Genomic DNA, 57,039 nt, shown 5'->3' on the forward strand with positions numbered 1-57,039 from the left:
ACCTCTGGTGTCGCTCCGGCTCCGTCGTTCGACGACGGGTTGAACGTCCAGCGCGTGCTGGCCGCGGTCGAACGCAGCGCCGACGACCAGAGCCGCCTTACATCTGTGGAGGGAATATGAGCAGGCCCATCACATTGTTCACCGGCCAGTGGGCCGACCTGCCGTTCGAGGAGGTCTGTCGTCTCGCCTCGGGCTGGGGATACGACGGCTTGGAGATCGCCTGCTGGGGCGACCACTTCGAGGTCGACAAAGCCCTCAGCGACGACGACTACATCCCCCGTAAGCAGGAGATGCTCGCCAAGCACAACCTGAGCGTCTACACCATCTCCAACCATCTCGTCGGTCAGGCCGTCTGCGACAGCCCCATCGACGCTCGCCACCAGGGCATCCTGCCCGCCCGCATCTGGGGCAACGGCGATCCCGAGCAGGTCCGCCGCAACGCGGCCGAGGAGATCAAGAACACCGCCCGCGCCGCCGCCAAGCTCGGCGTCGACACCGTGGTCGGCTTCACCGGCTCCTCCATCTGGCACACCGTGGCCATGTTCCCCCCGGTCCCGCCCCAGATGATCGAAGACGGCTACGCCGACTTCGCCGACCGCTGGAACCCCATCCTCGACGTCTTCGACGAGGTCGGCGTCCGCTTCGCCCACGAGGTCCACCCCAGCGAGATCGCCTACGACTACCACACCACCGTGCGCACCCTGGAGGCCATCGGCCACCGCCCCGCGTTCGGCCTCAACTGGGACCCCTCCCACATGGTCTGGCAGGAGATCGACCCGGTCGCCTTCATCCTGGACTTCGCCGACCGCATCTACCACGTCGACTGCAAGGACGCCAAGGTCCGTACCGGCGACGGCCGCCGCGGCCGGCTCGCCTCCCACCTGCCCTGGGCGGACCTGCGTCGCGGCTGGGACTTCGTCTCCACCGGACGCGGCGACGTGCCCTGGGAGGACTGCTTCCGAGCCCTCAACGCGATCGGCTACAACGGGCCGATCTCCATCGAGTGGGAGGACGCGGGGATGGACCGTCTGGACGGCGCCCCCGACGCCCTGGAGATCATCCGCAAGCTGAACTCCATCACCCCGCCCTCCACCGCCTTCGACGCTGCTTTCTCCTCCGACTGAGTCGGCCGGCCCCAGGTCTCGGGACCGAGAGCCTGGGGCCTTCCGACCGGGAGGATCCTCCGGCCGAGGACTTGGCAACGGGAAGCTCCGGCCGGAACTCTGAGGAACAGGAATCGGACAGGAGCTCGGGCCGTAATTCTCGGCCCGGGTCCTCGGCCGATGTCTCTGACAGGAATCCCTGACTTAATTTCATGAGTTGTTTTCATGAGTTGAGCTGGTCTGGCGGAAACACATGGCCCTGAGGCATATATCCGTAATATCCGCATAACGTACGATTCCTTGCACAAGCGGGTCGGACCGTCAGGTTCGGCCCGTCGCGGGGTCGTCTCCTTCGTTCTAACGACCACGTAGTACCCGCCGATGACATCCCCTCCGACCGGACGGCCGCGACGGATGCCACCGGCGCCGCCCGGCCCCGGCCGGGCGGATGAAAACCGTCATCCCCCAGGAGTCGACTCACCACAGGAGGCCAGATGCGTACGGGAGTGTGGCTGGTAGGAGCACGAGGCTCCGTCGCCGTCACGAGCGTCATCGGAGCGCTGGCGGTACGCGCCGGTCTCGCCCAGCCGACGGGCTGCGTCACGGAGCTCCCCCAGTTCCGAGGCGCAGGACTGCCAGGGCTGGGAGACCTGGTGTTCGGCGGGCACGACATCGTGCCGACCCCGCTGGAGAAGAAGGCGGCCGCGCTGGCCGGAGCCGGGATCGTACCGGCCAGGCTGCTCGAACCCCTGCGCGACGAGCTCGCCAGGGTCGAGGAGAACCTGAGGCAGGTGCCGGCCGCCGAGAACCAGGCCGCGACCGCGGAGCTGATCGGCGCCGACATCACCGAGTTCCGGCTGCGGCACGGTCTGGAACGGGTCGTCGTCATCAACGTCTCGACCACCGAGCCCGCCCCCGAGCCGCGTCCGGCCCACGCCGACCTGGAGCTGCTGGAGTCCGAGCTGGCGGCCTCCAGGAACCTGCTGCCGCCCAGCGCCCTGATGGCGTACGCCGCCTTCCGCGCGGGCTGCCCCTACCTGGACTTCACCCCCTCGACGGGCGCAAGGCTGCCCGCCCTGGACCGGCTCGCCGACCTGATGGGGCTGCCGTACGGGGGTCACGACGGCAAGACCGGCGAGACACTCGTCAAGTCGGTGCTCGCCCCGATGTTCGCCCAGCGCAATCTCCGGGTTCGCACCTGGTCGGGGATGAACCTCCTCGGCGGGGGAGACGGCGCCAACCTCGCCGACCCCGCGGCCAACGCCGCCAAGGCCGCCAGCAAGCAGCGGGTGCTGGGCGAGACGCTCGGCTACACCCCGCAGGGCGAGACCCGCATCGAGTACGTGGAGGACATCGGCGACTTCAAGACCGCCTGGGACCTGGTCACCTTCGAGGGGTTCCTGGGGACGTCCATGCGCATGGAGTTCAGCTGGCACGGCTGCGACTCCGCCCTCGCCGCGCCGCTGATTCTGGACCTGGCGAGGCTCACGGCGGCGGCACACCGTCTTGGCCGCACCGGGCCGCTGGGCGAGCTGGCCTTCTTCTTCAAGGACCCGCTCGGCGAGGCGCCGCACGCGCTGGCCGACCAGTGGCGGGTGCTGCTCGCGTTCGCCGACACCCTCGGCGAAGGGGAGCGGGTCTGATGCCGTCGCCGCGCGACCTCGCGGAGCTCGTGCGCGCCCCCGCCGCCCTCTCCGTCCCCGGTGACGTCGTCGCGGGAGCCGCCGCCGGCCAGGTGCTGGGCGGTAGGACCCTCGGGCTGGCGTGCTCCTCGGTCTGCCTGTACTGGGCGGGAATGGCCGCCAACGACTGGGCCGACCGTCACCTGGACGCGGAGGAACGCCCGGAGCGGCCGATCCCCTCGGGCCGCGTGTCGCCGGGCGCCGCGCTCGGCGTGGCCGCGGGGCTCACCGCCGCGGGCCTGGCGGCGGCCGGGCTCTCCGGCGGTCGCCGAGCCCTGGCGGTCGCCGTCCCGCTCGCCGCCGCCGTGTGGTCGTACGACCTGGTGGCCAAGAACACGGCGGCGGGACCGCTGGTGATGGCGCTCTGCCGAGGCCTCGACGTGCTGCTGGGTGCGACCCCGGGACGGAGCGTCGCCGACGCGCTGCCCTCGGCGCTCACCGTCGCCGCCCACACCTACCTGCTCACCGCGCTGTCGCGCGCCGAGGTGTCCGGCTCGGACCGGAGCCTGCCCGCGGCGACCCTGGCCGGCACCGTCGCGCTCGCCGTGGCCACCGCCCTGGGACGCGGCGACGCCTCGCCCACTCCGCAGAGCGCGCGTGCGGCGCGGGTGGTGCGGGCCGTGCAGGCGGGACTGACCGGCTGGTACGCCGCCAGGTTCGGCATGTCCCAGGCTCAGGCGGTCGCCGAGCCCTCGGCCACCCGGTTGCGGGCCGCCGTCGGCACCGGCATCGTCGCGCTGCCCGCCCTGCAGGGCGCGCTCGTCGCCCGCAGCGGCGCCACCCGTGAGGGGATCGCGGTCGCGGCGGCCGTCCCGCTCGGCCGGGCCCTCGCCAGGAAGGTCTCTCCCACATGAGCCCCGATGGCACCGAGACGAGCGCTGAGACAGGCACCGAGACGAGCACCGAGACGAGCGCCGGGCTGAGGTTCGGCTACGGCACCAACGGGTTCGCCAACCACCGGCTGGACGACGCGCTGCGGGTCATCGCGGACCTCGGCTACCAGGGGGTCGCCCTCACGCTCGACCACGACCACCTGGACCCCTACGAGGAAGGGCTGGCCCGCAGGGTCGCGGCCGCGGCCGACCTGCTGCGCGATCTCGGCCTCGGCGTGGTCGTCGAGACCGGCGCCCGCTACCTGCTGGACCCCTGGCACAAGCACGCCCCCACGCTGCTGCATGACGAGCGCGAGAAGCGCCTGGACTTCCTGAACCGGGCGGTCGCGATAGGTGCCGACCTGGGAGCCGAGGCAGTGTCGTTCTGGGCGGGTGTGCGCCCGGAGACGGTCGACGAGGCCACGGCCTGGGCCAGGCTCGTCGACGGCTGCGCCCGGCTCGCCGAGACGGCCTCCGCCGCCGGTGTGCCGCTGGGCTTCGAGCCCGAGCCCGGCATGCTCGTCGAGACGATCGCCGGATGGCGCAAGCTGCACGCCGAACTCGGCGAACCGCCGGGGTTCGGCATCACGCTGGACATCGGCCACTGCCGCTGCCTCGAACCGGATCCGGTCCCCGACTGTGTCACGGCCGTCGCCGCGCACCTGGTCAACGTGCAGATCGACGACATGCGCCGAGGGGTGCACGAGCACCTGGAGTTCGGCGAGGGGGAGATCGACTTCCCGCCCGTGCTGCGTGCCCTCGCCGGCTGCGGCTACCGGGGCCTGGTCGCGGTCGAGCTGCCCCGCCACTCGCACGCCGCCCCCCAGGTGGCCGCCCGATCCCTGAGCTTCCTGCGCACCGCCGCCGAAGGGACGAACGCATGACCTCCGAACCCAGTAACCAGACGGACAGCCTGCTGGCGGCGCTCGGCCAGGAGTGGCTCGCCGACGCGCGCGCGAGCGTCGCCGCCAAACCGGGGAGTGTCACCCGGCACTTCGCCGCCGCGGGCCGTCGCGCCGGACGGGCGCCGTTGCCGGACGCGCCCGGCTGGAGTGCCGACGAGGCGGCGAGGGCCGTCCTGCTCGCCGCGCTCCCGCCGGAGGAGGTGGCCGGGCAGGCCGCCGACCTCTACCGGTACGGCGACGCCGACGAGAAGCGCGCCGTCCTCAAGGCCCTGCCGATGCTGCCCGTCGGTGCGGAGGCGGTACCACTGCTGCTCGACGCGATCCGCACCAACGACACCCGCCTCGTGGCCGCCGCACTCGGCCCGTACGCCCGCCACCTCGACCAGACCATGTGGCGGCAGGCGGTACTCAAGTGCGTGTTCATGGGTGTGCCGCTCGCCGCCGTGGACCGGCTGGAGGAGCGGGCCGACGCCGAGCTGGCCGGGATGCTGGCCGCGTTCGCCGAGGAACGCACCGCCGCCGGACGCGACGTCCCCGCGGACGCGACCGCACTGCTCGACCGTCTGACCAGCGAGAAGGAGGCATGATGCGGATCTTCGACCCGCACATCCACATGACGTCACGCACCACCGACGACTACGCCAGAATGGCCGCCGCCGGGGTGCTCGCCATCGTGGAGCCCGCCTTCTGGCTGGGCCAGCCCCGTACCAACCCCGGCTCGTTCACCGACTACTTCGACTCGCTGATCGGCTGGGAGCCGTACCGCGCGGGGCAGTTCGGCATCGCGCACCACGCCACCATCGCGCTGAACCCCAAGGAGGCGGGGGACCCGCGCTGCCGGCCCGTGCTCGACCTGCTCCCGCGCTACCTGGAGAAGGACCGGGTCGTCGCGGTCGGCGAGATCGGCTACGACTCGATGACCCCCGAGGAGGACGACGCCTTCGAACGGCAGCTCGCGATGGCCGTCGACCACGAGCTGCCCGCGCTCGTGCACACCCCGCACCGCGACAAGGCCGCCGGCACCCGGCGCACCCTCGACGTCGTCGCCGCCTCGGGCATCGAGCCCGGACGGGTCGCCGTCGACCACCTCAACGAGGTCACCGCGGGAATCGTGCACGACTCGGGCTGCTGGATGGGCTTCTCCATCTACCCCGAGACCAAGATGTCGCCGCCCCGCATGGTGGAGATCCTGCGCGAGCACGGCCTGGAGCGGGTGCTGGTCAACTCCGCCGCCGACTGGGGCGTGTCCGACCCGCTGCTCACCCTGGAGACCGGAAAGGCGATGCTGGCGGCCGGGTTCAGCGAGGACGACGTCGACCGGGTGCTCTGGCGCAACCCCGTGGAGTTCTACGGCCAGTCGGGACGCCTGGACCTTTCCGAGGTCGCCGGGGCGCGGGAGGCGACCTTCGAGGGCAGCTCCATCAAGCGCGGAGGGTCTTGATGCGGCTGCTTCACCCCGGTGGGCGGGCGTTGCACCTGAGCTACTGCACCAACGTGCACCCGGCGGAGGACCTCGGGGGCATCGTCGGGCAGCTCGACACCTACGCGGTGCCGATCCGTGCCCGCCTCGGCGCCGACGTGCTCGGGCTCGGGCTCTGGCTGGCCGCGCCCGTCGCCGCCGCGCTCGCCGCCGACCCCGGGCTGCTGGCCGGGTTCCGCCGTGAGCTGGACGCGCGGGGACTGGAGGTCGTGACGCTCAACGGCTTCCCCTACCGCTCGTTCCAGGACCCGGTGGTCAAGCAGGCGGTCTACCACCCCGACTGGACCACTCCGGAACGGCTCACCTACACCCTCGACCTGGCACGCGTCCTGGCCGCCCTCCTGCCGGACGACGCCGCGAGGGGGTCGATCTCCACGCTCCCGCTCGCCTGGCGCGACCCGTGGGACGAGGACATGTCCCGCCTCGCCACGCGCAGGCTCGACGAGCTCGCCACCGGGCTCGCCGCCGTCGAGTCCGCCACCGGCCGTGTCATCCGGGTGGCGTTCGAACCCGAGCCCGGCTGCGTGGTGGAGACCACCGACCAGGCCGTACGCGCGCTGTCCGGTGTCGACACCGACCGGCTCGGCATCTGCCTGGACCTCGCCCACCTGGCGTGCGCCTGGGAGCGGCCCGCCGACGCGCTGCGCCGGTACGCCGAGGCCGGACTGCCCGTCGTCAAGGTCCAGGTCTCCGCGGCACTGGAGAGCGACGACCCGGAGACCCTGCGCGAGTACGTCGAGCCGCGCTTCCTGCACCAGACCCGCAACGCGGCCGGCGACGAGGCCGACGACCTCGACGAGGCGTTCGAGCGGAAGCTGCCAGGACCGTGGCGGGTCCACTACCACGTGCCCCTGCACGTCGCGCCGCAGGCACCGCTCGGCACCACCGTGCCGGTGCTCCGCGAGGCCCTCGCGGAGCTGGTCGGCGGTCCCGAGCCGCTCTGCGACCACTTCGACGTGGAAACCTACACCTGGGGGGTACTGCCGCCCGCGCTGCGCCCGCAGACCCCCGACCGGCTCGCCGCGGGCATCGCCGACGAGCTTGACTTCGCCCGCGCCGCGATGCGCGATCTGGGAGTGAAAGCATGACATCGTTGCTCGTCCTCGACGTGGTGGGACTGACCCCGAGGCTGCTGGCGCACATGCCGAGGCTGCGCGCCGTCGCCGACGGCGGCTTCCAGGCCGAACTCGGCACCGTACTTCCCGCCGTCACCTGCTCGGCCCAGTCGACCTTCCTCACCGGCGTCGCGCCCACCGAGCACGGCGTCGTCGGCAACGGCTGGTACTTCCGCGAACTCGGCGAGGTGTTCCTGTGGCGCCAGCACAACGCGCTGGTCGGCGGGGACAAGCTGTGGCACGCCGCCCGCCGCGAGCGGCCGGGCTTCACCGTGGCCAACGTGTGCTGGTGGTACGCGATGGGTGCCGACGTCGACTGGACGGTCACCCCCCGGCCCATCTACCGTGCCGACGGGCGCAAGGACCCCGACTGCTACACCTACCCGCCGGGCCTGCACGAGGAGCTCACCGGCAAGCTGGGCACCTTCCCGCTGTTCACCTACTGGGGGCCGGGCGCGGGGATCGCCTCCTCCACCTGGATCTGCCGCGCCACCGAGCAGATCATGAAGGACCACAACCCCGACCTGACCCTGGCGTACGTGCCGCACCTGGACTACGACCTGCAGAGGTTCGGCCCGTCCGACCCGCGCTCGGCCGCGGCCGCCTCCGAGCTCGACACCGTGCTCGCCCCTCTGCTGGACGCCGCCGCCGCGCGCGGGACCACCGTGGTGGCACTGTCGGAGTACGGCATCACCGACGTCTCCCGCCCGGTCGACATCAACCGGATGCTGCGGACCGAGGGCCTGCTCGAGGTCTACACCCAGGACGGCATGGAGTATCTCGACCCCTGGACCTCCCGGGCGTTCGCCGTCGCCGACCACCAGGTGGCCCACGTCTACGTGGCCGACCCCGCCGACATCCCGGCCGTGGCCAAGCTCTGCGCGGGCCTGCCCGGAGTCGCCGAGGTGCTCGACGAGGAGGGCAAGGCGAGGAACGGGCTGGCGCACCCCCGGGCGGGGGAACTCGTCCTCGTCTCCGAGCCCGACGCGTGGTTCACCTACTACTACTGGCTCGACGACACCCGCGCCCCCGACTTCGCCAACCTGGTCGAGATCCACCGCAAGCCCGGCTACGACCCGGCGGAGCTGTTCTTCGACCCCGCGGATCCCGGAGCCGCCAAGCGCCGCGCCGCCATGGCGCTGCTGCGCAAGAAGACCGGCATGCGCTACACGATGAACGTCGTCGGCCTCGACGCGGGCGCCCGTGCCATCCGAGGCTCGCACGGTCGTCTGCCCGACAACCCCCTCGACGGCCCGGTGCTGCTCTGCTCGGATCCGTCCGTGGCCAGCGACCGGATCGCCGCCACCGAGGTCAAGGACCTGCTGCTCCAGCTCTCCCTGCGCTGAGCGGCACCTAGACGGCGCCGCCCGCCTGTGCCTTACACCCCCCGGGCGGGCGGCGCTTTCCACCTTCCCGCCTTTCCCGTCAGCTCGCGGGACGGCGGTCACGGCGGGTGCGGAGCTTGTGGCGGTTGCCGCAGCGGTCCATCGAGCACCAGCGTCGCGCCCCCGGACGGGAGGTGTCGAGAAAGAGCAGCGGGCAGCGCTCGCCGTCGCACACCCTGATCCGGTCGAGGGCCGGCCCGCCGAACACCTCGACGGCGTCGCGGGCCGCGGCGGAGAGGAACTGCGTCCCGGTGACGGGCAGGGCCCAGGAACGCTTCAGGCCGGGGCCGATGACCGGGATGGGCGGCGGCGCCGCGGCGGCCTCGTTCAGCGTGGCGAGGTCGGCCTCCGCGAAGGCGCGCGAACCCGAGGCGGCGGTCGCGGCGAGTCGCTGGAGGGCGGCGCGCAGGCGGAGGACCGCGGCGAGGTCGTCGGCGGAGACCTGGACGAGGTCGCCGAGGCCCGCCCTGGAGAGCGGTATCCAGGCGGCGAGGTCGTCGGGTGTGTGCAGCCGCTCCCACTTCGCGAGCCCGCCCTCGCCTCCGGTGACGAGAAGCTCCAGGCACAGCGTGCCGGCGTCGAACCTGAAGCGCTGCCCGCCGAGGGAGCCGAGCTCCATCACGTTTGCCAGGTTCATGGGTCGAGTGTAACACTGACACCGGTTAAACAGGTGTCAGTGGGAGGGAGTGCGGCGATGAGCCCCGAGCGTGAGCAGGCCGAACGTGGGTCGATCGAGCGTGAGCTGATCGAACTGTCCGAGCGGGCCTGGGAGGCGAACAGGAACGGCGACGCGGAGTTCTACGACCGCCTCCTCACCGAGGCACCGCTGAGCGTGTCGCAGTGGGGGATCGTCGACGACCGGGAGGCGATCCTGAAGGGGTTCGCCGAGAACCGCAACCCGTACACGCGTACGGATCTGAGCGACCACCGGGTGATCGTCCTGGGTGACGGCAGCGCGACGCACACCGTCACCGTGGAGATCGACGTGCTCGTCGGCGGCACGGAAAAGCAGACCATGAGGGTCTTCGCCACCACCGCGCTGACCCGCCGCGACGGCGAGTGGCGGGCCGCCCTGTTCCAGATCAGCCCGGCCCCCACCGGCTGAGACACGTTCCTGTCCGGAGATGCCGACGAGCGGCGTCTTCGCGTGGGGCGCGGTCCACGCGAAGACGCCGCTCGGAGGCGGTCAGCCGACGCCGCAGTCCCTTCCGTCGAGGCTGAAGCGCACGGGGGTGGGCGCGGGACCGCTGTGGGAGGCGACGAGTCCGACCTGTGCCGTCGAGCCCGCGGGGATGACCCTGTTCCAGTTCTCGCTCGTGGCGGTGAGCCGTGAGCCGGTCTGGGTCCAGCCCGCGGACCAGCCGGAGACGAGGCGTACGGCCGATGTCGGGTAGTCGATCGTCAGCCTCCAGCCGTCGAAGGCGGTCGTGCCGACGTTGCGCACGGTGATCTGCGCGCTCAGCCCGGAACCCCACGTCGTCGCGTGGTACGACACCGTGCACGACGGAGGCAACGGGCTGGGGGTGGGGGAGGGGAGACCGCCCCTGGCGAGGGCCGACAGCGGATCCGACGGAACGCTGAGGTTGCCGGCCGCGTCCCTGGCGACCACGACGTAGGTGTAGCGCTCCCCGATGACCAGGCCGGATTCGCCGGAACTCTGGTACGAGGGATGGGTGGTCGTGCCGACCTTGACATATCCCGTCGCGGTCTCGCGGTAGACGTCGTACGCTGTCACCGCCACGTTGTCGCTCGACGGCTGCCAGCAGAACGCGACGCCCCGGTAGTCCCACGGACAGGGTTCGTTCAGGCCGGTCGGCTTGGACGGGGGCACGCGGTCGCCCGGCGGAGGGCTCGGCGAGGCGCTCGGCGTCATGCCGACCGTCGCGGACACCGTGATCAGAGCGGAGGGCGGGCTGATGTTTCCCGCCGAGTCCCTGGCCACGACGTACATCGTGTACAAGCGGTTCAGTTCGCCCGAGAAGCCGCCGACCGTGCCGGTCGTGGTGGCGACGAGGACGAAGCCGTCGACCCCCAGGCGGTACAGGTCGTAGCCGGCGACCCCCGTGTCGTCCGTCGAGGGATTCCAGCAGATGGAGGCGTAACCGGTCGAGGTGGGGATGCCCGGAACCGGGCAGGGCCGCGTTCCGGTGGGACGTGTCGGTGGCGTGGTGTCGTCGGCCGCCCCTGCCGGAACGGCGGAATTCGGGGCGTTTCTCGCCGGGGCGGCGGCCAGGGCCGTCTCTCCGGCCGGGCCGATCGTCGGTGCCGCGATGAGTAAGGCCAGGGTGAGAAGTCCGAGGGTGAGGAGGACCGCCCCCAGGGATCGCCTGCCGGATTGCATGATGCCCCTATCGGATCGCGTCGGCGTGTGACCCCCCCGCAGGGATTGTGAACCACTTCCGGCATCCCGTAAAGCGGTCCGGTCCGGTGCGCCTCGGTCTTCGGCCCGGTCTGTCGGACGAACCGAGGTGAGGGTGTGGGCGAGGGCGGCCAGTGGGCCGTCACACGACCTTGCTGGGGAAACCAGACCTGAAGAGAAGCGGTCACCCGGCTGCGATACCCGGTCAACGTTCGGAGACAGGCCACCAGCGGCGGTTATTCGTCGTTCGTGGCCCCTGCCTGCCGTTCCGGCGAGTGTCGGCGGCGGTTTTGTCGGTGGGCTGTCGTAGCGTCGGTGCCCACGACCGTGGCGGGTGTGTCGCGAGCGGAGTCGACTCCGAGCCCGGCCGGACGATCGGGAGTGTGGCGCGGTGCCGGCACGGGTCGGCGCCGGGATCGGAAAGGAGCCCCGGTGAGTGGTGTACGAGTGCTGGTCGGCACGCGCAAGGGCGCGTTCATCCTGACGTCGGACGGCAGACGCGAACGGTGGGACATCAGCGGCCCCCACTTCGGGGGCTGGGAAATCTACCACCTCACGGGATCCCCCGCAGACCCCTCCCGCCTCTACATGTCGCAGTCCGGCGGCTGGTTCGGGCAGCTGATCCAGCGGTCCGACGACGGCGGCGCGACCTGGGAGCCGGTCGGCAACCAATTCCAGTACGACGGCGTCCCCGGCACCCACCAGTGGTACGACGGCACGCCGCACCCGTGGGAGTTCACCCGGGTCTGGCACCTGGAGCCGTCGCTCACCGACCCGGACACGGTGTACGCGGGTGTCGAGGACGCCGCCCTGTTCCGTTCGGCCGACGGCGGGCAGAGCTGGCAGGAGCTGCCCGGGTTGCGCGAGCATCGCTCGGGGCCCTCCTGGCAGCCGGGTGCCGGTGGGATGTGCCTGCACACGGTCGTCGCGGACCCGCGCGATCCCGGGCGTATCACCGTGGCGATCTCGGCCGCGGGCGTGTTCAGGACCGACGACGCCGGCAAGAGCTGGCAGCCGAAGAACCGGGGGCTGAGCTCGGAGGGCATTCCCGACCAGGACGCCGAGGTCGGCCACTGCGTCCACCACATCGCGATGCACCCTTCGCGTCCTGACGTGCTCTTCATGCAAAAACACTGGGACGTGATGCGCAGCGACGACGCCGGTGAGTCGTGGCATGAGATCAGCGGCGACCTGCCCAGCGACTTCGGGTTCCCGATCGCCGTCCACGCGCACGAGCCGGACACCGTCTACGTCGTCCCGATCAAGAGCGACTCGGAGCACTACCCGCCGGAGGGAAGGCTGCGCGTCTACCGCAGCCGGACGGGCGGAAACGAGTGGGAGCCGCTCACCAGGGGTCTGCCGCAGAGCCACTGCTACGTCAACGTGCTGCGGGACGCGATGGCCGTCGACTCGCTGGACTCGTGCGGCGTCTACTTCGGCACCACCGGCGGGCAGGTGTACGCCTCGGCCGACTCCGGCGACAACTGGACGCCCATCGCCAGGGACCTGCCGGCCGTGCTGTCCGTCGAAGTCCAGACGCTGCCATGATCCGCGTCGTGCTCCCGGCGCATCTGCGCAACCTCGCGAGCACGGAAGGCGAGGTGGAGCTCCATGTTCAGGGGCAGGTGACGCAGCGTTCGGTCCTCGACGCGCTTGAGGCCCGCTACCCGATGTTGCGCGGGACGATCCGCGACCACGTCACGCAGCGGCGCCGCCCCTTCGTACGGTTCTTCGCCTGCGAGCTGGACCTGTCCCATGAGCCGCCGGACACCCCGCTGCCCGAGCCGGTCGCGACGGGCGCCGAGCCGTTCATGGTCGTGGGGGCGATGGCGGGCGGGTAGGCGCGGGGGAGGAGGGTGGTCCGCCTCCCCTGTGGTCGCGGTATCGAGGGTGACTGCACGGAGCGGACGCTCGGCTCCACGTGCCGGGGGCCGGCGGGCCGCACGCGAGACAGGGGACGCGTTCGTCCGGGAGGTGGCCCGGGGCTCGCGTAGGGAAGGCGTCAAGTCTTGGCACCGGGGCGTATGGAACCCGTCAAGACGCGCGGGAAGCGCGGAAAACGGCGGTTTCCTTGCGTATGCCTCACCCGTCGGGTGATGGCGGACAAACCCCGGATGCGAGGAGTGGGGATGGCTGACGTCATCTTCGTCGCCCTGACGATCGCGGTCTTCGCGATCCTCGGGCTGGCCGTCAGAGCGGTGGAACGGTTGTGAGCGCCGTCAACGCCGTGGGTCTGGTCGTGGTCGCCGCCCTGGTGGTCTTCATGGTCGCGGCCCTGCTCTTCCCGGAGCGCTTCTGATGAGGGAGCGCTCCTGATGTCCTCGACCACGGCGGGGATCTGGTTCATCGGATCCCTCGTCGCCGCCCTCGCGCTGGTCCACCGGCCGCTGGGCGACCACATGTACCGCGTCTACACCGGTACGAGACATCTCGCCGCCGAACGCGTGATCTACCGGCTCGTGGGTGTCCGGCCGGACGTCGAGCAGAGGTGGGGCGTCTACGCCCGAGCCCTGCTGGCGTTCTCGGTGACATCCGTCCTGTTCCTCTACGGTCTGCAGCGGCTGCAGGACAGGTTGTTCCTGTCGCTGGGGCTCGCTCCGGTGCCCGACCACGTCGCCTGGAACACCGCCGTCAGCTTCGTCACCAACACCAACTGGCAGGCCTACCCGGGTGAGTCGACGATGGGCTACCTGGTGCAGATGTCCGGTCTGGCGGTGCAGAACTTCGTGTCCGCCTCGGTGGGCATGGCGGTGGCGATCGCGCTGGTTCGCGGCTTCGCCCGCAGGAGGACCGAGGAGATCGGCAACTTCTGGGTGGACCTGGTCCGCGGCGTCGTCCGCGTCCTGCTGCCGCTCGCCCTCGTCGGCGCGGTCGTGCTGCTGGCGGGTGGCCTGATCCAGAACTTCACCTCCCCACATGAGGTGACCACCCTGACCGGCGGCACCCAGACGATCACCGGTGGTCCGGTGGCCGGTCAGGAGATCATCAAGGAGCTGGGCAACAACGGCGGCGGGTTCTACAACACGAACTCGGCCCACCCGTTCGAGAACGCCACCGCCTGGACCAACTGGTTCGAGATCTTCGTGATCCTGCTGATCCCGTTCGCGCTGCCCCGCACGTTCGGCCGCATGGTCGGCGACCTCCGGCAGGGCCACGCGATCGTCGCGATCATGGGGACGCTCGCGCTGGCGAGCGTCGCGCTGCTGACCGCGCTGGAGACCGCCCACGGCGGCACGGTCCCGCAGGCGGTGGGCGCGGCGATGGAGGGCAAGGAGGTGCGCTTCGGCGTGCCCGACTCCGCCACCTTCGCCGCGGCCACCACGCTCACCTCCACCGGAGCGGTCAACTCCTCCCACGACTCGTTCACCGCGCTCGGCGGCATGCTCACGATGTTCAACATGATGCTCGGCGAGGTCGCCCCCGGCGGCGCGGGCGCGGGCCTGTACGGCATGCTCGTCCTCGCGGTGATCACGGTTTTCGTGGCCGGCCTCATGGTCGGCCGCACCCCCGAATACCTGGGCAAGAGGATCGGCTCCCGCGAGATCAAGTTCGCCGCGATGTACTTCCTGGTCACGCCGCTGCTCGTGCTGACCGGCACGGCGCTGGCGATGGGCTCGGCCGAGCGGCGGGCGAGCATGCTCAACGGCGGCCCGCACGGTTTCTCCGAGGTGCTGTACGCCTTCACCAGCGCTTCCAACAACAACGGCTCCGCCTTCGGCGGCCTCAGCGCCAACACGCCGTGGTACGACGTCGCCCTCGGCCTGTGCATGGCCTTCGGCCGCTTCCTGCCGATCGTCTTCGTTCTCGCCCTGGCCGGATCCCTGGCGGGGCAGGCACCGGTGCCCGTCTCCGCGGGCACGCTGCCCACGCACCGCCCGCAGTTCGTCGGCATGGCCGTCGGCGTGACGGTGATCCTTGTCGCGCTGACCTTCCTGCCGGCCCTGGCGCTCGGCCCGCTCGCGGAGGGAATCCAGTGACGCCCCGGACGCTCGAAGTGCGGGGCCCCGCCCCCGCACCAGGGGAGGGAAAGGTGGGCGGCGGCCTCCTCGATCCCCGGCAACTGCTCACCTCGCTTCCGGAGGCGGTCAGGAAGCTCAACCCGGCCACGCTCTGGCGCAACCCGGTGATGCTTATCGTCGAGGCCGGCGCGGCCTTCACCACGGTGCTCGCCGTGCTCACCCCGTCGTTCTTCGCCTGGGCCACCGTGGTCTGGCTCTGGCTCACGGTGATCTTCGCCAACCTGGCCGAGGCGGTCGCCGAGGGGCGCGGCAAGGCCCAGGCGGCCACGCTGCGCGCCGCCAAGCGCGACACCACGGCGCGGCGGCTGCGCGGACGCGACTCCACCGGCTGGGACGTCGTCGGAGCCTCCGAACTGCTGCGGGGTGATTTCGTCGTCGTGGAGGCGGGGGAGATCATCCCCGGTGACGGCGACGTGGTCGACGGCATCGCCTCGGTGGACGAGTCGGCCATCACCGGTGAGTCCGCCCCGGTCATCCGCGAGTCCGGCGGCGACAGGTCGGCGGTGACCGGCGGCACGAAGGTGCTGAGCGACCGGATCGTCGTCCAGATCACCCAGCGGCCCGGCGAGAGCTTCATCGACCGGATGATCGCCCTGGTCGAGGGCGCCGACAGGCAGAAGACGCCCAACGAGATCGCCCTCAACATCCTGCTCGCGGCCCTGACGATCATCTTCCTGGTCGCGACCGCGACCATGCAGCCGCTGGCGATCTACGCCAAGGCCCAGAATCCCGGCGTACCTGACTCACTCGCCCTCACCGGGGACGGTGTCACCGGTGTCGTGCTGGTCGCGCTGCTGGTGTGCCTCATTCCGACCACCATCGGGGCGCTGCTCTCGGCGATCGGCATCGCCGGCATGGACCGGCTCGTGCAGCGCAACGTTCTCGCGATGAGCGGCCGCGCGGTCGAGGCCGCGGGAGACGTCAACACCCTGCTGCTGGACAAGACCGGCACCATCACGCTGGGCAACCGGCAGGCGTCGGAGTTCCTCACCGCCCCCGGGGTCTCCGCCGACGAGCTGGCCGCGGCCGCGCAGCTGGCCAGTCTCGCCGACGAGACCCCAGAGGGCCGTTCCATCGTGGTCTACGCCAAGCAGGCGTACGGCCTGAGGGAGCGCGGGCCGGGAGAGCTGGCGGGTGCGGAGTGGATCGGGTTCACCGCGCAGACCCGGATGAGCGGGGTCGACCTCGACCGTCGCCGGATCCGCAAAGGTTCCGCCACCGCCGTCATGAAATGGGTACGCGAGCACGGCGGTCACCCCACCGACGAGGTCGGCGGCATCGTCGACGCGGTCTCCGGCTCCGGCGGCACCCCGCTGGTCGTCGGGGAGGTCACGGGGGAGGCCGGGAACGCCGGGGGCACTGGGGACGCAGTGGGCAGGGCGCGGGTCCTGGGGGTCGTCCATCTCAAGGACGTCGTCAAGCAGGGCATGCGCGAACGCTTCGACGAGATGCGCAGGATGGGCATCCGCACCGTCATGATCACGGGCGACAACCCGTTGACGGCGAGGGCGATCGCCGGCGAGGCGGGCGTGGACGACTTCCTCGCCGAGGCCACGCCCGAGGACAAGCTCGCCCTGATCAGATCGGAGCAGGAGGGCGGCAGGCTGGTCGCGATGACCGGAGACGGCACCAACGACGCGCCCGCGCTCGCTCAGGCCGACGTCGGGGTGGCGATGAACACCGGCACCTCGGCCGCGAAGGAGGCCGGCAACATGGTCGATCTCGACTCCAACCCGACCAAGCTCATCGAGATCGTCGAGATCGGCAAGCAACTGCTCATCACCCGCGGCGCGCTGACGACCTTCTCGATCGCGAACGACGTCGCCAAGTACTTCGCGATCATTCCCGCGATGTTCGCGGCGGTCTACCCGGGCCTGGACGCGCTGAACGTCATGCGCCTGTCCAGTCCGCAGTCGGCGATCCTGTCCGCGGTCGTCTTCAACGCGGTCGTCATCGTGGCGCTGATACCGCTCGCCCTGCGGGGCGTGCGCTACCGTCCCTCCAGCGCGTCGAGGCTGCTCAGCCGCAACCTCTACGTCTACGGTCTGGGCGGGATCGTCGTGCCCTTCGTCGGCATCAAGTTGATAGATCTGATCGTCCAGTTTCTTCCGGGGATGTCTTAAATGGAACGCCTGCCCAGCTGGATCCTCCGGCATCTTGCCGCGCTCCGCGCGCTGCTCGTCCTCACCCTCGTCACCGGGGCCTTCTACCCGCTCGTGGTCACCGGCATCGCCCAGACGGTGTTCCACGCCGGCGCCAACGGCTCCCTCGTCCAGAAGGACGGAAAGGACGTGGGAAGCGCGATCGTCGGCCAGAGCTTCACCGGCGCCGACGGCAGACCGGTCGGCCGCTACTTCCAGAGCAGGCCGTCGGTGGCCGGTGCCGGCTACGACATGCTCTCCACCGCCGCGAGCAACCTCGGGCCCGAGGATGTCGTGGACGTCCTGCCCGTCCCCGGGACGAACGGTGGGGAGGGCAGGCGGAGCCTGCTCACCCAGGTCTGCGCCCGCTCCAGGGCCGTCGGGGAGCTGGAGGGGGTCAGTGGTGCCCGGCCGTACTGCGCGCCCGACGGGGTGGGCGCCGTGCTGAAGGTCTTTCCCGTCGCGGGCATCCCCTCCCGGGTCGTGAGCGTGAACCAGGCCTGTCCCGCGAGCCCGTTCGTCGCCGAGTATCGTGGTGTGAGGGTCGAGTGCGGCAGGCCGGGCGAGGACTACGCGGCCGGGCGCACCGTCCCGGTCCGCGGCACGGCGAGGGCCGTGGTGCCCGCCGACGCGGTCACCGCCAGTGGTTCCGGCCTCGACCCGCACATCTCCGTCGCGTACGCCGACCTTCAGGCACCCCGGGTGGCCAGGGAGCGCGGCCTGCCCGTGGAGACGGTGAGGGGACTGATCATGGAGAACACCACCGGCCGTCCCCTCGGCTTCATGGGCGAACCGGCGGTGAACGTCCTCGAACTCAACCTGGCCCTCGACCGATGAGCAGGGGGCGAGGGCGGCTGCGCGTCTATCTCGGGGCGGCCCCGGGTGTCGGCAAGACGTACATGATGCTCTGCGAGGGGCACCGCCGCCTCGCGAGGGGCACCGACGTCGTCGTGGGCCTCGTCGAGACCCACGACCGTCCCCGCACCGCCGAGCTGCTCGACGGCCTGGAGACAATCCCGCGCAAGAGCATGGTCCACCGCGACAGCGTGTTCACCGAGCTCGACGTGGACGCCGTCATCGCCAGGAGGCCCAGGGTGGCCCTGATCGACGAGCTGGCCCACACCAACGTGCCGGGCTCGCGCAACGCCAAACGCTGGCAGGACATCGAGGAGATCCTGGAGGCGGGCATCGACGTCATCTCCACCGTCAACATCCAGCACCTGGAGTCGCTCAACGACGTGGTCAAGGAGATCACCGGGGTGGCCCAGCGCGAGACGGTGCCCGATGAGGTGGTGCGCCGCGCGGACCAGGTGGAGCTGGTGGACATGGACCCGGAGGCGCTGCGGCGGCGGATGGCGCACGGCAACGTGTACGCCCCGGAGAAGGTCGACGCGGCACTGTCGAACTACTTCAGGGCCGGCAACCTGACCGCGTTGCGTGAGCTGGCGCTGCTGTGGGTGGCGGACAAGGTCGACGAGCAGCTCGACCGCTACCGCGCCGATCACGGCATCGCGGGCACCTGGGAGGCGCGCGAGCGCGTCGTGGTCGCGCTGACCGGTGGCCCGGAGGGCGACGCGCTGATACGGCGGGCCGCCAGGGTCGCGGGCAGGGGCCAGGGGGCCGACCTGCTGGCCGTGCACGTCACACGCTCCGACGGCCTGGCCGGAGCCGACCCCGCGAGCACGGCCCGTCAGCGCACCCTGGTGGAGGACCTGGGCGGCACCTACCACCAGGTCGTCGGCGACGACGTACCGACCGCACTGCTGGACTTCGCGCGCGGCGTGAACGCCACCCAGCTGGTGCTGGGGGCGTCCCGGCGTGGCCGGTTCGCCCAGATTCTCTCGCGGGGGGTCGGGGTGACCACGACCGCGCGCTCCGGGTCCATCGACGTTCATATGATCACTCACGACGAGGTGAAAAGGACACGTGCCCGCGCTCCGTCACGGGCCGCGCTGACCCGCACCCGCCGGGTGGCGGGCTGGCTCCTCGCGGTTCTCGGGCTGCCGCTCCTGACACTGGCGCTGCAGCCCTTCCGCGGCGCCGTGAACCTGCCGAGCGACATACTCCTCTTCCTGCTCATGGTGGTCGTGGTCGCCCTGGTCGGCGGCATGTGGCCGGCCGTTACCGCCGCCGTGCTCGGCTTCCTGCTGCTCAACTACTTCTTCACCGCGCCCGTCGATCGCCTCGCCGTCGCAGCCCCGGAGAACCTGTTCGCGCTGAGCGTCTACGTCCTGGTGGCCGTCATGGTGAGCGCGGTCGTGGACGTCGCCGCCCGCCGTACCCGGGAGGCGGCCCGCGCCCGCGCCGAGGCGGAGGTCCTCTCCACCCTGGCCGGGCACGTGCTCCGCGGCGAGCACGCGCTCGCCTCGCTGCTCGCCCGCCTGAGGGAGACCTTCGCGCTGGCCTCGGTCACCATGCTGGAACGCGTCGGCGAGCAGGGACCCGACGACCAGTCCGACCCCGAGGCGTGGCGGATCGTGGCCACCGCCGGTGACGCGCCCTGCACCTGCCCGGGATTCGCGGACACCGACGTCGTCGTCGACGAACGGCTCGTCCTGGCCATCCGGGGCAGGCTGCTGGAGGCGTCCGACCGGCGGCTGCTGGAGGCGTTCGCCGCAGAGGCGGGGGTGGCGCTGCGGCAGGACCGGCTGGCGCGGGAGGCGGAGCGGGTCAGGCCGCTCGCCGAGGCCGACAGGATGCGCACCGCGCTGCTCGCCGCGGTCAGCCACGACCTGCGCACCCCGCTCGCCTCGGCGAAGGCCGCCGTGGAGAGCCTGCGCAACACCGGCGTCGACTGGTCCGCCGAGGACAGGCGGGAGTTGCTCGCCACGGCGGACGAATCCCTGGTCAAGCTGGACCGCCTGGTCACCAACCTGCTCGACATGAGCCGCCTGCAGGCGGGAGTGCTCGGGCTGGCACTGGAGCCGACCGCGTTCGAGGACGTCGTGCCACGCGCCGTCGACGACCTCGGCCCGCTGTCCCGGCGGATCGAGGTGGACCTCTCCGACGATCTGCCCGAGGTCGTCGCCGACCAGGTGCTGCTGGAACGAATCCTGGTCAATCTCATGTCCAACGCCGTCCGCCACAGTCCCGAGGGCCGAAACGTCCTCGTCACGGCCGGCGAGTACGGCGACCAGGTGGAGCTCCGCGTCGTCGACCGGGGGGCGGGCATCCCGCGTGACGCCTACGGCCAAGTCTTCATGCCCTTCCAGCGGCTCGGGGACCGCGACAACCACACCGGCGTCGGCCTGGGGCTCGCGCTCTCCCGAGGGCTCGCCGAGGCGATGGCCGGCACCCTGCTGCCTGAGGAGACACCGGGCGGCGGTCTCACCATGATCCTGACACTTCCGGTTTCCTCCCCCTCGCGACCGCGCCCCCCGGAGGAACGACGGTGACTCGTGCCCCACCGCAGTGGAACGAGGCTCGAGGGCTGTTTTCCGGCGTCTCCGCGTACTGGGCCGATAGGACTCGCACCCGAACTCCCCGCCGCGCCCCGGTGACAGTCGGTAGGGGGCTGCGTGGAAGGCTGTCAATCATGACTGTTCTGGACATTCCAACGGTGAAACTGGTCAACGGCGCGGACATCCCGCAGGTCGGCCTGGGAACCTGGCCCATGTCGGACGCGGAGGCGGAGATCGCGGTCGCCGCCGCCGTCGAGATGGGCTACCGGCTGGTGGACACCGCCCACGCTTACTACAACGAGACCGGGGTGGGGCGTGGGCTGCGGGCCTCCGGCGTGCCGAGGGAGGAGCTGTTCGTCACCACCAAGCTGCACGACGAGTGGCACGGATACGACGCCGCGCAGGAGGCATACCAGGCCAGCCTGGACCGGCTCGGCCTCGACTACGCCGACCTCTACCTGATCCACTGGCCGCGGCCGCGCAAGGATCGCTACGTGGAGGCGTGGAAGGGCATGGTCAAGCTGCTGAGGGACGGCCGCGTGCGGGCGATCGGCGTGTCGAACTTCAAACCGGCCCACATCGAGCGGCTGCTGGCCGAGACCGGCGTGGTGCCCGACGTGAACCAGATCCAGCTCAACCCGTTCCTCACTCGCGACGAGCCCCGGGCCTACAACGCCGAGCACGGGATCGTCACCCAGTCCTGGAGTCCCATCGGGCGAGGGGGCGACCTGCTGGAGCATCCGGTCGTCACGGCCGTCGCCGAGCGGCACGGCAGGACCCCCGCCCAGATCGTGCTGCGCTGGCACATCGAACTCGGGCTGATCACCGTGCCGAAGTCGTCCAGTTCCGACCGGATAAGGGGCAACGCCGACATCTTCCACTTCACCCTCACCTCCGAGGAGGTCGCCGAGCTGTCCGCCCTCGACCGGGGTGAGGCCGCCGCGATCGACTCGGACGCGGCCGACGGCTGACCTCATCGGACCTCGGCGAACCTCACCGCCTCGCTGACCCCTCGCCCGCCGGTCAGGTGTCGCCGCCCGCGGCGACCGGGTCTCGCGCAGCCACGAGAATATTTCACGGTTAACCTGTAGAGATAGTAGATTTAATCGAGACCAGCCCGTATGAGGTCGGCGGCCGGAGGCAGAGGCGCACTGTCGGGGGGACTTTCGGATGCACGTCACGGCTCGGAGCGACTACGCCATAAGAGCGATGCTGGTCATCGCGCTGAGCGATCCCGACCCGGTCAAGTCGGAGACGATGGCCCAGGCGCAGGAGATCCCGGCGAGTTTCCTGCGCGGCATCCTGACCGATCTGCGCCGCGCCGATCTCGTCTTCGCCCAGCGGGGGCACGAGGGCGGCTTCACGCTCGCCCGGCCGCCCGTCGACATCTCGGTCGGGGACGTGCTGCGCGCGGTCGGCGGCGAACTGACCTCGGTGAGGGGAGTGCCGGCCGGTGACGTCGCCTACTTCGGAGAGGCGGCGCGACTGCGAACCGTGTGGCTGAACATCGAGACCTCGATAAGCGCCATCGTCGACACCGTCAGCCTGGCGGCCCTCCTGACGCCGGCGACCCGGACCGGCGGTCGGCGCAGGGGGTGACCTCGTGCGTGGGACGAAGATTCCCATCCTTTGAGACGCCTTGCTTGAAACGTGACTTGACGTCGCCTTGGCCTTCATTCACCATAATTCCTATCAACAGAGTGGGAAAAATAGGAAGGAGGGCGTTGTGCGTGCGCTCATCCTCTTGGGCCTGGTCGGCTTCGCGGCGCAGCTCGTCGACGGAAGCCTCGGCATGGCCTACGGTGTCACCTCGACGACTCTGCTCCTGGCCATAGGTACCAACCCCGCCGCCGCCTCGGCCACCGTCCACCTCGCCGAGATCGGCACCACCCTTGCCTCCGGCATCTCCCACTGGCGCTTCAACAACATCGACTGGAAAGTCGTCGCCAAGATCGGTGTTCCCGGCGCGATCGGCGCGTTCGTGGGAGCCACCTTCCTGTCCGGCCTCTCCACCGAGGTCGCGGCTCCGATCATGTCGATCATCCTGCTCACGCTGGGTGTCTACGTCCTGATCCGCTTCACGGCCTTCGGCCTCCCGCGCGGCAACCTGGGCAAGCCGCTCCGCAAGCGCTTCCTCGCCCCCCTCGGCCTGGTCGCCGGGTTCGTCGACGCCACCGGTGGTGGCGGCTGGGGCCCCGTCGGCACCCCGGCGATCCTCGCCAGCGGCCGCCTGGCGCCGCGCAAGGTGATCGGTTCCATCGACGCCAGCGAGTTCCTGGTCGCCATCGCCGCCAGCGTCGGTTTCTTCGTCGGCATCGGCTCCGAGAACATCGACTTCTCCTGGGTCGCCGTCCTGCTGATCGGCGGCGTCATCGCGGCTCCCATCGCCGCCTGGCTCGTCCGTCACATCCCGCCGCGCATCCTGGGCTCCGCCGTCGGCGGCATCATCGTCCTGACCAACATCAGGACCCTGCTGCGCAGCGACTGGATCGACGCCTCCGGCGGCGTCCAGTCCGCCGCCTACATCGCCATCGCCGTCCTGTGGGCCGCCGCCATCGCCTACTCGGTCCGTGAGTACCGCCGTGACCGGGACAACGAGACGGTCGAGGCGATCGAGGAGGAGGAGAAGAAGCGCCGCGCCGCGGAGCAGGAGACCGCGGGCACCGTGAGCTGACCCGGGCGGCGCCCTCCGGCGCACCGCACGCGTGAAGGCCCCTCTCGCACGAAGCGAGAGGGGCCTTCACGCGTTTGCGCCCGCCCGGTCCTCGTCCTGAGGTCGCGCGCGACGGTCAGGACTCCGAGAGGGGTGGGGCGGCCGGTCTGTTCGCGGTACGTGTCCCCGGGACGCCGCCCGCCTTCACGGGCTCTTGGTCATGGGCAGGCAGGGCGGCGTCTGGAACACCACGCCGTCCAGGAAGTTGCCGGCCGTCGGGGAGCCTCCCGCGGCCGACACCGACTCGAAGGCGAATCGTGTGGTGGTCTGTCCGGGAGGGACGACGTACGTCCCGGTGTACTGGCGCCAGGCGGTGTTGTCGTCGGAGATGTCCGGGGAGGAGGCCCCGGCGGGGACCTGGGCCACGGTCGCGCCCGGTGCGCCGATGAGCACCCGCATCACGTCGGTACCGAGACGGCCCCGATGATAGAGCGACCAGGTCATCGGTGTTCCCGGAACGGTGGGCAGGTCCTGATAGAGGGTGGAGACCTGGTTGGCGTTGAGCTCGGCGAACTGCCGGCCCTCGGCGGCCGGGATCCCGCTCGCGCCGCCGGGCCAGAACTCCAGCTTGTTGTCGGTGGCGGTGGTGCGCCAGCCGACGGCAGGGTTGACGGAGGCGTCGGAGATGGACCAGTCGACCGTGGCCACGGGCGGAGCCTCGAAGCCTCCGTTGACCAGGCTGACCGGTGTGTAGGCGCAGGTGACCGTGACCGTGACCGTGGCGGTGCTGGTTCCGCAGGCGGTGGTGATGGTGTAGGTGAAGGTGTCGGTGCCACCGAGGTTCGCCGCGGGTGTGTAGACCACGGTGCCACCGGAGATCGTCGCGGTGCCGTTGGCGGGCTGGGTGACGCCGCTGATCGTCGGTGAGGTCGCGGTGTCGTTGGCCAGGACGGGAACGCTGACGGCCGTGCCCTGGCCGGTGGTGGCGGTGTCGTCGGTGGCCCTGGTGGGTGAGATGGACTGTCCGGTGGCGATCTGGATCGGGGGGGCGGGTGTGTTGTTCCCGAGCTGGCCCGGCGCGGCGATGACGCTGCTGATCCCGGTCGGCCGGATGGTCATCGCTCCCCCCGCGGTGCCCTGCCTCACCTGGAAGGTGATCACCTTCGCGGGCGGGTCGGTCTTGGTCCCCGAGGAGGCGATCGTCAGGGTGGTGCCACTGATGGTGCCGGTCCCCGACTGGCCGATGACGTCGGCGTAAGCGAGCAGCGACGACAGATCCCAGGTGGTGGTGTAGCGGCTGACCAGCAGCGGCCACTGGGCCGTGCGGTGCGCCAGTGTGAGGGTGAAGATGCCGCCCGGTGCGATCTGTCCGCCCCACAGGGGCGGGGAGGTGACGACCGGGACCGACCCGCTGCCCAGCCTCATGCCGAGCGCGTTCTTCCAGTAGTAGTCCACGGGGTAGGTCGCCTGTCCCTGCCGGACGCACGGCGCGGCGGCTCGTTTGACGTCCTGGCGCGCGGTGGCGGTGGCATGCGCACCGGTGTCGGCCGTCGCGGGTGTCCCCGGTACGGCCAGCAGCGCCAGCAGGGCGCAGGCCAACGCGGTGAGCGCGGATCTGGATCGTTGTGACACCAACGTCGAACTCCCGTTCTGTCGTGAGGGATGTCCTCGTAGATCAACTTCACAGCGCACACTACTCTCTGTGGTCGATCTGCCGCGTTAGGTGTTCACGTGGCTTCCGTGTCGCGTCCGGCGTACGGCGTCGGCACCGCGGACGGGACCGCACCCCGGGCCGGAACGGCTACAGCGGGTGGGCCGGGGCGTCCGCCGGCGGACGCCCCGGAGGGCCGAAGTGCTCCGACACGCGCTCGGCGGGGTAGGCGCCGTTCTCGGTCACGATTCTCGTCACCAGGTGCGGCGGGGTGGCGTCGAAGGCGGGATAGTGGCCGGTCACGCCCTCGCCCGCGGTGCGCGTCCCCAGAACGTGCAGGACCTCGTCGCCGTTCCGCCGTTCGATGACGACGTCGTCGATACCCGGTGCCCGCGGATCGGGTGCCGGGATCACCACGTAGTACGGGACGTCGAAGGCGCGGGCGGCGAGTGCCACCCCGAGGGTGCCGACCTTGTTCACCACGTGCCCGTCCATCGTCACCCGGTCCGCCGCGGTCAGCGCCACGTCGGCGAGCCCGTCGGACAGTACCGAGGCGACCATCCCGTCGGTGATGAGGGTGGGCCGGTAGCCCATCTCCACGAGTGTCGGCGCGGTCAGCCGTGCCCCCTGCAGGTAGGGCCGGGTCTCGGTGCAGATGAACTCCAGTCGCTTGCCCGCCTCCTGAGCGGCCTCGACGGTGGCTATCAGGTAGGCGTCCGCCCAGCAGTGGGTGAGGACGCGGGCGCCGTCGTCGAGCAGCGCGGCCGCGTGCCTGCCCATGGCCGCGCTGCTCGCCAGGTAGGCCGCGTCGTGCTCGGACGCCGCCCGGGTCACGGCCTCCACCAGCTCGTCCCCGCAGGCCTGCGGCAGTGGCCCGTTCACCGTGGCGGCGAGGACGGCCTCCACGGCGTCGCGGATGTGGTTGTTCGTGGGCCGGGTCGCGATCAGCCGGTCGCCCGCCTCGCGCAGCCGCGCCGCGGCCCGGCCCGGCGGCTCGCCCCGCGCCTCGCGGGCGGCCAGTGTCATCCCGGCGGTCGCCGCGAACGAGGGGCCGGTGCTCTGGGTGACCATCCGCTCGATGGCCACCGCGACGTCCTCGCTGGTGGCACAGCGCACCCAGCGGTGCTCGAAGGGATAGACCCGGCGGTCGAGGATCTCCACGGCGTCCTCGGTGATCCGGACGGAGTCCGCGAGGACAGGGCGCCTTCGGGTCGTGCTCATGAGACCTCCAGCGGGGGATCGGGCGGTCTGCCGCCGTTCTGCTCGCCACACCGGACGCCGCTCGGCGTCACCGCCGCCACCGCGTCCCGGTTGCGCCTCGCGCTTATGCCCTTTTTGGGAGGCTGTGTACCCACGGAGGGCGGGGCGTTCCGGGACAACCCGCCGCTTTGAAGGAACGAAGAGCCCGAGCGGACCCGGAGACGAGGTCAGAGGGACACCGAGTCGACCGGAAGTTGATTCGGCGGAAGCCGGAGACGGGTCAGGCGAGCTTCTCGCCGATCTCGGCGATCTGGGCGCGCTGCTCGGTGACCATCTTCTCCGCCAGGAGGGTGGTGGGCCGGTGCCTGCCCAGCGCGATCGCGACCTGGGCCATCTGGACACCGCTGTTGAGGTGCTTGCCCAGCACGCTCAGCCACAGCTTGTCGAAGGCGGCGCCGGACCGTTTCTCCAGGGAGGCGATCTGGGTGGCCGACAGCATGCCCGGCATGTCGTGCGCGGAGTGGTCGCCCTCCGGCGGTACCTCGACCTCCCACGACCGCAGCCAGCCCGACATCAGGTCGATGTCGGCCGCCTCCTTTTTCTTGATCTTCGCGGCGAGGTCGTTCACGTACGGGTTCTCGCTCCGGCCGGTCACCAGGTCGGCGAGCTGGATCGTCTGCCGGTGGTGGGGAATCATCTCCTGGGAGAAACGGACGTCCGCGTCGGCCCGATCGCCGGCGAGTCCCACCGCCTGGACGGGGGTTTCGGCGGTCATGGCCGCTGACGAGCACCCGGCGGCCAGCATGGCGGAGACCAGCAAGGAGGCGGTCAGAGACCGTCGCTTGCGCGACCGCCGGGTGCTCATCGAAATCACTGCCCCTTTCCTGCGGCTGGGAAGGATCATTCGTGCCGTTCCGCCCTGAGATACGCGGGTCCCCTTCCCGCGGTTCAGGGTTCGCCGGAAATCGTGTGCCCGGAATTCCGGACGCCGGTTCTGCGGGCGGGGCACGGAATTCCGGGATCGGGGAGCGAGGGAAGGCGGTTCGGGAGTGTGAGCCCTCCCCGCCGCCGGTGGATCAGCCGGGGGCGTCGCGGTGGTCGGAGACGCTGTCGAGCCAGGCGCGGTGCAGGTCGGCGTAGCGGCCCGCCCGCTCGACGAGCTCGCCGGGCGGACCGTCCTCGGTGATCCTGCCGCCCTCCATCACCAGCACCCGGTCGGCGATCTCGACGGTCGACAGGCGGTGCGCGATGATCAGGGCCGTCCGGTCCGCCAGGATCGTCCGCATCGCCCGCTGCACCAGCCGCTCGCCGGCGACGTCCAGGCTGGACGTCGCCTCGTCGAGGATCAGCACCGCCGGGTCGGCGAGGAACGCCCTGGCGAACGCCACCAGCTGCCGCTGCCCGGCCGACAGCCGGCCGCCGTGCTTGCCGACCTGGGTGTCGTACCCGTCGGGGAGCGCGGAGACGAACGTGTCGGCGCCGATCGAGCGGGCCGCCGCCACGATGTCCGCCATGCTCGCGCCGGGTCGGCCGAACCTGATGTTGTCCGCCACCGACCCGCTGAACAGGAAGTTCTCCTGGGTGACCAGGACCACCGCGGCGTGCCGCGTCTGCTCGCCGAGGTCGCGCAGGTCGACCCCGTCCAGCAGCACCCGCCCCGCGACGGGGTCGTAGAACCTGGAGGCCAGCTTCGCCAGCGTGGTCTTGCCCGCCCCCGTGGTGCCGACGAGCGCCACGGTCTGCCCGGCGGGGACCACCAGATCCAGCCGGGGCAGCACGGGGGTGCCGTCCAGGTAGGAGAACTCCACGCCCTGGAACTCGATCCTGCCGCGTGGCCGCTCCAGCGCCACCGGGTCAGCGGGCTCGGCCACCATGGGGTGCTCCTGCAGCACGCCGGAGAGCTTCTCCAGCCCCGCACCGGCCGACTGGAACGTGTTATAAAATTGCGAGATCTCCTGCATCGGCTCGTAGAACTGGCGCAGGTAGAGCAGGAAGGCGGCCAGCACTCCCACCGTGACCTCGCCCTGGATCGCGAGCGTGCCCCCGTAGAGCAGGACGGCCGCGATCGTCACGTTCCCGATGAGCTTGACGCCCGGAGAGAAGATCGCGACCAGGTGCATGCTCCGCCGGTTGGCGTCGCGGTAGTCGGCGTTCAGCTGGGAGAAGATCGCCTGGTTGCGCGGCTCCCCGCGGAACGCCTGGACCGCGCGCATGCCGGCCATCGACTCCACGAAGTGGACGATCACCAGCGCCACGGTCTCCCGCGTCCTGCGGTAGACGATGCTCGACTGCCGCCGGAACCAGCCGGTGAACAGCATCAGGACCGGCAGCGGCAGCAGCGCGACCACGCCGAGGTGGACGTCCAGGACGAGCAGCAGGACCGCCGTGCCGACCAGTGTCAGCACGGCGGTGACGAGGTCGTCGAAACCCGACTGCAGCATCTCGGAGATGGCGTCGATGTCGGAGGTGAGCCGGGAGACGACCCGGCCCGAGGTGTAGTCCTCGTGAAACGAGAGCGACAGCCTCTGGAAGTGGACGAACACCCGCCGCCGCAGTTCCAGCAGGATGCTCTGGCCGATGTGCCCGGCCATCCTGAGGAATATCCGCCGGGTCACCAGCTGGACGGCCGCCGCCGCCAGGATCGCCACGACGACCGTCACCAGCGTTCGCGGCCCCGCGCCCGCCAGCATCGGCGGGATGCCCGCGTCGATGCCCACCTTGACCAGGTAGGGGATGGAGAGCGAGGCGGCGTTGCAGGTCACGATGATGACGACGAGCAGGACGAGCCTCCTGCGGTACGGGCGCAGCAGGTCGCCCAGCAGCCGCCTGGACCTGTCGCGCAGCAGGAACGACACCTGCGCCGACAGCTCCTCCTGGTTCTCGGCCGCGACGCCCCGCCACTCCCGGGACCCGTTCGCGTTCTCGGCACCGGAAGGCTTGGCCGAGGGATGGGTGGAGGGTTCGGTCACGCTCACAGCCGCGCCTCCTCGGTGTCCGGGGCGGCCGACAGCAGCGCGCGGTACTCGGGCACGCTCGCCATGAGTTCGTGGTGCTCGCCGACGTGCGCGATCGTGCCGTCGAGCAGCAGGGCCACCTTGTCGGCGAGGAGTACGGTGGAGGCCCGGTGGGCGACGACGATCCCGGTCGCCTCGCGCAGCACGTGCCGGAGCGCCTCCTCCACCAGGGCCTCGGTCTCGACGTCGAGGGCCGACAGCGTGTCGTCCAGCACGAGAATCCTGGGACGGCTGAGCACCGCGCGTGCCAGTGCGAGCCGCTGGCGCTGGCCGCCGGACAGGGACATGCCCTGCTCGCCGATCCTGGTCTCCAGCCCCCACGGCAGTGTGTGGACGAACCCGGCCTGGGCGATCCGCAGCGCCTGCTCGATCTCCTCCTCACTCGCGTCGTGCCGTCCCAGCGTGAGGTTCTCCCTGACGCTCATCGAGAACAGCGTCGGTTCCTCGAAGGCGGTGGCGACCATCGAGCGCAGTGTGGGCAGCGGCAGGTCGCGGACGTCGACCCCGTCGATCGTGACCCGGCCGGTGCCGACGTCGTGCAGCCGTGGCACCAGGGAGGTCAGCGTGGTCTTGCCCGACCCCGTCGCGCCCACGACCGCGAGCGTCTCTCCCGGACGCACCTCCAGCCAGACGTCGTGGAGCACGGGTTTCCCGTCACCGGGGAAGGTGAACCCCGCTCCCTCGAAGCGCAGGTGTCCTCGGGGCCGTTCGATCACGGCGGTGCCTCCGACGATCTCCGGTTCGGTGTCGAGCACCTCCATCACCCGGTCCGCCGCGGTCATCGCCTCCTGGCCCATCGTGAGGATGAAGCCGAGCGCGGAGACGGGCCAGACCAGTTGCAGCATCAGGGTGGCGAAGGCCACCAGCGTGCCCAGCGTCAGCGTGCCGGAGCCGACCGCCAGGGCACCGAGCAGCAGCACGAGCGCGAGGGTGATGTTCGGGATCACCTCAAGGAAGGTGAAGAACCTGGCCGACAGGCGGACCTTCTCCATCGAGGTCCCGTAGACCTTCAACGCCCCTTTCTCGAAGATTCCGGAGACGTACGGGCCGCGGCCGAACGCCTTGATCGTGCGGATGCCGGCCGCGGACTCCTCGACGACCGTGGCGAGGTCGCCCTGCTCGTCCTGGACCCGCCGGGAGATGGTGATGTACTCGCGTTCGAAGCGCAGGGTGGTGACCATGATCGGCACCGCCGAGGCGACGACCAGCAGCCCGAGCGGCCAGTACATGTGGAGCAGCAGCCCGGTCACCGTCGCGATCTGGACGGTGGTGAGGACGAGGAAGAGCAGGCCGAAGCCGAGGAAACGCCGGATCGTCGACAGGTCGGTCGTCACCCGGGAGAGCAGCTGGCCCGACTGCCAGGAGGAGTGGAACCCCATCGGCAGCCGCTGGAGGTGGCGGTAGATGTCGTCGCGGAGACTGGTCTCCAGGCCGAGGACGGCGGCGGCCAGCAGCCACCGCCTCAGGAAGACGAGCAGTGCCTCGATCACGCCCAGCGCGCAGGCGAGCAGTGCGAGGGGTGGCACGGCCCCCGCCTCGCCGCGGGCGACGGGACCGTCGATGATCTCTCTGCCGATCAGCGGGATGGCGATGCCGATCGCGACCGCGGTGAGGGACAGCACCCAGATGGCGACAAGGCGGCCGACGTACGGGCGGAGGTAGGACTTCAGTCGCCACAGGGAGCCCGCCCCGGCGCGGCGCGAGGGGAGGGGGCGCGAAGTCAGGGATGCCGGGTTGGTGGCGGAGGCGTGAGTGTTGTCGGTATTGTCGGTGTTGTTGGTACTGGCTGAGGTGTTTCCGGTGTCAGGGGGCATCGGCAGGCGGCACGCTCCTCACGGTGTTCTGACGAGGTGAGAGCCGTCCGGGGCAGGGCAGGCCGGAGCGCCATCCCTCCCAACCGGTCTCCCGTACCACCGCTCCAGGTGGCGCCCCGTCGGATCACCGCCACCCGCGTGACGCGGGCGACCATCCAGTTTCCGCACCCGGCCGCGGCGTCGGCAACTGATTTGACGGTCGGCATGGTGTAACCACCGGGCCAGAATGCCCATTGACCGTGAACCCCCTCCTCGGAGTGAACGGGCGGGTCCGACAGCCTTTCCGGTGCGCGAGGCAGTGTCACCGCGCCAAAATAGGGGGGCTAAAATTCCCGGTGGTGTCGAGCGCGAGGAGGCGGCCCCCGATGGACCTGAAGACGCTGCACGACGTTTCCGGGCTGAGCGACCCCATCGAGCGCGCGCGGGTTCTGAGCCGCCTCATGACCGAAGAGCAGGGACTCGTCGCGGAGGCGGCGAAGATGCGCCGTCAGGCGATCGCCGAGGCCCGTGACTCCGGGATGAGCCTGGAGGAGATAGCGGCGCGCCTGGGCGTGTCCCCCGGCCGCATCTCCCAGATGAGGAAGGGGCCGGCGGCGCGGGTCCCCGAGGAGCCCACGGTCCGTGAGCCGAAGGTCGTGGTGCGGCGGGCGCTGCCCACCGACCCCGCCGATCGAGGCTCGGCGTCCCTGTTCCTCGCCGAGGCGGAAAGGCAGGGCGTCACGCCCGGCCGCAGAATGCTCTACGTGGGACCGGAACCGGCCGGTGAACACGTGGCCGCGCGCCTGCGCGTCGAACCCGGTGCCGAGGTGATCGCCCGCAGGAAGATGATGACCGCCGACGGGATCCCGGTGCGCGTCGCCACCAGCTACTTCCGGACGGACCTGTTCGGGGGCACCCGCCTCGCCGAGCCGGGGTTCGTGAAGCCGTCACTGCAGGCGGCGCTGATCGCCCTCGGCCACACCTTCGGCCGCGCCGAGGAGAGCCTGACGGCCCGCCCGCCGACCTCCTTCGAGTACGAGACCCTGGAGCTCGAACCGGGGGAGTGGGTCGTCCACATCCTTCGCACCGGCTACTCCGACGAGGACGTCCCCGTCCACGTCCTGGAGACCGTCTGCGCCGCGAGCAGGCACGTCTTCCCGATCGGCCAGGTCTCCGGGCACGACGAGTTCTGACCGGCCCCGCCGGGTTTCCCGCACACACCCGCGCACCCGAAAGGCGGAGGCGAGACGGACCCGCCCGCCGTGCTCGCGACGCCGCCTCCACGGCCGAGTGACGCTTCGTCCTGAAGAGGAAAAAAGGGGAGGCCACAGCGGGCTGGGCGACTGTATGGTCTGTGACATGACCTGGCGACATTGATCCTGAACGATCGGTCGGTCCGGCGCGAGCTGCCGTGGACCTCCGGAGATGCCGAGCATCCCGAAGTCCGCCAGCCCTCGCGAGAAGGACCTCATGACCACTTCTTCTTTTCTCCGTGCGCCCGAAGGACGTGCGAAGCGCCTCGCCGCGACGCTCTACGTCTACACCTTCCTTGATGAGTTCGTCCTGTTCTACCCGTTCTACGCGCTGCTGTTCGTCGACACGGGTCTGTCGACCGCCGAGATCTCCTCGCTCCTGGCGATCTGGTCGGTCACCTCCGTCGTGCTGGAGGTCCCCTCGGGGGTGTGGGCCGACGCCGTCTCGCGGCGCGCGCTGCTCGCCCTGGCACCATTGCTCGCCGCGGCCGGTTTCCTCCTGTGGGTCGCGGCCCCCTCCTACTGGGTGTTCGCCGCGGGCTTCGTGCTGTGGGGTGCCTCGGGAGCGCTGCAGTCGGGCGCGCTGGAGGCTCTGGTCTACACCGAACTCGACCGCCTGGGCGCGACCGGCCGTTACGCCGCGGTCATCGGCCGTGCCCGCGCGATCGGCACGGGTGCCGTCATGCTGTCCATGGCCGTGGCCGCCCCGGTGTTCGCCGTCGGCGGCTACCCGCTGGTCGCCGCGGGCAGTGTCCTGGCGTGCGTGCTCGCCGCGGTGGCCGCGCTCGCCTTTCCCGAGCGTCGCGTACGCCCCGGGGAGGAACGCGAGGAGGCCGGTGGGGAGGAGACGCCGGCCGGTGGCTACGCCGCGATCCTGCGCGAGGGGCTGCGGGCGGCGCGCGCCGACCGGCCGACGCGCCGGGCGCTGCTGCTGGTACCGGCGGTGACGGCCCTGTGGGGTTCGCTGGAGGAGTACACCCCGCTGCTCGCGGTCGGCACCGGCGTCACCACGCACGTCGTGCCGCTCCTGGTGCTTCTGGTCTCCGTGGGTGTCGCGGCCGGTGGCGTGCTCGCGGCGGCCGGGCGGAGCCTCACCGACCGGGAGTTCGCCGCGCTTCTCGCGTTCGGGGCGCTCGCGCTCGGCGCGGGCGCGTTCAGCGGCGTCGCGGTGGGGTTCGTCGCCCTCGCGACGGCCTTCTGCGTCTTCCAGATGGCGACCGTGCTGGCCGACGTGCGGCTTCAGGAGAGCATCACGGGCCCGGCACGCGCCACCGTGACCTCGCTGGCCGGGCTGGGTACGGAACTGGGCGCCGTCCTCGCCTACGGCGCGTACGCCGCGGCCTCGGCGCTCGTCGGCCATGCCGCGATCTTCACCGCCGCCGCGGTGCCGTACGCCGTCCTCGCCCTGCTCCTGTTCCTCGGCGGGTCTCGTTCGAGGAGGGCCGCGACCACCCGGTCCCCGCTCGGTGGTCCATGAGGCGGACCGCTCCTGGCGGATCGGCCGGGATCGGCATCCATGGGGCGGGCCGGTCTCCGCCGATCGGCCGGGACCGGCGATCCTCGCCGGTGAGGATCGGACCGCGTGCCGGTACCGGCCGGGCCCCGGCCTGCCGGGCCGGGGTCAGCGCTTGGTGAAGCGGGGCAGGCCAAGCTCGGCGAAGACCGGACGATGATCGGTGTGCGGGAGGTGGTGGACGCCGAAGGTCCTGATCGCCATGCGTGAGTCGGCGAGCACGTGGTCGATCGTCACACCGGGGACGTTCCAGCCCTGCCGCGGCCAGGTGGGCGTCAGGCCGTTCCCGGTGACGTCGGCCACGTCGCGGTAACCGCTGTCGAGCAGATCGCGTACCGGCCGGTGGTCGAGGGTGGCGTTGAAGTCTCCGGCGAGCACCCGCAGCTCGCCGCCCGCCCTGGGCAGCGCCCGCAGTCCCTGTTCCCAGCACGGCACCCTGCCGCCGTACCGGGGCGCGCAGGGGTGGACCGAGACGACCTCGATCTCGTGGCCGCTCGGGTGCTGGATCACCCCTCGCGCCTGCCGGAACCCGCCCAGCGCGATCAGCGGTTTCTCGCTGAGGGGGTGCCTGGAGTAGATGCCCGAGCCCCCCACCCCGTCGACCGCGCGGTCCACGACGTGGGGCATGCGACGGCGCAGCCCGGCCGCCTCCAGACGGTCGCGCGCGGCCGGGGTGACCTCCTGGAGGGCGAGTACGTCGGGGCCGAGGGAGCCCACCAGCCTCATCAGGGCCTCGGTGTCGCCCGCGCCGACGGCGAGGTTCGCGGCGAGCACCCGGAGCCGACCTCCGTCGGCCGCGGGCTGGTCGTCGTCGCCGAAGTGGCGGGGGAGCACGATCGTCGCCAGCGTCGCGCTCGTGACCAGCGCGAGGGCCGCGGCCGCCCAGCGGCGCAGGCCCAGGGCGAGGAGCAGCGGGATCACCGAGGCCGCCGCCACGTACGGCGTGAACGCCACCAGGGCGACCCACTGCCAGACCGGGGTCCAGCCGCCGGCCCTGAGTAACGCCCAGGCCGCGAAGGGCAGCACCGCCGGCCAGACCAGCAGGCTCACCCATCTCGATCTGATCATGCCCCCGGAGCGTAACGGCCTTCTGTGCAGTTTCGGTGGAGATTGAGGTCTTTACCGGCGCAGATGCACAGAACCACAGCCGTTCAGCCCTGCCGGATTGCAAAGAAAATGAAAGTCATTATCATTCCTTCTGTTGAGTTCGTGGCGAAGGAGATGGTCTTGGGGCATTTGCCGATGGTCGAGAGCCGGGGCGACCGCGACGGCCACCTACTGCTGGAGCGCGTTCCCTGGACCGGTCTCGGTGGCGAGGACACCTCTGGCCTTTTCGGCCTCGGCGTGCGACCGGCGACATGAGAGCGTTCCAGTCCTTTCCACTGTCCGTGCGGCTCCTGCTGGTCAACCAGATGGGCGTCAACACTGGCTTCTACCTGCTGATCCCTTACCTCGCGAGCTACCTCGCCGGGAACCTGGGGATGTCGGCCGCAGCCGTCGGAGTGGTGCTCGGCGTGCGCAACCTCAGCCAGCAGGGCCTGTTCCTGGTCGGCGGCACGGCCTCAGACCGGCTCGGCGCCCGCACGGTCATCATCGCGGGGTGCGCCCTGCGTGCCGTCGGCTTCGGCCTCTTCGCGATCGGCGGCTCGCTCCCCGTGCTGCTCGCCGCCTCGGTCCTGTCAGGGCTGGCCGGGGCGCTGTTCAACCCTGCTGTCCGCTCCTACCTGGCCGTCGAGGCGGGCGATCGCCGCGCGGAGGCGTTCTCCCTGTTCAACGTGTTCGCCAGCGTCGGCGCGCTGCTCGGCCCGCTACTGGGCGGTGTGCTGCTGCTGGTCGACTTCCGGGTGGCAGCCGTCGCCGCGGCACTGATCTTCGCCGGGCTCACGGTGGCGCAGGCGCTGACGCTACCGGCGCGGCCCGTACCGTCCGGCGAGAGGTCGGTGCTCGCCGACTGGCGGGAGTGCCTGGCCAACCGCCGCTTTCTCGCCTTCACGCTGGCGCTGAGCGGGATGTTCGCCCTGCAGAACCAGCTCTACCTGATCCTGCCGATGCGGGCCGAGGAGGTCACCGGCTCCGCGGCCTCGGTGGCGGCGCTGTTCCTGGTCTCCACGGTCGCCACCCTCCTGCTGCAGGTGCGGGTCACCCGGTGGCTGGGGGGCCGTCTCCGCCGGGACACCGCCATCGCGTTCGGTCTGGCGGTGATGGGGGCGGCCTTTCTCGCCCCGCTGCTGCCGGGCCTGATCCCGGTGTTGTTCGCCGCGTTCGGACTGGCCCTGGGCGTGATGATCGCGCAGCCGTTCGTGCTGGAACTGATCCCCGCCTATGGCAGGGAGGGCATCATCGGCACCTATTTCGGGATGTTCTATCTCGCCTCGGGCCTGGTCGCCGCAGTGGGCAACGTCGTCGTGGGCTGGGCGGGCGACACCGCGGGCTGGCTCGCCTGGCCGCTGTGCGCCGCGCTCGGGCTTGGCTCCGCGCTCGCGGTGCGTCGCGCCGGCGTACCGGAGACGGCGGCGCCGGCGGAGAACTCCCCGACACGGGGGCCGCGGCCGCGACCCGTATGAGCTGCGGTCCCCGACCTCGACCACCTCACGTCCGTCTGATTTCGCCCGTCGTCTCGGCGGTGGGGCCCGGCTGTTCGACATCGGCCGCGACGTCGCCCCCTGGTCTGTCGCGCAACCTCCCGACCAATGAAAGGACCTCCCCTCCATGCAATCCCTGAACCGCCGTGGTTTCCTCGGCACCGCCACAGGGCTGTCCGCCGCCCTGATCGCCGGGTGCGGCACCGCACCCGCCGCCGAGATCGTCGCCGGGGGCAAGCCTCGCGCGGGAGGCCGGCTGCGCGTCGCGTTCGCCGGGGGTGGGGCCCAGGAGACCCTGGACCCGCATATGTCCAACCTGTTCGTCGAGGCGTCCCGCTCCAAGGCGCTGTTCGACAAGCTCGCCGACTACGGCCCCGACCTGTCGGTCGTGCCGCGTCTCGCCGAACGCTGGGAGCCCTCCGCCGACCTCACCAGGTGGCGGATCACCCTGCGCCGGGCGACCTTCCACGACGGCAGGCCGGTGCGCGCCGCCGACGTCCTCCACAGTTACGCCAGGATCGCCGACCCCGCGCGCGCCTTCCGTGCCAGGGCCACCCTGGCGGTCATCGACCTGGCCGCCAGCAGGGCCGTCGACGACCGTACGGTCGAGTTCGCGCTCAGACAGTCGTTCGCCGAGTTCCCCAACGTGCTGGCCGCTTTCGGCGTGTTTGTCGTGCCTGAGGGCGCCGAGGACTTCACCAGGCCGGTCGGGTCCGGCCCGTTCGTCTTCGGCTCCTTCGAACCCGGTCGCTCCCTGCTGCTCAAGCGCAACCCCGACTACTGGGAGGGCCCCCCGCACGTCGATGAGTTGCAGTACCTCATCGCCAACGAGGAGTCGGCCCGGGTCAACGCCCTGCTGGGCGGGCAGGCCGACTACGCCCACGACATCACCGCGACCACCGCCAGGACCTACCGGGGTAACGACCGCCTGACCGTCACCCGGCTCACCAACAGTGGCATGCAGGCGTTCGCCATGAAGCTGGACCGTCCTCCCTTCGACGACCGGAACCTGCGCGAGGCGATGTTCCTGCTGGCAGACCGCAGGGAACTGGTCGACACCGTGCTGGCCGGCGCCGGACAGGTCGGCAACGACCTCTTCGGCAAGGGCTACCAGTACTACGCCGAGGAGATCCCGCAGCGTGCCCGCGATCTGGAGAAGGCCAGGTGGCTGGTGGAGAAGGCCGGCGCGAAGGGGGTGAAGGTGCGGCTCGACACCTCGGCGGCGGCCAGTGGCTTCGTCGAGTCGTCGAGCGTCTTCGCCGACCAGATGCGCCAGGCCGGTCTCGACGTCGAGGTCGCGGTGGGCGACAGGGACACCTACTGGAAGGACGTCCTCGACAGGGGCACTCTGTGCTGCTTCCGGTCCGGCGCGATGCCCATCGAGTCCCACTTCGCACAGCGCCTGCTCAGCACGTCCACCACCAACATCACCAAGTGGAAGCGACCGGAGTTCGACGCGCTCTACGCCAAGGCCGTCTCGCTCGCCGACGAGAAGGCGCGCCGCGACGTGTACGCCGAGATGCAGCGCGTCCAGCACGCCGAGGGCGGCTACCTCGTCTGGGGCTTCGCAGACTGGCTCGTCGCGACCGTGCCGGGTGTGGGCGGTGTCGCCGACGCCCCGGCCAACACCCTCGACTGGGCCCGCTTCGACAAGGTGTGGCTGGCTTGACGCGTCTCCGATCCACGCAGCCCTCCCGGCCCCGCTCGGAGGGCCGGGTGAGCCTGCCCAGGTACGCCGCGCGGCGCCTGCTGCTCGGCCTGGCGCAGATCGTGGCGGTCACCGCGCTGGTGTTCGCCCTCACCGAGGCGCTGCCGGGGGACGCCGCCGTGGTGCTGGCCGGGGACACACCCGACCCGGCGCGGATCGAGCGGTTCCGCCAGGAGTTGGGACTCGACCGGCCCGCGCCGGCCCGCTACGCCGAATGGCTGCTCGGCCTGTTCCACGGTGACCTCGGGACGTCCCTGACGGCAGGCCGCCCGGTCACCGGGTTCCTCACCGACGCGGGCGGGCCGACACTCCAACTCGCCGCGATCACCCTGCTGCTCCTGGTGCCGCTGGCGGTGGCCGCGGGCGTCGTCGCCGCGATCCGCGAGGGCCGGTTGCTCGACCGGGTTCTCACCTCGGCCGGCGTCGCCCTGTACTCGGTGCCGGAGTTCGCCCTCGCCGTACTGCTGGTCGCACTGTTCGCTCTGCGGCTCGGCTGGTTCCCGCCCACCGCGGTGGGCGTCGGCCCGAACCTGCTCGCGCAGCCGGCCGTGCTGGTGCTTCCCCTCCTGGTCCTGCTCGCCCGGCCGATCTGCTCGATCAGCAGGCTGGTCAGAGCCGGGATGATCGACGCCCTGAACTCCGAGTACGTCCGCCACGCCCGTAGGCTCGGGCTCTCCGGCCGGAGAGTGGTCGTGGCACACGCCCTGCCCAACGCGGTCGCGCCGGCCGTGCAGCAGCTCGCGAGGACCACCGACTGGCTGCTCGGCGGCGTGATCACCGTGGAGGCGGTGTTCGTCATCCCCGGCCTCGGCACCTCCCTGGTGAGCGCGGTCTCCGCCCGCGACATCCCGGTGATCCAGGGGCTCGCCCTGGTCTTCGCGGCCACCACCGTGGCCGTGAACCTCGCCGCGGACATCGTCGCGTTCCGTCTCGCTCCGCGTGCGGCAGGTGCCACATGAGGCGGGGGGTGGGGCCGGTGATGAGGTGGGGACTGGGCGGGGTGCTGCTGTGCGTACCGCTGTTGATCGCCCTCGCCGGTCCGTGGTTCGCGGGCGAGCCGGTTCCCCGCGGTGCCTCGTTCGGCTCCGGCTCCTTCCTGGGCACCGACTTCGTCGGCCGGGACGTGTGGCGGCAGGTGCTTCTCGGTGGCCGTACGGTCGTGATGGTCGCCCTGGCGGCCACCGCCCTGACCTTCCTGATGGGCACGCCGCTGGGACTGCTGACCGCGATGACCCGGCGACGGTGGCTGGACGAGTTGCTGATGCGGCCCCTGGACCTGCTGCTGGCCATCCCCTCGCTGCTGATGCTCATCCTGCTCGCCGCTGTCGCCCCGCCGGGGCCCCTCACCCTTGTCGCCGTGGTCGCGCTGATCGGCCTGCCGGAGGTCGCCAGGATCTCCCGCGCGGCGGCCCTGGAGATCGCCGCCAGGCCCGCGATGGAGGCGATGCGGCTTCAGGGGGAGAGCTGGTGGCGCAGGGCGTTCGGCTACGTGGGCCGGTCGATGCTCCGTACCCTCCTGGCCGACCTGGGCGTCCGAGTCGTCGGTGCGATCTATCTTGTCGCGACGGCGAGTTTCCTGGGTGTCGGCGTCTCTCCCGACGCCGACGACTGGGCGGTGATGGTCGACCGTAACCGGACCGGCATGTTCCTCCAGCCGTGGGGCGTGCTCGTCCCCGCGCTGTTGATCGTGGCGCTGTCCGTCGGGCTGAACCTGCTCTTCGACGGGACACGGCGTAGCAGGGGGGAGGCCACGTGATTCGCGTTACGGGACTGCGCGCCGAGGCCGGGGGTGGCACGCTGGTCGACGGCGTCTCCTTCGAACTCGCGCCCGGCCGGGTGCTCGCCCTGGTCGGGGCCTCGGGCAGCGGCAAGACCACCATCGGGCGGGCGTTGCTCGGTGAGCACGCGCCCGGGGTGGTCCTGTCGGGGACGGTTGAGGTGGCCGGAACGGTGGGTTACCTGCCGCAGCACCCCGCGTCCGCCCTCAACCCGGTCCGCCGCGTCGGGGCGGTGCTGCGCGAGATCGCCGGAAGGCACGCGCCGGACGGATCCGTGACGGACCGGATCTCGTCCGCGCTCCGCCGCGTCGACCTGCCCGCCGACGGCGAGACGGCGTGCCGCTACCCGCACGAGCTCTCCGGAGGGCAGCAGCAACGCCTGGTGCTCGCCCAGACGCTGCTGACGGCGCCGTCGGTGATCGTGGCGGACGAGCCCACCACCGGTCAGGACGCCATCACCAGGAGAGAAATCGTGGACGAACTGGCCGACCTCGTACGGCGGGGTATCGCCCTGGTCCTGCTCAGCCACGACCTGGACGTCGTGCGCGCTCTCGCCCACCACGTCGTCGTGCTGCGCGCGGGCAGGGTGGTGGAAAGCGGTCCGGCGGGGGAGGTGCTCTGTCGGCCCCGGCACGACCACACCCGGCGTCTGCTGGCTGCCCGGCTGCCGGTGATCCCACCGTCCGGCGCGGCGCCCCCGTCCCCCGATGAGATCGGTTCGTCCAATGGCCTGGCAGAGGAGGTATTCGCTCGCGAGACGGGTTCGTCCACCGGCGGGACCGGCGCTCTCACCGATGGCGGAGAGTTCCCGTTCTCCGGCGAGGTGGGCTCGCATTCCCGGAAGGCCGCGTCGCCACGGGAGGTCGTGCCGGGGCCGGCCAGGCTCGACGTCGTGGGCCTGACGGCGAGGCACCGCTCGGTGACCGTGCTCCACGATGTGTCGCTACGGATGGCGGCCGGACGGTGCCTGGCGTTGGTCGGACGTTCGGGAAGCGGGAAGACGACCCTCGCGCGTTGTGTCGCGGGGCTGCACGAGCCCGCGCGGGGAGCGGTGCTGCTCGACGGGAGGCCGTTGGCGGGGTCACTGGCGCGGCGATCGCGGCAGGAGGTGGCGCGCGTGCAGTATGTGTTCCAGGACGCGCACGCCTCCTTCGATCCGAACCGGACGGTGGCCGACCAGGTGAGCCGCACCGCCGTGCGGTTGCGCGGTCTGAGACCCGACGCGGCGCGTGGCGCGGCGCTGGAGATGCTCGAACGCGTCGGGCTCGGCGCCACCTCGGCGGTCCGCGGACCCTCCGCGCTGTCGGGTGGCGAGCTCCAGCGCGCGGCGCTCGCCCGCGCGCTGCTCGCCTCCCCGAGTGTCCTCGTCTGCGACGAGATCACCTCGGGGCTGGACACGATCACCCAGGCAGAGGTGCTCGACCTGCTCGGCGAACTGCGCCGCGAGTCCGGGCTCACCCTCATGCTGATCAGCCACGACATGGGTGTCGTCGCGCGGATGGCGGACCATGTCATGGTCCTAGCAGGGGGGAGGGTCGTGGAGGAGGGCACCGTCACCCGCGTTCTGGAGCGGCCCCGGCACCCGCTGACCCGAGGTCTGCTCGCTCCATCGGGCCGCGACGGAGCCAGTGGACGCCCGGTCAGGAGCCGCCGGTGAGGTCGTACGCCTGCGCGATGAGCTCGTAGGAGCGGATCCGGGCGGCGGAGTCGTGGATCATCGTGGTGATCATCAACTCGTCGGCCTCGGTGCGCTTGCGAAGATCCTCCAGCCCCTGCCGTACTCCGGCGGCGTCCCCCAGCACCAGCTTGGACAGATAGTCGTCGAGGAAGTCGCGCTCCATCGGGCTGTACGGGTGGTTCTCCGCCTCCTCGGGCGTGGGGATCGGCTGCGGGGCGCCGCGCCGTAGCCGCAGCATGGACAGCCCGCCGGAGCGGGCCAGGCGCAGCGCCTGCTCCGGGGTGTCGGCGGCGACCGCGGAGACGCCGATCATCGCGTACGGCCAGTCGAGGACGGCGGAGGGTTCGAAGGACGACCGGTACAGGTCCAGGGCGGGGATGGTGTTCTCGCCGCTGAAGTGGTGCGCGAACGCGAACGGCAGGCCGAGCCTCCCGGCGAGCCGCGCGCTGAAGCCGCTGGAACCGAGCAGCCAGATCGGCGGGCGGCCCGACTCGGGGGAGCGGGGCACCGCGACGACCCGCTCCAGAGGGTGGCCGTGCGGGAACGCGCCGTCCAGGAAGGCCGTCAGCTCGGCCAGCTGCTCGGGGAAGTCGTCGGCGTCCAGGCCGTGCCGCCCGCGCAGGGCCCTCGCCGTGGCGGGGTCGGTGCCTGGGGCCCGGCCGAGCCCGAGGTCGATGCGGCCCGGGTGTAGCGCGTGCAGAGTGCCGAACTGCTCGGCGACGACGAGCGGGGCGTGGTTGGGCAGCATGACACCGCCGGACCCCAGCCGGATGCTCCTGGTCGCGGCGGCGAGATGGGCGATCAACACGGCGGGCGAGGAACTGGCCACAGACGGCATGCCGTGGTGCTCGGCCACCCAGATCCGGTGATAGCCCCACTCCTCCGCACGCCTGGCCAGCTCGGTGCTCGCTCGCAGGGTCTCGGTGGGTGTCACGCCGGAACCGACGGTCGCCAGTTCCAGGATCGACAGGGGCACCTCGGAAGAGCCGCGGGCCGTCCCGCGGATGTCGTCATCAGCCATGTAGGCGGCAACCGGGCGAGGCGGAGGTTTATTTCTGCCGGTCATCCGGCATCGCCGCCGGGTTCCGCCGGTCGGCTCGCCGTGGCGTCGCCGTTGGGTGAGCTGTCCGGCTCCGCGGACGGCTCGTCGTGGCCTGCCGTTGGGTGAGCTGTCGGGGTCCGCGGGTCGGTTCGTCGTGGCGTCGCCGTCGGGTGAGGCGCCGGGCACTGCCGACCGGTTCGTCTCATCGCACCGCGGGATCGCCTACCGCACCCGGGATGATCGTCCCTCGGGCAGGCCCAGCGGGACCGGTCGTCCGGGGGCGGGGGAGACGAGCAGGTGGCCGAGACCGGCCTCGGAGAAGGCGGCGAGCACGTCCGCCCGGTTCTCGGTGAAGTGGGTCCAGCCCTCGACGTGGAGCGGCACGACCTGCCGGGCCTCCAGCAGGCGCGCGGCGGTCACCATCTCGGTGGCGTTCAGGGTGAGCCGGTCGTCGATCATGGGCGTGCGGACGGCGCCGCCGAACAGCAGGGCGACGTCGACGGCGGGAAACCGTCCGGCGATGAGCTCCACGCACTCCAGCGAGGCGTTGTCCCCGCTGACGTAGACGGTGGGCAGCCCGTCGCCGGTGAGCACGAAGCCGGTGACCTGACCGACGAAGGGCTCGCATCCCGGCGGGCCGTGCAGGGCGGGAACGGCGGTGACGCGGAGGCGGCCGACATCGTGGTGCTGCCAGGGGCGCAGCGGGGTGACCCCGGTGCGCTCGGCGGCCTCGGGTGTGCTCAAGGTCAGCGGCGCCGCGGACATCACCTGACGGCCCAGCCTGTCCAGGTTGTCGGGATGCTGGTCGTGACTGAGCAGCACCAGGTCCACCCGGCCGACGTCGGCGGGGGAGAGAGCCGGGCCGACGGTCTTGGTGAGCGTGAGCGGCCCGACGGGGTGGTCACCCGGCGGATCGAAGGTCGGATCGGTGAGAATGCGCAGCCCGCCGAGCTCCAGCAGGGCTGTGGGACCGCCGATCACGGTAATGGTGGTCGTCATGGCGGCTCCGTTCGTCGCACGGCCGGGCATCGTCTTGATCACAGCCTCGATCACGCGGGCCGAACGGGACACGGGACGCGGGCCGATCTCCGATCGAGCGTATCTCCCAGAGGACGGCCTTCCCAGTAGGAAAGGCCGCGAGGATCTCGCGTGTCCCGCACCCGCCGGTCATGGCCGCCGCCCGGCGACCATGACCTCCCGCCTGCGCTCTCCGGTGCTCTCACGGGGTCACGTCGCGCTCACGACCCCTCGGGACGGTCAGACGGGCAGGACCCGCAGGGCGGGGTAGCGAGGCGAGTTCAGGTACAGCTTGTCGGTGCCGTGCTCCTTCTCCAGCTCCAGGACGAACCGGTAGCGGTAGAGGCCCGGCCGGGCCTCGCTCATCACCGCCCCGGCCCAGTAGTAGTAGACGGCGGTGTACTGGTCGCGCATCCGGTCGGGGGCGCCGTAGACCTTGAGCTCGGTCATGATCCGGCGTTCGGCGACGTCGTCCTCGTCACCCTTCTCGATGTCGAGGAAGACCAAGTTGTTGATCTTCGGCATCGGCGGCCAGGTGCCGTCCGCGCGGCGGTGCATGTCGATGGGGCGGATGATCCAGTTGACCACCTGCCCCTGCTTGCAGATGGTCTCCAGGTGGTCGGTGCCCTGCCCGACCCCGCCGACGCTGTTGTCCATCATGTAGAGGCAACCGTCCAGGGACTTCGTCGCGGCGGCCCTCTCCATGTCGACGAGGGTCACCACGTTCAGCTGGACGGAGTTGAGCTGGCCACGATCGGTGAAGTCGGTGGCCGCGTACGCCTGGCTCATCGGCCCTCCTTTTCCTCGGTGACAGGACCGGCCAGGGCCGGTCGGGCGGTGGCGGTGAACGGCGTGCTGACGGTGCCGAGCAGGAACGAGAGCCGGTACGGGACCGGTTCGGTGAGGTCCTGCTTCACCTCGGCGGTCCAGAACACGATGTCGGTGCCGGGATACACCTTCTGCGTGGGTTCGGCGACCCGCGGGTCGATCTCGATGCCGGCGAGGGAGACGTAGGTCTCGCACTCCAGCGGGATCACGTTCCACAGCAGGGTGTCGCCTTTGCGCACCCGGCTGTGCAGCGCGGGGGTGCCGAAACCGGTGGATCCCGCGGTCTTGTTGGTGTCGTAGAAGTAGAGGTTGTCGTCGAGGTTCTCCGACGCCAGCGCGGCCACGGGGTCGACCACCGCGGTGATCGTCACGGGCCGGGTGGGCTTGGCGGTCCGGCTTTCCTGCTGCTTGTTCCTCGGGGGCATGCGTTCCTCCGCTCGAAGGTGTTCCGATTCGGACGGGTCAGCCGGCGGCGGGGACGGGTGGCAGGGGGAGCACGCCCAGTCCGGCACCGGTGAACCCGTTACGCTTCGGATCGTTGATGATCTTGAGGCTGGACTCGCAGGTCAGGTCCACGGACTCCCAGACCATCTCGCCGCCCCGCTCGACCAGCTCGTGCAGCTGGATGTGCATCGTGTACGGATAGACCCCGGGCCGGCTCGTGTCCACGGTCGCGGCCCAGTACCAGCCGTCGTAGATCATGTCGGGGGACCCGTACTGGGCCGGATACATGATCTTCTCGCTCACGGCCTGGCCGGTGATGTCGGTGATCACCGGGGCCGGGTAGTTGTAGGCGCCGGAGCCGCTGGTGGTCTTGCCGGTGACGTCCAGCAGCTTGGCGTCGGTGAGACCGCGCCCGCCACCGCGCTTTTCCGCGTGCTTGCCGACCCGCCGCTGCAGCCGCTTGAGATCGCCCTCGCTCACGCCACCCTCGGCGTTGAGCGAGGCGAGCTCGTTCAGCGTGCGCTGGTCGTCGGCGCGTTCCTGCTCGGCGAGGTAGTTGCGCGGCACCGTCGGCGGGATCGAACCCAGCGCCGCGGGCAACCAGTTGAGCACCTGCTCGGTCGCCTGCGACCCGTCGAGGAAATGGGTGCCGGGCACGATCGTCACCAACTGCTCGGTGCCCACCCCGGTCGAGCCGAACAGCTTCATGTTGTCGAACCAGTACGTGTTGCCGTTGAGCGACCGCGTCTTGAGCGCGTTCTCGACGTCGAAGAGCACGATGATCCCGTGTTGCTGGGCCATGAGACCGCCTTTCGCGAAACGTGGCTCACACGCGCAGCAGCGCGGGCGAGTCGATGGACAACACGCTGTTGGGTCCTTCGTGGAGCCTGACGGAGAGCCGGTAGCGGTACGGGACACCGGGCGTCATGTCGTAGGGCACGACGCCCTCCCACACCAGCAGGTCGTGGTTCTCGTATCCGTTGGAGCCCATGGCGTCGACCGCCGCCCCGGACACGACACCGGGTGCCGGAACGGCGGAGTGGCCCACCGGGTGCGGTGACGCGGCCTGGCCGGCCGCGGGCGCGGCCGGGGCACCGGACAGGAACTCGATGGCCTGGATCTCGACCGGCGTCTGCACGTCCACGTGGATGGGCGTCCACTGGACGATCTGCCCCGGGGCGACCACCGTGACGAGGTCGGGGGTCCCCTTGTGCCTGCTTCCCGCCGCGCTGTCGTCGACGAGCGAGATATTGCCGTTGTGCAGCGTCCGGTCGGACAACGCCCCGACGGCGTCGACCATCACGACGATGCTGATCCTGTCTTGCATCGATCCTCCCTTGTCGGATGTGATTCGGGTCTGCGGGCCACCACTCAGCCCCGGTCCCTGACCAGCGGCGTCTTGCCGACGGTGGTCCGCTCGATCTGTGGTGAGGAGCGGGGCACGAACACCAGCCGGAACCCGTATCCGGTCTGCTCGATCGCCGCCGCGGTCGCCTCCCGGTCGTTGAAGAGCGACAGGGAGCTCGGCAGAGCCTGGGTGAACAGCTGCCGCGTCCCGCTCGGGCCGAGGGCGTGCTCGACGGCGGCGGCCGTCCCCTCGGCGTCGTCCACCGCGACCAGCAGGGTGAGGGTCCGGTCCTCGCGGTGGTTGTGGAACTGGACCTCGTGCGCGACCAGGTCCAGGTCGACACCGGTCGTCGAGCGCAGCCGCGCGCGCAGGGCCGCGTACGCGAGCGTCGCCGAGTACTGGCTGTCGTTGAGGTGCAGCACGTCGGCGGTGCGCCCGGCGAACTCGAACCGCTCGGTGCGCAGCCCCGGCCCGTTCAGGGCGGGGCGGCGGATCATCCGGTCGCCGAGCTTGAGCCGCAGCAGCGGCGTCTCGTCGGAGTGCAGCCGGGTGACGACCAGCTCGCCCTCCTCGCCCTCGGCGACGGCCCGGCCGTGCTCGTCCACGATCTCCACCAGGTGTAGTCCCGGCACGGCGGAGAGCGCCGGCGAGGCGTGGTCGAGCTGAAGCCCGACGCACTCGGCCTGGGTCGCGGCGAAGTAGCTGAGGATCGACACGTTGGGGAAGAACGCCTGCAACTCGTCGCGCTTGCGCTGGGGCAGGGAGCCGCTGCCGTACATCGCGACCCGGAAGCTCGCCCTGGCCTGCGGGGACAGACCCGCGCCCAGCTCGGGCAGGAGCGCGATGCCCGCGGTGATGCCCATCAGCGCCTTGTGACCAGGGTAGGAGAACATGTGCTCCAGCACCGGCGCGCTCACCGGGCCCGCACCGATGTAGTTGACCTCGGGGACGTGGGACAGGACGCCGCCGACCATGGTCCCGCTGCTCCACATCTGGTAGTCGGCCAGCGTGGTGAACAGCCAGCGCGGCGCGGGACCGCGCAGATAGCGGCCGAGCTGGTAGGCGCCCATGAACGCCCCGGAGATGCGGTAGGTGTCGCGCAGCTCCCGCAGGGAGTACACGATCTCCAGGGGCATGCCGTCACCGGTGCCGCCGCTGGCCACCACCTCGAACCCGCCGCGGTCGAGCGGCACGACCATCCCGGCCCGCGCGCCCATGAACATGTCACGCTGCACGGTCTTGTCCGAGAGGGGGATCCGCTCCCACTCGGACATGTCGGCGGGGGCGTCGCGGATCCCGAAGTAGTGCAGCCGCTCGCGCCACAGCGGGTTGAGCAGGGCGATGCCGACGAGCTGCTGAAGCCGGCGGAACACCAGCGCGTTCTGCAGGTCGAGCGGGGACTCGCAGTACGGGGCTCCGGTGAGCCGCCCGCACTCCTCCAGCTTGCCCGCGAACGACGGCAGCCCGATGACGTCGTCCACCGAGCGGGGCCGCAGCTCCTCCTCGGGGATCAGTCGTGCCGCCAGCTCCGCCGAGGTGGTGAGGTCCACATCCGTCATGGTCATGAATGGCTCCTGTTCCGCTGGTCGTCGCGGGTCGTGGCGCTCGTACGCAGCACCCGTTGCCCGATGTCCCTGATCTCGTCGATGAGCATGGTCAGGTGGCCCGCGTCGATCAGGTGGTTCATCACCACCACGCGCAGCGCCGCCACCTTGTCGATGTCGACCTTGGAGATGAAGAAGCGCCCGCCGCCCCGGATCCGGTTGCGGATCTCCAGTTGCAGCCGATGCGCGATCGCCGGTTCCAGGTCGTCCGGCAGATATCGGAAGCACAGGATGTTGGACTCCGGCTCGTGTGTCACGGCGAAGTCCGGTTCGGCGGCGAGCATCCGGTGCGCCTGCCGGGTCACCTCGCACAGCTGGTCGATCCGCTGTGCGAACAGCGCCGGGCCGTAGACCGACCAGACCGTCCAGAGCGGCATGATCATCGGGCGTTTCGTGCACTCGAGGTTCTTGTCCGCGCTGTCGTAGGCGCTGTAGACGTCGGGCTCCTCGTCGAAGACGTAGCTGGCCCGCTGCCGGAACGCGCCGCGCGCCGCCGCGCCGTCACGGTAGAAGAGCAGCGTGCACGGCGACGGCATGAACAGCATCTTGTGGGCGTCCCAGGTCAGGGAGTCGGCCTGCTCGATGCCGCGCAGCCGGTGCCTGTGCCGGTCCGACAGCAGCAGGCTCGCCCCGTGCGCCCCGTCCACGTGGAGCCAGAGCCCGTGCCGGCGCGCCACGGCGGCGAGCTCCTCCAGCGGGTCGAAGGCGCCCACCGAGGTGGTCCCGGCCGAGGCCACCAGGCAGAACGGCCGCAGGCCGCGCCGGTAGGCCTCGTCCAGCGCCGGGCCGGACAGCTCCGGGCGGATCCGCCCGGCCTGATCGACGGGGAGACGGATGATCTGTCCTTCTCCGATGCCGAGGACTCCTGCCGCCCGGGTCACGCTGTAGTGGGCCTCCTCGCTGACCGCGATGGCCGGGGGACCGGGCAGGGCGCCCACGCCGCGGGTCCAGATCTGCGGGAAGGCGCGGTTGCGGGCGGCGAGCAGCGCGGTCAGGTTGGCGAGGGAGCCCCCCGAGGTCGTCACCATGGCGAACCGGTCACGGTCCCAGCCGATGAACCCGTTGAGCTCCTCGGCCATGAGCCGCTCGGCGACGCTGGGGAGCTGCCCGGCCTCGTAGAAGGAGGAGGGCTGGTTGACCACCGAGCCGACCAGGTCGATGAGGCTGGCCAGCGGCACCACGCCGGAGAACTGCCGTCCCATGTAGCCGGGTGAGTAGACGGGGATGCCGGTCCCCGTGTACAGGTCGACGATCTGGTTCACCCGCTCGGCGTCGAAGTCGGCGATGCGCCGCCGTTCCCGGGTCATCAGCTCGCGCGCGGTCTTCAGCAGCACCGCGGGATCGAGGAGGTCGAGTCCCCGGACCGACCGGTCGCCCAGATACGTCGTCAGACGGCCGACGATGTCCATGGCGCCGTCGTGGAAACGCTCGGGGTCGAAGGCCGCGGTGAGGCCCGGCATGGCTGAACGGGAGCCTTCGCCGGTCGCCGGCTCGGGAGCCGTCGGCTCGGGAAAGGAACTCTGGACATCGGAAAGCGAACTCGTCATGGAGGGGCCTCCAAATGACCCGAGGTCGAGAACTCCCAAATGTTCGTGCCTGAATGGGAGCTCGGAGACGGTGAATCGAACTCCCGGCGATCACGTGAGGGTTCTCGCGAATAAACGCGTGGTCTTCGGTGATGCGTCGATCGAGAAAGAGGTCCTCGACGTCGGGGGACGCTAGGCGGCATTCATGCCGTCACCGGCCGTTCCCGGTGTATGGAACGGTCCAATATCGAGGGGTGTCGATGAGTGATGGTGGAAGATGGTACGAGAATGCCTCGCCACCCTTGGGCGGGTGGTTGAGGTCGGTCTGGCGATCAGGGTCCGGAGGAGGGTCGTCGTGGACGAGTCACGGCTAATTCGCCTTGAATTTCAATCGCCGTATATGTTGGCACGCCCTTCATGTAAGTGACCTAATCATTGTTCACGGCAGGGGCGCAAGACCTCGGATGCAGGTGGAGTGGCAGATTGCGGCCACGGTTAACGCGTGTGGTGATCGGTGTGAGGAGATGGTCGGCGAGTCTCGGTTGTTTTACTTCTTATGGGTTTTTTCTCATTAAATTTCATTAAACTCGGCATTCGCGACATTCGCCGCCGTGGGCCGTGTCGCGTCGTGTTGTGCCGTGCCGGGTGGGCTCATGCCGTACGGCCCCGGGGCCGTCACCTCGACGCCCCGCCGCGCACCCGTGACCCGGCGGAAAGACGCGGCAGGCGGGCGCGGGGAAACCCGGGAGGCGTTTCACGAGCCGCGAAAGGAGGCGTGCGGGGTGTTCACGAGCCGCTCGCGGAGGCGTGCGCGGGTGCGGGGACCTGGAGGTCGTGGCCGAAGGAGCCGAGTCGTCGGGCGGTGGCGGTGAGCCGGGCGGTCAGCTCCGGGAGCCGGTCGTCACCCAGCCGTACCGCCGGGCCCTGGATGGCGAGCGCGGCCAGCACGTTGCCGTGGCCGTCGCGGACCGGGACGGCCACGGCCCGGACCCCGGCGACGCGCTCCTCGAAGTTGACGGCCGCACCCCGGGCGCGTATGCGGTCGAGTTCGGTCTCCAGGCCGGCCCGGGTGGTGATCGTGGTGTCGGTGTAGCGGGCGAAGGGCTCCTCCATGCCCACCCTCGGATCCCCGAAGGCGAGCAGGGCCTTGCCCATCGCGCACACGTGGATCGGGTTGCGCTGGCCGGGCTCCTGCTCGTAGCGGAGCGGCTGTCGTGAGGGGACCTGGAGCAGCACGGCCACCTCGTCGCCGATGCGTACCCCCAGGTTGACGGCCTCCCCGGTCAGGTCGCGCAGGGCCTCGAGTTCGGGGAGCATCGTGGTCGCGCCGAGGCGTTCCAGGGCGAGGCGGCCCAGCGTGGCGGTGGTGATCCCGAGGTGGTAGCGCTCGGTCACCGGATCCTGGCCGAGCATGCCCGCCGCGTGCAGGGCGCGGACGATGCGATGGGCGGTGCTGACCGGCAGGTGAAGCCGCTGCGCCACCTCGGTGGGGGAGAGCGTCGTCGACCGCTCGAACGCGCGCAGCACCGCGATGGCGCGTTCGATCGCCTGGGTGCCCCTGCGGGCGGCGTCTTCAAGCTTCGGCTTCATCGGGTCCACCGTTCCAGCTTAGGGCGGAGAGCTATTTCCTACACTCTTGACGGGTTTTTAGGGAATTACTACTATGTGGAATGAAGATCTTGCCATGTGGGATCTGGCTCGTTCCCCTGAGAGGACCCCCGTAATGCCTGTCCGTCGGCTTCTGCGACCACTGGCCCTGCTCATCTCGGTCGTTCTCGCGTTGACCGCCTGTGGCGGCGGCACCCAGTCGGTGGGCACCGCCTCCGGCGCGGAGGGAGGCACCCTCAAATGGGGCTGGAGTCTTCCCACAACGTGGGATCCCGTCACCTCCAGCGCCGGTAACGACGTCAACGCCCTATCCCTCGTCTACAGCGCCGTCACCCGCCTGGACGACAGGGGCGACGCCGTCCCCGGCCTGGCCACCGCCTGGAAGTACACCGACGGCGGCAAGAGGGTCACCTTCACCCTCAGGGCCGGGCTGACCTTCTCCGACGGCTCCCCGCTCGACGCCGAGGCCGTACGCAAGAACCTCCTGCGCGGCCGGGACCAGAAGGACTCGCTCATCGCCTCCCAGCTGCGCGGGGTGAAGGACGTCGAGGTCGTCTCGCCGGCCGAGTTCGGGATCCTGCTCGACCGGCCCGACCACCAGATCCCCAACCTGCTCGCGGGAAAGACCGGGATGATCGTCAACCCCCGGGCCTTCGAGGCGGACGCCAAGGCCGTCAGCGCCAGGCCCGCGGGCGCGGGACCCTTCACCCTCACCCAGCTCGTTCCCGGCTCGCACGCCAACCTGGACCGCAACCCGTCCTACTACGACGTCGCGAACATCCACCTGGCCAAGTTCGAGCTGAAGACCGTCTCCGAGCCCGCCACCGTCGTCGCCGGACTCCAGTCCGGCCAGTTCGACGTCGCGATACTGCCCGCCGCCCAGATCGACGCGGCCAAGGCGGCCGGGCTGAAGGTCGACCTCATCCCGTCGCTCATGGTCCGGGTCCTGGACGTCAACAACAAGATCGCGCCGTTCGACAACCCCAAGGTCACCGAGGCGCTGAAGTACGCGGTCGACCGTGAGGCGCTGCTGGAGACCTCGGGATTCGGCGTCGGCGAGGTGAACACGCAGCCGTTCCCCAAGGGCCACCTCGGCTACAACCCCGAGCTGGAGAACCTCTACCCGCACGACCCCGCCAAGGCCAGGAAGCTGCTCGCCGAGGCGGGGTTCCCCGACGGCATCGACGTCCCGCTGACCACCGCCGACCCCGAGGGCCTGCCCGAGCAGGTCCAGGAGCAGCTCAAGGCCGCGGGCATCAGGACCACGATCAAACTCATCGCCCCGGCGCAGCACACCCAGCTCGTCTACGTCCAGCACAACGTGGCCCTCGCCCCCGACGCCTTCGTCGGCCGAGAATCACCGCTGCAGGCGCTCGGCGTCGTCTACGGGCCGGAGGGCCTGATGAACCCCGGCCGCAACACCCCCAAGGCGCTGCTGGAGCAGTTCGACAGGGTCCGCGTCACGCCGCCGGACGATCCCGGCTACGCCAAGACCGTCCAGGACGCGGTCGCCATCGGGGTCAGGGAACTGCCCAACGTCTGGCTGTTCTCCACACCGCGCATCTTCGCCCGCAGCCCCAGGGTCTCCGAGCTTCCCACCAACCTCGCGGTGCAGCGCTTCGACGGCGTACGGGTGACGAACCCGTGACCGCGCTGGGATCACGCGCCCCCGCGTCCGCGCGGGGAGCGGGGGAAGACGGGGAAACCGGGGGAGCCAGGAAGGGCGGAGGGGACGAAGAGGTCGGCCGGCCCGTCGTGACCGCGCCCTCGGCAAGACCCTCCCGGGTCCGCCGGAGCGCGGGGACCGCCCGGTGGCGCGCGGTGGCGCGCGGATCGGCCGCCCTGGTGGTCGTGGCGCTCGTCTCCACCTTCATCACCTACGGGCTGGGCGCGCTGGGCGACGCCAATCCGGCGGCGGCGGTGCTGGGAGAGACCGCGACCCCCGAGGACATCGCCAGGATGAGCCACGAGTTCGGGCTCGACCGCCCCTTCCTGGAGCAGTACGTCACCTGGCTGGGCAACGCGCTCACCGGAGACCTGGGCCGCTCCTGGTTCACCCAGCTCCCGGTCGCCGAGAGCATCGCGCAGCGCCTGCCCGTCGACCTGTCGATCACCGGCCTCGCGGTGCTCATCGCGATCCTCGCCGGGGGCGCGGCCGGCGTCGGCGCGGCGGTGAGCAACGGCGGCAGGTTCGACCGGATCGTGACCGCCGTCTGCGCGGTCGCCTCCACCCTGCCCGCGTTCGTCGTCGGCATCGGACTGATCGTGGTCTTCGCCGTGATCGTCCCGGTGTTCCCCTCGGGCGGGTACGTGCCGCTCACCCAGGATCCCGTCCAGTGGCTGAGGCTGATAACCCTCCCGGCGATCGCGCTCAGCCTCGACGCCGCCGCCGACCTCGCCAGGCAGCTCCGTACCGGCCTGGTGGCCGCCCTGCGGGAGAACTACGTGACCGGCGCGGTGGTCCGCGGGCTCCCGGCGCGGCGGGTGCTGTTCCGGCACGCGTTGCGCAACGCCGCGAGCCCGGCGCTCACCGTACTCGGGATGCACATCCCACGCCTGATCGGCGGCGCGGTGGTCACCGAGGCGGTCTTCGCCCTGCCGGGTCTCGGCCAGCTCACCGGCGAGGCGGCGCTCAAGCACGACGTGCCGGTGATCCAGGGCGCGCTGCTCACCACCATCGCGCTGGTGCTCGTCTCCAACGTCACCGTCAACGCGGCCGTCGCCAGGCTGCGGGGTGCGCGATGAGCTCCTTCCGCAGGGCGTGGCGGCTGCCCTCCGTCAAGCTGTCCGTGACGATCCTCACCGTCGTGCTCCTCGTCGCGGTGTTCGGCGACCTGCTCGCTCCGCACGACCCGCTCGCGCAGAACCCCCGGCTGCGCCTGCTCGGGCCGTCGGGAGAGCACCTCCTGGGCACCGACTACCTCGGCCGCGACGTGCTCAGCCGGCTGCTCGCCGGGACCGGTCTCTCGATCGCCGCGGCGGCGGAGGCGGTCGCCATCGGGCTGCTCCTGGGGGCGATCCCCGGCCTCGCCTCGGTGTTCTTCGGCAAGGTCTTCGAGTGGACGACGATGCGGCTGGTGGACGCGCTGCTCACGCTGCCGTTCGTCATCTTCGCCATCGCCGTCGCCGGGATCCTCGGCAACGGCCCGCACCAGGCGATGGCCGCCATCGGACTGCTGCTCGCGCCGGTGTTCTACCGGGTCACCCGTACGGCGGCGCTGGGTTTCACCCGCGCACAGTACGTCGAGGCGGCCGAACTGCTCGGCGCGTCCCGCTCCCGGATCCTACGCACCCACATCGCGGGCAAGGTGCTGCCGACGGTCGCGGTGACCGCGGCGGGGGCGTCCGCCGCGGCGCTGCTGGTGGTCTCCTCCCTCGCCTTCCTCGGCATCGGTGTCGAACCCCCCGCCCCCACCTGGGGCGGGATGCTCGCCAGCGACCTGGGTTACCTCCACCAGCGGCCGCTCGCCCCGCTCGCGCCCGCCGTCGTGATCATGCTGACCGTCGGCGCGCTCAACGCCCTGGCCGACGCCGTACGCGACACGACCGGCCTGCACACCGACAGTCACCGTATCGACGAGAGCGAGGAAGTCCATGCCCGCTGAAGCGCTGTTGAGCGTGCGCGACCTGCGCGTGACCGTCTCCGGAGGCCGGGCCGAGGCCGTGCGCGGGGTCTCCTTCGAGGTCGCCCCCGGCGAGGCCGTCGGCCTGGTCGGCGAGTCGGGCAGCGGCAAGACCCTCACCTGCCGTGCGGTCCTCGGCGCCCTCGCCCCCGGCTGCTCGGTGAGCTCCGGCGAGATCGAGTTCGGCGGCCACGACCTGACGGGGGCGAGCCGCAGGCAGTGGCTCGGGATCCGCGGGAGCAGGATCGGCGCGGTCTTCCAGGACCCCGCCTCCTACCTGAACCCGTCCCTGCCGGTCGGCGACCAGCTCGCCGAGGTGCTGCGGGTCAAACTCGGCCTGCGGCGGCGCGCCGCCCGCGAGCGCGCCGTGGAACTGCTGGGCGCGATGGGCCTGCACGATCCGGCCCGGGTCCACGGCCAGTACCCGCACGAGCTGTCCGGCGGCATGCTCCAGCGCGTCCTCGTCGCCGTCGCCGTCTCCTGCGATCCCGAACTGCTGATCGCCGACGAGGCCACCACCGCCCTCGACGTGACCGTCCAGGCCGAGGTGCTCGAACTCCTCGCCCGGCTGCGCGCCGAGCGCGGCCTGTCGATCGTCTGCGTCTCCCACGACCTGGCGGTCATCGCGGCGCTCTGCGACCGGATCGTCGTCTTCTACGGCGGCGAGATCGTCGAGTCGGGGCCGGCGAGAGAGGTCCTGGACAGTCCGGCGCACCCCTACACCGAGGCTCTGCTGCGGGTCGCCTCGGCCGGAGACTGGGGCAGACGGACGCTGGAGGTCATCCCCGGCCAGCCGCCGCCCGCGGGCGCCTCGCTGCCGGGCTGCCGCTTCGCCGGCCGCTGCTCCTTCGCCGAGGAGGCATGCTCGGCGGCTCCCGTTCCCCTCACCGCCCACCCCGGTGGGCGCGAGGTCCGCTGCCTGCTGCGCCAGGAGCCGGTGGGGCGCGACGCGGTGAGCGTCGGCGCCGGAGCGCGGGGGAGCGACCTGTGAGCGGCCCCGAGAGCACCCCGGTGACCGGTTCCGGGTGGACTCCCGCGACCGCGGCCGGTCCCGCGAGCAGCTCCGCGACGGGTAGGGCGACCGCGGACGGCTCAGCGGCCACCTCCCGCACCGCCCCGGCGGGGACGCCGCTGCTGGCCGTGCGAGGCCTGAACGTGTCACTCGGCAGACCTGCCGTGCGGATCCTCAGCGAGGTCGACCTCACCGTCAGGGCCGGGGAGATCCTCGGGATCGTGGGGGAGACCGGCTCGGGCAAGACGACCCTGGCCAGGACCGTCGTCGGCCTGGTCGGCCCCGACTCAGGTTCGGTCGAGGTGGAGGGGGTCGAGATCTCCTCGCTGAGAGGCAGGGCGTTGCGGGCGCATCGCCGTGCGGGAAAGGTGCGGTTCGTCTTCCAGGACCCGCTCCGCTCGCTCGACCCCGACCACAGCGTGGGAACCGTCGTCGGCGAAGGGCTGGCCGTGCGGCGCGTGCCCCCGGCCGAACGCGCGGCCAGGGTGCGGGCGGCACTGGAGCTGGTCGGCCTGGACCCCGCCCTCGCGGCCAGGACGCCCGGCCAGATCTCCGGCGGGCAGCGGCAGCGCGTCTCGATCGCCCGCGCGATCGTCGCGGAGCCGTCGCTGCTGATCTGCGACGAGCCGGTCAGCGCGCTGGACGCCTCCAACCGCAACCACATCCTGCGCCTCCTGGACGACCTGCGCGGCAGGCTCGGCGCCGGTGTCGTCGTCATCTCCCACGACCTCAGCTCCCTGGCGGGCGTCGCCGACCGGGTCGCGGTCCTCTACCGGGGCCGGATCGTCGAGGAGGGCCCGATCGGCGAGGTCTTCGACGACCCCCGCCACCCCTACACCGCGCTGCTCGTCGCCTCGGCCCCACGCGTGGCCGGTGCCGCCCGCCACAGCCTGGAGCGGCTGCGGGCGGCACCCACAGGCGTGGCCGGCGCGGGCGGCGCCACCGGCGGCTGCGTCTTCGCCCACCGCTGCCCGTTCGCCACCGAGGCCTGCGCGGTCGTTCCCGAACCGGTCGTCAGGGGCGGGCGCGCGGTCGCCTGCCACCACACCGGCACCTGGCCCGCACGGGCCGCCGCGTCGACGCCCGCCCCCGATCCCGTCCCGGTGGCCGTGACCGTTCCCGGCCGCGGCTCCGTCCTCGAAAGCCCTCTTTCCGAAAGCCTTGTTCCAGAAAGCCCTGCTCCCGGCTCCGTTTCCTTCCGCGGGTCCGCGGGCGGTCCCGGTCCCGCACCGAACCTCGCCTCCGCTCCCGTCCCCGATCCGGCCTCCGGTTCCGTTCCCCGCTTCGTCGCCCGCTAAGGAGTACACGCATGTCCATCGAGATTCTCGGCATGGTCGGTACGAAGGACTTCTCAGAGACCCACGGTTCCTTCGTCGACGGCCCGCCCATCGACGTTCCCTACCTGGCCACGTTCGCCCGCGCCCACGAGGCCGCCGGGTTCGACCGAGTGCTGATCGGCTACGGCTCGTCCTCGCCCGACGGGTTCGCCGTCGCCGCGTCGGTGCTGCACGCCACCGAGCGGCTGCGCGTGCTGATCGCGCACCGGCCCGGCTTCGTCGCCCCGACGGTGGTGGCGAGGAAGCTCGCCACCCTCGACCAGCTCACCGGGGGAGGCAGGGTCGCCATCCACCACATCACCGGCGGCGACGAGGCCGACCAGCGCCGCGACGGCGACTTCCTCGACCACGGTGGCCGCTACCGG

50 protein-coding genes (1 of these 50 only partly in view) are annotated in these 57,039 nt (G+C 71.1%); 33 read left to right on the top strand and 17 right to left on the bottom strand.

Annotated features, from left to right (window positions below):
* Nucleotides 1-116 precede the first annotated feature (116 nt).
* From ACFY3V_RS35020 to ACFY3V_RS35055, 8 genes are all read left to right on the top strand, one after another.
* On the top strand, nt 117-1,124 hold the full coding sequence (locus ACFY3V_RS35020; RefSeq protein WP_362517310.1) for a sugar phosphate isomerase/epimerase family protein: 1,008 nt from the start codon (nt 117-119) through the stop codon (nt 1,122-1,124).
* 473 nt (nt 1,125-1,597) lie between these two features.
* Nucleotides 1,598-2,746, top strand: coding sequence for an inositol-3-phosphate synthase (locus ACFY3V_RS35025; protein WP_362903033.1), 1,149 nt, complete (start codon nt 1,598-1,600; stop codon nt 2,744-2,746).
* Nucleotides 2,746-3,639: an SCO3242 family prenyltransferase gene (locus ACFY3V_RS35030; RefSeq protein ID WP_389779451.1), complete on the top strand. Its 894-nt coding sequence runs from the start codon at nt 2,746-2,748 to the stop codon at nt 3,637-3,639. The genes ACFY3V_RS35025 and ACFY3V_RS35030 overlap by 1 nt, the downstream gene beginning before the upstream one ends.
* Nucleotides 3,636-4,541, top strand: a complete 906-nt coding sequence (locus ACFY3V_RS35035) for a sugar phosphate isomerase/epimerase family protein (protein WP_389779453.1) — start codon at nt 3,636-3,638, stop codon at nt 4,539-4,541. Before ACFY3V_RS35030 ends, ACFY3V_RS35035 begins: the two co-directional genes overlap by 4 nt.
* Complete coding sequence (locus tag ACFY3V_RS35040) at nt 4,538-5,149, top strand: EboA domain-containing protein (protein WP_362903029.1); 612 nt, start codon at nt 4,538-4,540, stop codon at nt 5,147-5,149. The genes ACFY3V_RS35035 and ACFY3V_RS35040 overlap by 4 nt, the downstream gene beginning before the upstream one ends.
* A complete protein-coding gene (locus ACFY3V_RS35045; RefSeq protein WP_350948864.1) occupies nt 5,149-6,003 on the top strand; it encodes a TatD family hydrolase in 855 nt (284 codons plus the stop codon). Before ACFY3V_RS35040 ends, ACFY3V_RS35045 begins: the two co-directional genes overlap by 1 nt.
* Nucleotides 6,003-7,130, top strand: coding sequence for a metabolite traffic protein EboE (eboE, locus tag ACFY3V_RS35050; protein WP_350948856.1), 1,128 nt, complete (start codon nt 6,003-6,005; stop codon nt 7,128-7,130). The genes ACFY3V_RS35045 and eboE overlap by 1 nt, the downstream gene beginning before the upstream one ends.
* Nucleotides 7,127-8,503 carry a nucleotide pyrophosphatase/phosphodiesterase family protein gene (locus tag ACFY3V_RS35055; RefSeq protein ID WP_350948855.1) on the top strand — a complete coding sequence of 459 codons (1,377 nt, stop codon included), beginning with the start codon at nt 7,127-7,129 and terminating at the stop codon, nt 8,501-8,503. The genes eboE and ACFY3V_RS35055 overlap by 4 nt, the downstream gene beginning before the upstream one ends.
* Before the next feature lie 79 nt (nt 8,504-8,582).
* Here the strand turns inward: ACFY3V_RS35055 and ACFY3V_RS35060 are convergent, their stop codons facing one another.
* Nucleotides 8,583-9,179, bottom strand: a complete 597-nt coding sequence (locus ACFY3V_RS35060) for an ABATE domain-containing protein (RefSeq protein ID WP_362903023.1) — start codon at nt 9,177-9,179, stop codon at nt 8,583-8,585.
* Nucleotides 9,180-9,236: 57 nt separating this feature from the next.
* Here ACFY3V_RS35060 and ACFY3V_RS35065 point away from each other — a divergent pair, with 57 nt between their 5' ends.
* The gene (locus tag ACFY3V_RS35065; RefSeq protein WP_389779457.1) at nt 9,237-9,647 is read left to right on the top strand and encodes a YybH family protein; all 411 of its coding nucleotides are present in this window, start codon (nt 9,237-9,239) and stop codon (nt 9,645-9,647) included.
* An 81-nt stretch (nt 9,648-9,728) separates the two neighbouring features.
* Here the strand turns inward: ACFY3V_RS35065 and ACFY3V_RS35070 are convergent, their stop codons facing one another.
* The gene (locus tag ACFY3V_RS35070; protein WP_389779459.1) at nt 9,729-10,883 is read right to left on the bottom strand and encodes a cellulose binding domain-containing protein; all 1,155 of its coding nucleotides are present in this window, start codon (nt 10,881-10,883) and stop codon (nt 9,729-9,731) included.
* Between the two features lie 450 nt (nt 10,884-11,333).
* Between ACFY3V_RS35070 and ACFY3V_RS35075 the strand changes: the two genes are divergently transcribed.
* The 10 genes from ACFY3V_RS35075 (at nt 11,334) to ACFY3V_RS35120 (ending at nt 23,136) form a co-directional block, all read left to right on the top strand.
* On the top strand, nt 11,334-12,449 hold the full coding sequence (locus tag ACFY3V_RS35075; RefSeq protein WP_362903017.1) for an exo-alpha-sialidase: 1,116 nt from the start codon (nt 11,334-11,336) through the stop codon (nt 12,447-12,449).
* An 8-nt stretch (nt 12,450-12,457) separates the two neighbouring features.
* The gene (locus ACFY3V_RS35080; RefSeq protein WP_362903015.1) at nt 12,458-12,742 is read left to right on the top strand and encodes a MoaD/ThiS family protein; all 285 of its coding nucleotides are present in this window, start codon (nt 12,458-12,460) and stop codon (nt 12,740-12,742) included.
* Between the two features lie 368 nt (nt 12,743-13,110).
* Complete coding sequence (gene kdpF, locus ACFY3V_RS35085; protein ID WP_350948848.1) at nt 13,111-13,200, top strand: K(+)-transporting ATPase subunit F; 90 nt, start codon at nt 13,111-13,113, stop codon at nt 13,198-13,200.
* A 16-nt stretch (nt 13,201-13,216) separates the two neighbouring features.
* Complete coding sequence (gene kdpA, locus ACFY3V_RS35090; protein ID WP_389779462.1) at nt 13,217-14,878, top strand: potassium-transporting ATPase subunit KdpA; 1,662 nt, start codon at nt 13,217-13,219, stop codon at nt 14,876-14,878.
* A 53-nt stretch (nt 14,879-14,931) separates the two neighbouring features.
* Nucleotides 14,932-17,043 carry a potassium-transporting ATPase subunit KdpB gene (gene kdpB, locus ACFY3V_RS35095; protein WP_389779464.1) on the top strand — a complete coding sequence of 704 codons (2,112 nt, stop codon included), beginning with the start codon at nt 14,932-14,934 and terminating at the stop codon, nt 17,041-17,043.
* The gene (locus ACFY3V_RS35100) at nt 17,044-17,898 is read left to right on the top strand and encodes a potassium-transporting ATPase subunit C (RefSeq protein WP_389779466.1); all 855 of its coding nucleotides are present in this window, start codon (nt 17,044-17,046) and stop codon (nt 17,896-17,898) included.
* The gene (locus tag ACFY3V_RS35105) at nt 17,895-20,456 is read left to right on the top strand and encodes a DUF4118 domain-containing protein (protein WP_389779468.1); all 2,562 of its coding nucleotides are present in this window, start codon (nt 17,895-17,897) and stop codon (nt 20,454-20,456) included. Before ACFY3V_RS35100 ends, ACFY3V_RS35105 begins: the two co-directional genes overlap by 4 nt.
* 140 nt (nt 20,457-20,596) lie before the next feature.
* Nucleotides 20,597-21,433, top strand: coding sequence for an aldo/keto reductase (locus tag ACFY3V_RS35110; protein ID WP_389779470.1), 837 nt, complete (start codon nt 20,597-20,599; stop codon nt 21,431-21,433).
* Between the two features lie 199 nt (nt 21,434-21,632).
* Nucleotides 21,633-22,061, top strand: coding sequence for an Rrf2 family transcriptional regulator (locus tag ACFY3V_RS35115; RefSeq protein ID WP_350948842.1), 429 nt, complete (start codon nt 21,633-21,635; stop codon nt 22,059-22,061).
* Between the two features lie 127 nt (nt 22,062-22,188).
* Complete coding sequence (locus tag ACFY3V_RS35120; RefSeq protein WP_389779472.1) at nt 22,189-23,136, top strand: sulfite exporter TauE/SafE family protein; 948 nt, start codon at nt 22,189-22,191, stop codon at nt 23,134-23,136.
* 183 nt (nt 23,137-23,319) lie between these two features.
* Here ACFY3V_RS35120 and ACFY3V_RS35125 read toward each other — a convergent pair whose 3' ends face one another.
* The 5 genes from ACFY3V_RS35125 to ACFY3V_RS35145 form a co-directional block, all read right to left on the bottom strand.
* Nucleotides 23,320-24,747, bottom strand: coding sequence for an Ig-like domain-containing protein (locus ACFY3V_RS35125; RefSeq protein WP_389779474.1), 1,428 nt, complete (start codon nt 24,745-24,747; stop codon nt 23,320-23,322).
* Nucleotides 24,748-24,916: 169 nt separating this feature from the next.
* A complete protein-coding gene (locus ACFY3V_RS35130) occupies nt 24,917-25,987 on the bottom strand; it encodes an S-methyl-5-thioribose-1-phosphate isomerase (RefSeq protein WP_389779476.1) in 1,071 nt (356 codons plus the stop codon).
* Between the two features lie 259 nt (nt 25,988-26,246).
* Complete coding sequence (locus tag ACFY3V_RS35135) at nt 26,247-26,831, bottom strand: DUF305 domain-containing protein (RefSeq protein WP_362902996.1); 585 nt, start codon at nt 26,829-26,831, stop codon at nt 26,247-26,249.
* Nucleotides 26,832-27,042: 211 nt separating this feature from the next.
* A complete protein-coding gene (locus ACFY3V_RS35140) occupies nt 27,043-28,941 on the bottom strand; it encodes an ABC transporter ATP-binding protein (protein WP_389779478.1) in 1,899 nt (632 codons plus the stop codon).
* A complete protein-coding gene (locus tag ACFY3V_RS35145; protein WP_389779480.1) occupies nt 28,938-30,794 on the bottom strand; it encodes an ABC transporter ATP-binding protein in 1,857 nt (618 codons plus the stop codon). The genes ACFY3V_RS35140 and ACFY3V_RS35145 overlap by 4 nt, the downstream gene beginning before the upstream one ends.
* A gap of 365 nt (nt 30,795-31,159) precedes the next feature.
* Here ACFY3V_RS35145 and ACFY3V_RS35150 point away from each other — a divergent pair, with 365 nt between their 5' ends.
* The gene (locus tag ACFY3V_RS35150; RefSeq protein ID WP_362902990.1) at nt 31,160-31,966 is read left to right on the top strand and encodes a UTRA domain-containing protein; all 807 of its coding nucleotides are present in this window, start codon (nt 31,160-31,162) and stop codon (nt 31,964-31,966) included.
* A gap of 277 nt (nt 31,967-32,243) precedes the next feature.
* Nucleotides 32,244-33,503 carry an MFS transporter gene (locus ACFY3V_RS35155; RefSeq protein ID WP_362902988.1) on the top strand — a complete coding sequence of 420 codons (1,260 nt, stop codon included), beginning with the start codon at nt 32,244-32,246 and terminating at the stop codon, nt 33,501-33,503.
* A gap of 144 nt (nt 33,504-33,647) precedes the next feature.
* Here ACFY3V_RS35155 and ACFY3V_RS35160 read toward each other — a convergent pair whose 3' ends face one another.
* Nucleotides 33,648-34,607 (bottom strand): endonuclease/exonuclease/phosphatase family protein, encoded by a 960-nt coding sequence (locus ACFY3V_RS35160; protein WP_362902986.1) that lies wholly within the window; start codon nt 34,605-34,607, stop codon nt 33,648-33,650.
* Nucleotides 34,608-34,766: 159 nt separating this feature from the next.
* Here ACFY3V_RS35160 and ACFY3V_RS35165 point away from each other — a divergent pair, with 159 nt between their 5' ends.
* From ACFY3V_RS35165 to ACFY3V_RS35190, 6 genes are all read left to right on the top strand, one after another.
* Nucleotides 34,767-34,901: a hypothetical protein gene (locus ACFY3V_RS35165; protein ID WP_362902984.1), complete on the top strand. Its 135-nt coding sequence runs from the start codon at nt 34,767-34,769 to the stop codon at nt 34,899-34,901.
* The gene (locus tag ACFY3V_RS35170) at nt 34,898-36,103 is read left to right on the top strand and encodes an MFS transporter (RefSeq protein WP_362902982.1); all 1,206 of its coding nucleotides are present in this window, start codon (nt 34,898-34,900) and stop codon (nt 36,101-36,103) included. The genes ACFY3V_RS35165 and ACFY3V_RS35170 overlap by 4 nt, the downstream gene beginning before the upstream one ends.
* A 145-nt stretch (nt 36,104-36,248) precedes the next feature.
* A complete protein-coding gene (locus ACFY3V_RS35175) occupies nt 36,249-37,790 on the top strand; it encodes an ABC transporter substrate-binding protein (protein ID WP_389779484.1) in 1,542 nt (513 codons plus the stop codon).
* Nucleotides 37,787-38,788, top strand: a complete 1,002-nt coding sequence (locus ACFY3V_RS35180; protein ID WP_362902978.1) for an ABC transporter permease — start codon at nt 37,787-37,789, stop codon at nt 38,786-38,788. Before ACFY3V_RS35175 ends, ACFY3V_RS35180 begins: the two co-directional genes overlap by 4 nt.
* A 20-nt stretch (nt 38,789-38,808) precedes the next feature.
* Nucleotides 38,809-39,585, top strand: coding sequence for an ABC transporter permease (locus ACFY3V_RS35185; protein WP_389779486.1), 777 nt, complete (start codon nt 38,809-38,811; stop codon nt 39,583-39,585).
* Nucleotides 39,582-41,264, top strand: coding sequence for an ATP-binding cassette domain-containing protein (locus tag ACFY3V_RS35190; protein ID WP_362902974.1), 1,683 nt, complete (start codon nt 39,582-39,584; stop codon nt 41,262-41,264). The genes ACFY3V_RS35185 and ACFY3V_RS35190 overlap by 4 nt, the downstream gene beginning before the upstream one ends.
* Here the strand turns inward: ACFY3V_RS35190 and ACFY3V_RS35195 are convergent.
* The 9 genes from ACFY3V_RS35195 to ACFY3V_RS35235 form a co-directional block, all read right to left on the bottom strand.
* Nucleotides 41,248-42,306 carry an LLM class flavin-dependent oxidoreductase gene (locus ACFY3V_RS35195; RefSeq protein WP_389779489.1) on the bottom strand — a complete coding sequence of 353 codons (1,059 nt, stop codon included), beginning with the start codon at nt 42,304-42,306 and terminating at the stop codon, nt 41,248-41,250. The genes ACFY3V_RS35190 and ACFY3V_RS35195 overlap by 17 nt on opposite strands.
* 243 nt (nt 42,307-42,549) lie before the next feature.
* On the bottom strand, nt 42,550-43,326 hold the full coding sequence (locus ACFY3V_RS35200; RefSeq protein ID WP_362902970.1) for an MBL fold metallo-hydrolase: 777 nt from the start codon (nt 43,324-43,326) through the stop codon (nt 42,550-42,552).
* 258 nt (nt 43,327-43,584) lie between these two features.
* Nucleotides 43,585-44,133 carry a hypothetical protein gene (locus tag ACFY3V_RS35205; RefSeq protein WP_362902968.1) on the bottom strand — a complete coding sequence of 183 codons (549 nt, stop codon included), beginning with the start codon at nt 44,131-44,133 and terminating at the stop codon, nt 43,585-43,587.
* Nucleotides 44,130-44,597 (bottom strand): hypothetical protein, encoded by a 468-nt coding sequence (locus ACFY3V_RS35210; RefSeq protein ID WP_362902966.1) that lies wholly within the window; start codon nt 44,595-44,597, stop codon nt 44,130-44,132. The genes ACFY3V_RS35205 and ACFY3V_RS35210 overlap by 4 nt, the downstream gene beginning before the upstream one ends.
* 37 nt (nt 44,598-44,634) lie before the next feature.
* Nucleotides 44,635-45,417: a hypothetical protein gene (locus tag ACFY3V_RS35215; RefSeq protein ID WP_350948827.1), complete on the bottom strand. Its 783-nt coding sequence runs from the start codon at nt 45,415-45,417 to the stop codon at nt 44,635-44,637.
* A 25-nt stretch (nt 45,418-45,442) separates the two neighbouring features.
* Nucleotides 45,443-45,943 carry a hypothetical protein gene (locus ACFY3V_RS35220; protein ID WP_350948826.1) on the bottom strand — a complete coding sequence of 167 codons (501 nt, stop codon included), beginning with the start codon at nt 45,941-45,943 and terminating at the stop codon, nt 45,443-45,445.
* Between the two features lie 44 nt (nt 45,944-45,987).
* Nucleotides 45,988-47,529 (bottom strand): hypothetical protein, encoded by a 1,542-nt coding sequence (locus tag ACFY3V_RS35225; RefSeq protein ID WP_389779493.1) that lies wholly within the window; start codon nt 47,527-47,529, stop codon nt 45,988-45,990.
* Complete coding sequence (locus ACFY3V_RS35230; protein ID WP_389779495.1) at nt 47,526-49,028, bottom strand: pyridoxal phosphate-dependent decarboxylase family protein; 1,503 nt, start codon at nt 49,026-49,028, stop codon at nt 47,526-47,528. The genes ACFY3V_RS35225 and ACFY3V_RS35230 overlap by 4 nt, the downstream gene beginning before the upstream one ends.
* 852 nt (nt 49,029-49,880) lie before the next feature.
* On the bottom strand, nt 49,881-50,684 hold the full coding sequence (locus ACFY3V_RS35235; protein WP_362767626.1) for an IclR family transcriptional regulator: 804 nt from the start codon (nt 50,682-50,684) through the stop codon (nt 49,881-49,883).
* A gap of 133 nt (nt 50,685-50,817) precedes the next feature.
* Here ACFY3V_RS35235 and ACFY3V_RS35240 point away from each other — a divergent pair, with 133 nt between their 5' ends.
* The 6 genes from ACFY3V_RS35240 to ACFY3V_RS35265 all read left to right on the top strand — a co-directional run.
* On the top strand, nt 50,818-52,350 hold the full coding sequence (locus ACFY3V_RS35240) for an ABC transporter substrate-binding protein (RefSeq protein ID WP_389779497.1): 1,533 nt from the start codon (nt 50,818-50,820) through the stop codon (nt 52,348-52,350).
* Between the two features lie 173 nt (nt 52,351-52,523).
* Nucleotides 52,524-53,447, top strand: a complete 924-nt coding sequence (locus ACFY3V_RS35245; RefSeq protein ID WP_389779499.1) for an ABC transporter permease — start codon at nt 52,524-52,526, stop codon at nt 53,445-53,447.
* Complete coding sequence (locus ACFY3V_RS35250; RefSeq protein WP_350948820.1) at nt 53,444-54,307, top strand: ABC transporter permease; 864 nt, start codon at nt 53,444-53,446, stop codon at nt 54,305-54,307. The genes ACFY3V_RS35245 and ACFY3V_RS35250 overlap by 4 nt, the downstream gene beginning before the upstream one ends.
* Complete coding sequence (locus ACFY3V_RS35255; protein WP_389779502.1) at nt 54,297-55,316, top strand: ABC transporter ATP-binding protein; 1,020 nt, start codon at nt 54,297-54,299, stop codon at nt 55,314-55,316. The genes ACFY3V_RS35250 and ACFY3V_RS35255 overlap by 11 nt, the downstream gene beginning before the upstream one ends.
* Complete coding sequence (locus ACFY3V_RS35260) at nt 55,313-56,635, top strand: oligopeptide/dipeptide ABC transporter ATP-binding protein (protein ID WP_389779504.1); 1,323 nt, start codon at nt 55,313-55,315, stop codon at nt 56,633-56,635. Before ACFY3V_RS35255 ends, ACFY3V_RS35260 begins: the two co-directional genes overlap by 4 nt.
* A gap of 11 nt (nt 56,636-56,646) precedes the next feature.
* On the top strand, nt 56,647-57,039 hold the 5' portion of the coding sequence (locus ACFY3V_RS35265; RefSeq protein ID WP_350948817.1) for an LLM class flavin-dependent oxidoreductase. Its footprint extends 699 nt past the window's final position; 393 of the gene's 1,092 nt are visible here — the first part of the coding sequence; it begins with the start codon at nt 56,647-56,649; its stop codon lies off the right edge, out of view.

The sequence above is a fragment of the Streptosporangium sp. NPDC000095 genome, assembly GCF_042899335.1.
Lineage (GTDB): Bacteria > Actinomycetota > Actinomycetes > Streptosporangiales > Streptosporangiaceae > Streptosporangium.

Coding starts and splice junctions, on each gene's coding strand:
- ACFY3V_RS35020 (WP_362517310.1), top strand. CDS start 117: ATGAGCAGGCCCATCACATTGTTCACCGGCCAGTGGGCCGACCTGCCG.
- ACFY3V_RS35025 (WP_362903033.1), top strand. CDS start 1,598: ATGCGTACGGGAGTGTGGCTGGTAGGAGCACGAGGCTCCGTCGCCGTC.
- ACFY3V_RS35030 (WP_389779451.1), top strand. CDS start 2,746: ATGCCGTCGCCGCGCGACCTCGCGGAGCTCGTGCGCGCCCCCGCCGCC.
- ACFY3V_RS35035 (WP_389779453.1), top strand. CDS start 3,636: ATGAGCCCCGATGGCACCGAGACGAGCGCTGAGACAGGCACCGAGACG.
- ACFY3V_RS35040 (WP_362903029.1), top strand. CDS start 4,538: ATGACCTCCGAACCCAGTAACCAGACGGACAGCCTGCTGGCGGCGCTC.
- ACFY3V_RS35045 (WP_350948864.1), top strand. CDS start 5,149: ATGCGGATCTTCGACCCGCACATCCACATGACGTCACGCACCACCGAC.
- eboE (WP_350948856.1), top strand. CDS start 6,003: ATGCGGCTGCTTCACCCCGGTGGGCGGGCGTTGCACCTGAGCTACTGC.
- ACFY3V_RS35055 (WP_350948855.1), top strand. CDS start 7,127: ATGACATCGTTGCTCGTCCTCGACGTGGTGGGACTGACCCCGAGGCTG.
- ACFY3V_RS35060 (WP_362903023.1), bottom strand. CDS start 9,179: ATGAACCTGGCAAACGTGATGGAGCTCGGCTCCCTCGGCGGGCAGCGC.
- ACFY3V_RS35065 (WP_389779457.1), top strand. CDS start 9,237: ATGAGCCCCGAGCGTGAGCAGGCCGAACGTGGGTCGATCGAGCGTGAG.
- ACFY3V_RS35070 (WP_389779459.1), bottom strand. CDS start 10,883: ATGCAATCCGGCAGGCGATCCCTGGGGGCGGTCCTCCTCACCCTCGGA.
- kdpA (WP_389779462.1), top strand. CDS start 13,217: ATGTCCTCGACCACGGCGGGGATCTGGTTCATCGGATCCCTCGTCGCC.
- ACFY3V_RS35100 (WP_389779466.1), top strand. CDS start 17,044: ATGGAACGCCTGCCCAGCTGGATCCTCCGGCATCTTGCCGCGCTCCGC.
- ACFY3V_RS35105 (WP_389779468.1), top strand. CDS start 17,895: ATGAGCAGGGGGCGAGGGCGGCTGCGCGTCTATCTCGGGGCGGCCCCG.
- ACFY3V_RS35110 (WP_389779470.1), top strand. CDS start 20,597: ATGACTGTTCTGGACATTCCAACGGTGAAACTGGTCAACGGCGCGGAC.
- ACFY3V_RS35115 (WP_350948842.1), top strand. CDS start 21,633: ATGCACGTCACGGCTCGGAGCGACTACGCCATAAGAGCGATGCTGGTC.
- ACFY3V_RS35130 (WP_389779476.1), bottom strand. CDS start 25,987: ATGAGCACGACCCGAAGGCGCCCTGTCCTCGCGGACTCCGTCCGGATC.
- ACFY3V_RS35135 (WP_362902996.1), bottom strand. CDS start 26,831: ATGAGCACCCGGCGGTCGCGCAAGCGACGGTCTCTGACCGCCTCCTTG.
- ACFY3V_RS35145 (WP_389779480.1), bottom strand. CDS start 30,794: ATGCCCCCTGACACCGGAAACACCTCAGCCAGTACCAACAACACCGAC.
- ACFY3V_RS35150 (WP_362902990.1), top strand. CDS start 31,160: ATGGACCTGAAGACGCTGCACGACGTTTCCGGGCTGAGCGACCCCATC.
- ACFY3V_RS35155 (WP_362902988.1), top strand. CDS start 32,244: ATGACCACTTCTTCTTTTCTCCGTGCGCCCGAAGGACGTGCGAAGCGC.
- ACFY3V_RS35160 (WP_362902986.1), bottom strand. CDS start 34,607: ATGATCAGATCGAGATGGGTGAGCCTGCTGGTCTGGCCGGCGGTGCTG.
- ACFY3V_RS35170 (WP_362902982.1), top strand. CDS start 34,898: ATGAGAGCGTTCCAGTCCTTTCCACTGTCCGTGCGGCTCCTGCTGGTC.
- ACFY3V_RS35175 (WP_389779484.1), top strand. CDS start 36,249: ATGCAATCCCTGAACCGCCGTGGTTTCCTCGGCACCGCCACAGGGCTG.
- ACFY3V_RS35185 (WP_389779486.1), top strand. CDS start 38,809: ATGAGGTGGGGACTGGGCGGGGTGCTGCTGTGCGTACCGCTGTTGATC.
- ACFY3V_RS35195 (WP_389779489.1), bottom strand. CDS start 42,306: ATGGCTGATGACGACATCCGCGGGACGGCCCGCGGCTCTTCCGAGGTG.
- ACFY3V_RS35200 (WP_362902970.1), bottom strand. CDS start 43,326: ATGACGACCACCATTACCGTGATCGGCGGTCCCACAGCCCTGCTGGAG.
- ACFY3V_RS35205 (WP_362902968.1), bottom strand. CDS start 44,133: ATGAGCCAGGCGTACGCGGCCACCGACTTCACCGATCGTGGCCAGCTC.
- ACFY3V_RS35210 (WP_362902966.1), bottom strand. CDS start 44,597: ATGCCCCCGAGGAACAAGCAGCAGGAAAGCCGGACCGCCAAGCCCACC.
- ACFY3V_RS35215 (WP_350948827.1), bottom strand. CDS start 45,417: ATGGCCCAGCAACACGGGATCATCGTGCTCTTCGACGTCGAGAACGCG.
- ACFY3V_RS35220 (WP_350948826.1), bottom strand. CDS start 45,943: ATGCAAGACAGGATCAGCATCGTCGTGATGGTCGACGCCGTCGGGGCG.
- ACFY3V_RS35225 (WP_389779493.1), bottom strand. CDS start 47,529: ATGACCATGACGGATGTGGACCTCACCACCTCGGCGGAGCTGGCGGCA.
- ACFY3V_RS35230 (WP_389779495.1), bottom strand. CDS start 49,028: ATGCCGGGCCTCACCGCGGCCTTCGACCCCGAGCGTTTCCACGACGGC.
- ACFY3V_RS35235 (WP_362767626.1), bottom strand. CDS start 50,684: ATGAAGCCGAAGCTTGAAGACGCCGCCCGCAGGGGCACCCAGGCGATC.
- ACFY3V_RS35240 (WP_389779497.1), top strand. CDS start 50,818: ATGCCTGTCCGTCGGCTTCTGCGACCACTGGCCCTGCTCATCTCGGTC.
- ACFY3V_RS35250 (WP_350948820.1), top strand. CDS start 53,444: ATGAGCTCCTTCCGCAGGGCGTGGCGGCTGCCCTCCGTCAAGCTGTCC.
- ACFY3V_RS35255 (WP_389779502.1), top strand. CDS start 54,297: ATGCCCGCTGAAGCGCTGTTGAGCGTGCGCGACCTGCGCGTGACCGTC.